47 protein-coding genes (2 of these 47 cut by a window edge) are annotated in these 57,671 nt (G+C 63.6%); 21 read left to right on the top strand and 26 right to left on the bottom strand.

Annotated elements, in window-relative coordinates:
- The 4 genes from Lysil_RS12285 to Lysil_RS12270 form a co-directional block, all read left to right on the top strand.
- Positions 1 to 303, top strand: the 3' end of a protein-coding gene (locus tag Lysil_RS12285) for a glycoside hydrolase family 3 N-terminal domain-containing protein (RefSeq protein WP_103075830.1). 1,941 nt of this gene lie to the left of the window's left edge; 303 of the gene's 2,244 nt are visible here — the last part of the coding sequence; its start codon lies beyond the left edge, outside the window; its stop codon occupies positions 301 to 303.
- Between the two features lie 142 nt (positions 304 to 445).
- Positions 446 to 1,483, top strand: a complete 1,038-nt coding sequence (locus tag Lysil_RS12280) for a LacI family DNA-binding transcriptional regulator (protein ID WP_103075829.1) — start codon at positions 446 to 448, stop codon at positions 1,481 to 1,483.
- A gap of 10 nt (positions 1,484 to 1,493) precedes the next feature.
- Positions 1,494 to 4,496 carry a TonB-dependent receptor gene (locus tag Lysil_RS12275; RefSeq protein ID WP_103076056.1) on the top strand — a complete coding sequence of 1,001 codons (3,003 nt, stop codon included), beginning with the start codon at positions 1,494 to 1,496 and terminating at the stop codon, positions 4,494 to 4,496.
- Positions 4,497 to 4,561: 65 nt separating this feature from the next.
- A complete protein-coding gene (locus Lysil_RS12270; RefSeq protein WP_103075828.1) occupies positions 4,562 to 6,082 on the top strand; it encodes a tryptophan halogenase family protein in 1,521 nt (506 codons plus the stop codon).
- Positions 6,083 to 6,088: 6 nt separating this feature from the next.
- Here the strand turns inward: Lysil_RS12270 and Lysil_RS12265 are convergent, their stop codons facing one another.
- The gene (locus Lysil_RS12265) at positions 6,089 to 9,166 is read right to left on the bottom strand and encodes a discoidin domain-containing protein (RefSeq protein WP_240600561.1); all 3,078 of its coding nucleotides are present in this window, start codon (positions 9,164 to 9,166) and stop codon (positions 6,089 to 6,091) included.
- 408 nt (positions 9,167 to 9,574) lie between these two features.
- Between Lysil_RS12265 and Lysil_RS12260 the strand changes: the two genes are divergently transcribed.
- The 5 genes from Lysil_RS12260 to Lysil_RS12240 are packed head-to-tail and all read left to right on the top strand — an operon-like array spanning position 9,575 to position 17,028.
- Positions 9,575 to 10,903, top strand: coding sequence for a glucoamylase family protein (locus Lysil_RS12260; RefSeq protein WP_240600559.1), 1,329 nt, complete (start codon positions 9,575 to 9,577; stop codon positions 10,901 to 10,903).
- Positions 10,900 to 12,192 carry a sugar ABC transporter substrate-binding protein gene (locus Lysil_RS12255; RefSeq protein ID WP_103075826.1) on the top strand — a complete coding sequence of 431 codons (1,293 nt, stop codon included), beginning with the start codon at positions 10,900 to 10,902 and terminating at the stop codon, positions 12,190 to 12,192. The genes Lysil_RS12260 and Lysil_RS12255 overlap by 4 nt, the downstream gene beginning before the upstream one ends.
- The gene (locus Lysil_RS12250) at positions 12,189 to 13,070 is read left to right on the top strand and encodes a carbohydrate ABC transporter permease (RefSeq protein WP_103075825.1); all 882 of its coding nucleotides are present in this window, start codon (positions 12,189 to 12,191) and stop codon (positions 13,068 to 13,070) included. The genes Lysil_RS12255 and Lysil_RS12250 overlap by 4 nt, the downstream gene beginning before the upstream one ends.
- The gene (locus tag Lysil_RS12245; RefSeq protein ID WP_103075824.1) at positions 13,070 to 13,891 is read left to right on the top strand and encodes a carbohydrate ABC transporter permease; all 822 of its coding nucleotides are present in this window, start codon (positions 13,070 to 13,072) and stop codon (positions 13,889 to 13,891) included. The genes Lysil_RS12250 and Lysil_RS12245 overlap by 1 nt, the downstream gene beginning before the upstream one ends.
- Before the next feature lie 26 nt (positions 13,892 to 13,917).
- Positions 13,918 to 17,028, top strand: coding sequence for a discoidin domain-containing protein (locus Lysil_RS12240; RefSeq protein ID WP_103075823.1), 3,111 nt, complete (start codon positions 13,918 to 13,920; stop codon positions 17,026 to 17,028).
- On the opposite strand, the gene Lysil_RS12235 is transcribed toward Lysil_RS12240, so the two are convergent.
- The gene (locus Lysil_RS12235; protein WP_103075822.1) at positions 17,022 to 18,395 is read right to left on the bottom strand and encodes a GH1 family beta-glucosidase; all 1,374 of its coding nucleotides are present in this window, start codon (positions 18,393 to 18,395) and stop codon (positions 17,022 to 17,024) included. The genes Lysil_RS12240 and Lysil_RS12235 overlap by 7 nt on opposite strands.
- Before the next feature lie 87 nt (positions 18,396 to 18,482).
- On the opposite strand from Lysil_RS12235, the gene Lysil_RS12230 reads away from it, so the two are divergent.
- On the top strand, positions 18,483 to 19,583 hold the full coding sequence (locus Lysil_RS12230; protein WP_103075821.1) for an ABC transporter ATP-binding protein: 1,101 nt from the start codon (positions 18,483 to 18,485) through the stop codon (positions 19,581 to 19,583).
- A 2-nt stretch (positions 19,584 to 19,585) separates the two neighbouring features.
- Here the strand turns inward: Lysil_RS12230 and Lysil_RS12225 are convergent, their stop codons facing one another.
- On the bottom strand, positions 19,586 to 19,942 hold the full coding sequence (locus tag Lysil_RS12225; protein WP_165782490.1) for a hypothetical protein: 357 nt from the start codon (positions 19,940 to 19,942) through the stop codon (positions 19,586 to 19,588).
- A 250-nt stretch (positions 19,943 to 20,192) separates the two neighbouring features.
- On the opposite strand from Lysil_RS12225, the gene smc reads away from it, so the two are divergent.
- From smc to gyrA, 8 genes are all read left to right on the top strand, one after another.
- Positions 20,193 to 23,696 carry a chromosome segregation protein SMC gene (smc, locus tag Lysil_RS12220; protein WP_103075820.1) on the top strand — a complete coding sequence of 1,168 codons (3,504 nt, stop codon included), beginning with the start codon at positions 20,193 to 20,195 and terminating at the stop codon, positions 23,694 to 23,696.
- Positions 23,697 to 23,784: 88 nt separating this feature from the next.
- A complete protein-coding gene (gene zipA / locus Lysil_RS12215; protein ID WP_103075819.1) occupies positions 23,785 to 24,492 on the top strand; it encodes a cell division protein ZipA in 708 nt (235 codons plus the stop codon).
- Positions 24,486 to 26,579 carry an NAD-dependent DNA ligase LigA gene (gene ligA / locus Lysil_RS12210; protein WP_103075818.1) on the top strand — a complete coding sequence of 698 codons (2,094 nt, stop codon included), beginning with the start codon at positions 24,486 to 24,488 and terminating at the stop codon, positions 26,577 to 26,579. Before zipA ends, ligA begins: the two co-directional genes overlap by 7 nt.
- Positions 26,576 to 27,571 (top strand): EF-P lysine aminoacylase EpmA, encoded by a 996-nt coding sequence (gene epmA / locus Lysil_RS12205; protein ID WP_103075817.1) that lies wholly within the window; start codon positions 26,576 to 26,578, stop codon positions 27,569 to 27,571. The genes ligA and epmA overlap by 4 nt, the downstream gene beginning before the upstream one ends.
- 55 nt (positions 27,572 to 27,626) lie before the next feature.
- Positions 27,627 to 28,592: a DUF3011 domain-containing protein gene (locus tag Lysil_RS12200; RefSeq protein WP_103075816.1), complete on the top strand. Its 966-nt coding sequence runs from the start codon at positions 27,627 to 27,629 to the stop codon at positions 28,590 to 28,592.
- Between the two features lie 114 nt (positions 28,593 to 28,706).
- Entirely contained in the window at positions 28,707 to 29,300 is a 594-nt protein-coding gene (locus Lysil_RS12195) for a DUF3011 domain-containing protein (RefSeq protein WP_103075815.1), read from the top strand.
- Positions 29,301 to 29,345: 45 nt separating this feature from the next.
- Positions 29,346 to 30,404, top strand: coding sequence for an S-methyl-5-thioribose-1-phosphate isomerase (mtnA, locus tag Lysil_RS12190; protein ID WP_103075814.1), 1,059 nt, complete (start codon positions 29,346 to 29,348; stop codon positions 30,402 to 30,404).
- 253 nt (positions 30,405 to 30,657) lie between these two features.
- Positions 30,658 to 33,288: a DNA gyrase subunit A gene (gyrA, locus tag Lysil_RS12185; protein ID WP_103075813.1), complete on the top strand. Its 2,631-nt coding sequence runs from the start codon at positions 30,658 to 30,660 to the stop codon at positions 33,286 to 33,288.
- Positions 33,289 to 33,334: 46 nt separating this feature from the next.
- On the opposite strand, the gene cysE is transcribed toward gyrA, so the two are convergent.
- From cysE to Lysil_RS12165, 4 genes are all read right to left on the bottom strand, one after another.
- Positions 33,335 to 33,943 carry a serine O-acetyltransferase gene (gene cysE, locus Lysil_RS12180; protein ID WP_103075812.1) on the bottom strand — a complete coding sequence of 203 codons (609 nt, stop codon included), beginning with the start codon at positions 33,941 to 33,943 and terminating at the stop codon, positions 33,335 to 33,337.
- Positions 33,944 to 33,947: 4 nt separating this feature from the next.
- The gene (gene cysK, locus Lysil_RS12175; protein ID WP_103075811.1) at positions 33,948 to 34,874 is read right to left on the bottom strand and encodes a cysteine synthase A; all 927 of its coding nucleotides are present in this window, start codon (positions 34,872 to 34,874) and stop codon (positions 33,948 to 33,950) included.
- A gap of 136 nt (positions 34,875 to 35,010) precedes the next feature.
- A complete protein-coding gene (locus Lysil_RS12170; protein WP_103075810.1) occupies positions 35,011 to 35,610 on the bottom strand; it encodes a ferritin-like domain-containing protein in 600 nt (199 codons plus the stop codon).
- A 13-nt stretch (positions 35,611 to 35,623) separates the two neighbouring features.
- Positions 35,624 to 36,121: a peroxiredoxin gene (locus tag Lysil_RS12165; protein WP_103075809.1), complete on the bottom strand. Its 498-nt coding sequence runs from the start codon at positions 36,119 to 36,121 to the stop codon at positions 35,624 to 35,626.
- A gap of 147 nt (positions 36,122 to 36,268) precedes the next feature.
- On the opposite strand from Lysil_RS12165, the gene Lysil_RS12160 reads away from it, so the two are divergent.
- A complete protein-coding gene (locus Lysil_RS12160; protein WP_103075808.1) occupies positions 36,269 to 37,147 on the top strand; it encodes a DnaJ C-terminal domain-containing protein in 879 nt (292 codons plus the stop codon).
- Here the strand turns inward: Lysil_RS12160 and pilH are convergent, their stop codons facing one another.
- From pilH to Lysil_RS12090, 14 genes are all read right to left on the bottom strand, one after another.
- Positions 37,148 to 37,525, bottom strand: coding sequence for a twitching motility response regulator PilH (gene pilH, locus Lysil_RS12155; protein ID WP_103075807.1), 378 nt, complete (start codon positions 37,523 to 37,525; stop codon positions 37,148 to 37,150).
- Between the two features lie 37 nt (positions 37,526 to 37,562).
- Positions 37,563 to 38,567: a YhdH/YhfP family quinone oxidoreductase gene (locus tag Lysil_RS12150; protein ID WP_103075806.1), complete on the bottom strand. Its 1,005-nt coding sequence runs from the start codon at positions 38,565 to 38,567 to the stop codon at positions 37,563 to 37,565.
- Positions 38,564 to 39,172 carry an LOG family protein gene (locus Lysil_RS12145; protein WP_103075805.1) on the bottom strand — a complete coding sequence of 203 codons (609 nt, stop codon included), beginning with the start codon at positions 39,170 to 39,172 and terminating at the stop codon, positions 38,564 to 38,566. The genes Lysil_RS12150 and Lysil_RS12145 overlap by 4 nt, the downstream gene beginning before the upstream one ends.
- A gap of 5 nt (positions 39,173 to 39,177) precedes the next feature.
- Complete coding sequence (locus Lysil_RS12140; RefSeq protein WP_240600548.1) at positions 39,178 to 40,302, bottom strand: calcium:cation antiporter; 1,125 nt, start codon at positions 40,300 to 40,302, stop codon at positions 39,178 to 39,180.
- 13 nt (positions 40,303 to 40,315) lie between these two features.
- Positions 40,316 to 40,666: a DUF3147 family protein gene (locus tag Lysil_RS12135; protein WP_103075804.1), complete on the bottom strand. Its 351-nt coding sequence runs from the start codon at positions 40,664 to 40,666 to the stop codon at positions 40,316 to 40,318.
- Positions 40,667 to 40,690: 24 nt separating this feature from the next.
- Positions 40,691 to 42,121 carry a dihydrolipoyl dehydrogenase gene (lpdA, locus tag Lysil_RS12130; protein ID WP_103075803.1) on the bottom strand — a complete coding sequence of 477 codons (1,431 nt, stop codon included), beginning with the start codon at positions 42,119 to 42,121 and terminating at the stop codon, positions 40,691 to 40,693.
- 1 nt (position 42,122) lies between these two features.
- Complete coding sequence (gene sucB / locus Lysil_RS12125) at positions 42,123 to 43,319, bottom strand: dihydrolipoyllysine-residue succinyltransferase (protein ID WP_103075802.1); 1,197 nt, start codon at positions 43,317 to 43,319, stop codon at positions 42,123 to 42,125.
- A 46-nt stretch (positions 43,320 to 43,365) separates the two neighbouring features.
- Entirely contained in the window at positions 43,366 to 46,203 is a 2,838-nt protein-coding gene (locus tag Lysil_RS12120; protein WP_103075801.1) for a 2-oxoglutarate dehydrogenase E1 component, read from the bottom strand.
- A gap of 132 nt (positions 46,204 to 46,335) precedes the next feature.
- Positions 46,336 to 46,830 (bottom strand): DUF7931 domain-containing protein, encoded by a 495-nt coding sequence (locus tag Lysil_RS12115; protein WP_103075800.1) that lies wholly within the window; start codon positions 46,828 to 46,830, stop codon positions 46,336 to 46,338.
- Complete coding sequence (locus Lysil_RS12110; protein ID WP_103075799.1) at positions 46,830 to 48,002, bottom strand: cupin domain-containing protein; 1,173 nt, start codon at positions 48,000 to 48,002, stop codon at positions 46,830 to 46,832. The genes Lysil_RS12115 and Lysil_RS12110 overlap by 1 nt, the downstream gene beginning before the upstream one ends.
- Positions 47,999 to 48,853, bottom strand: coding sequence for a subclass B3 metallo-beta-lactamase (bla, locus tag Lysil_RS12105; RefSeq protein ID WP_205756937.1), 855 nt, complete (start codon positions 48,851 to 48,853; stop codon positions 47,999 to 48,001). Before bla ends, Lysil_RS12110 begins: the two co-directional genes overlap by 4 nt.
- 71 nt (positions 48,854 to 48,924) lie before the next feature.
- Positions 48,925 to 49,473 carry a DUF488 domain-containing protein gene (locus Lysil_RS12100; protein ID WP_103075798.1) on the bottom strand — a complete coding sequence of 183 codons (549 nt, stop codon included), beginning with the start codon at positions 49,471 to 49,473 and terminating at the stop codon, positions 48,925 to 48,927.
- 3 nt (positions 49,474 to 49,476) lie between these two features.
- Positions 49,477 to 49,692 carry a hypervirulence associated TUDOR domain-containing protein gene (locus Lysil_RS12095; protein ID WP_103075797.1) on the bottom strand — a complete coding sequence of 72 codons (216 nt, stop codon included), beginning with the start codon at positions 49,690 to 49,692 and terminating at the stop codon, positions 49,477 to 49,479.
- 29 nt (positions 49,693 to 49,721) lie between these two features.
- Positions 49,722 to 50,105, bottom strand: a complete 384-nt coding sequence (locus tag Lysil_RS12090) for a winged helix-turn-helix transcriptional regulator (RefSeq protein WP_103075796.1) — start codon at positions 50,103 to 50,105, stop codon at positions 49,722 to 49,724.
- 147 nt (positions 50,106 to 50,252) lie between these two features.
- Here Lysil_RS12090 and gstA point away from each other — a divergent pair, with 147 nt between their 5' ends.
- Positions 50,253 to 50,879: a glutathione transferase GstA gene (gene gstA, locus Lysil_RS12085; protein WP_103075795.1), complete on the top strand. Its 627-nt coding sequence runs from the start codon at positions 50,253 to 50,255 to the stop codon at positions 50,877 to 50,879.
- A gap of 78 nt (positions 50,880 to 50,957) precedes the next feature.
- Here gstA and purB read toward each other — a convergent pair whose 3' ends face one another.
- Positions 50,958 to 52,325 carry an adenylosuccinate lyase gene (gene purB / locus Lysil_RS12080; protein WP_103075794.1) on the bottom strand — a complete coding sequence of 456 codons (1,368 nt, stop codon included), beginning with the start codon at positions 52,323 to 52,325 and terminating at the stop codon, positions 50,958 to 50,960.
- Between the two features lie 60 nt (positions 52,326 to 52,385).
- Between purB and Lysil_RS12075 the strand changes: the two genes are divergently transcribed.
- A complete protein-coding gene (locus Lysil_RS12075) occupies positions 52,386 to 53,786 on the top strand; it encodes a class II fumarate hydratase (RefSeq protein ID WP_103075793.1) in 1,401 nt (466 codons plus the stop codon).
- A gap of 150 nt (positions 53,787 to 53,936) precedes the next feature.
- Here the strand turns inward: Lysil_RS12075 and Lysil_RS12070 are convergent, their stop codons facing one another.
- The 4 genes in view from Lysil_RS12070 to Lysil_RS12055 are tightly spaced (at most 31 nt apart) and all read right to left on the bottom strand, a layout consistent with a single transcriptional unit that may run on beyond the window.
- Positions 53,937 to 55,526 carry a DUF4097 family beta strand repeat-containing protein gene (locus Lysil_RS12070; RefSeq protein WP_103075792.1) on the bottom strand — a complete coding sequence of 530 codons (1,590 nt, stop codon included), beginning with the start codon at positions 55,524 to 55,526 and terminating at the stop codon, positions 53,937 to 53,939.
- A 31-nt stretch (positions 55,527 to 55,557) separates the two neighbouring features.
- Entirely contained in the window at positions 55,558 to 56,622 is a 1,065-nt protein-coding gene (locus Lysil_RS12065; RefSeq protein WP_103075791.1) for an ABC transporter permease, read from the bottom strand.
- Positions 56,619 to 57,479 carry an ABC transporter ATP-binding protein gene (locus tag Lysil_RS12060; RefSeq protein ID WP_103075790.1) on the bottom strand — a complete coding sequence of 287 codons (861 nt, stop codon included), beginning with the start codon at positions 57,477 to 57,479 and terminating at the stop codon, positions 56,619 to 56,621. Before Lysil_RS12060 ends, Lysil_RS12065 begins: the two co-directional genes overlap by 4 nt.
- On the bottom strand, positions 57,476 to 57,671 hold the 3' portion of the coding sequence (locus Lysil_RS12055; protein ID WP_103075789.1) for a GntR family transcriptional regulator. It continues 176 nt past the right edge of the window; the window shows 196 of its 372 coding nt (coding positions 177–372); its start codon lies beyond the right edge, outside the window — the gene reads right to left on this strand; the stop codon is at positions 57,476 to 57,478. Before Lysil_RS12055 ends, Lysil_RS12060 begins: the two co-directional genes overlap by 4 nt.

Below are 57,671 nucleotides of genomic sequence, written 5' to 3'. Positions count from 1 at the left end.
CAGAAAGTGACGGTCACGGTGACCAATACCGGCACGCGGGCTGGCGATGAAGTGGTGCAGCTGTATCTGCGCGATGAAGTGGCCAGCGTGACGCGACCGGTGCGACAACTGCGCGGGTTCCGACGCATTCACCTGGCTGTAGGAGAGAGCGGGGCGATCACGTTTGAACTCGGGCGCGAAGACTACGCATTCCATGATGCCGGGATGCGCAAAGTCGTGGAGCCTGGACGCTTCAGTGTGTTTGTCGGCGGCAGCTCAGAGGCCACGCTGTCAGGTTCGTTCGAGGTCATCGCGCAGCATTGATGCTGCGCTGCGACAAGCACAACATACCGATACGAATTGCTGCGACGCGCAATCGAAAGTTGTGACGAAACCTTTACACCTTCGTTTGTAAACGTTTACATTCGACTCGACTCAGCGGATCGGACGGGTTGGTCGGCACGACATGGCGGTCACCATCAAGGACATAGCAGTGCTCGCCAAGGTGTCGGTGGCGACCGTGTCGCGTGCGCTCAACGGCCAGGACAGCGTGACCGAGGAAGCGCGAGCCAAGGTGTTGGCGGCAGCCGCGGAACTGCGTTACCAGCCGCACCATGCCGCGCGCAGCCTCAGCAGTCGGCGCACGCATACGGTCGGCGTGGTGCTGCCGGATTTCGAAGGCGAGTTCTTCTCGGAACTGATCCACGGCATCGAACGCGAAGCGCGGCTGCAGGGTCACCAATTGCTGGTGTCGTGCAGCCATACCGATCCAGACCTGCAGCGACAGGTCCTGCAGGCGATGCGTGGTCGTGTCGATGGATTGCTGATCATGTCGCCGCAGGTGGACAGCGGTGCGCAACTGCTGGAGAACCTGTTTCCGGGCATCCCGACGGTGCTGATCAACAGCCATTTGCCGGCCTGCGCGGAACTGCCCACGGTCAACGTGGACAACCATGCCGGCGCCCGCGCCATCGTCGAGCATCTGCTGGAATGCGGCTATCGCCGAATCGCCTTCATCGCCGGTCCGGAAGACAACTTCGAGGCGCGCGAACGCCTGCGTGCCTATGTCGATGCATTGCGCGAACTGTCGCCATCGCTGACGCCATGGGTCCTGCCGGGTGATTTCACCGTGACGCGCGGACATGAAGCGGGCGAATTCCTTGCCGGCTTGGCCGAACGTCCGGACGCGGTGTTCGCCGCCAATGACCAGATGGCGCTGGGTTGCCTGTTCGCGCTCGCCCGCAAGGGCGTGCACGTTCCCGACGACATCGCGCTGGCGGGATTCGATGACATCCCGTTGGCTGCCTGCACCTGGCCGCGCCTGACCACCGCAGGCACAGACATCGTCGAGCTTGGTGCGCGCGCGGTGCGTCGCCTGCTCGCCGCCGATGGTGCCCACGCAGAACTGGTCACGCCGAAATTGATCGTGCGCGAGTCGACGCGCGACACGCGGCACAACGCATCTCCCCCGATCCACAGCGCCCTCCAACAACCCGCAACATGAGGTGCAACTCATGAAGAACGAACACCGATCCTCCCATTCCCGCCTGCAACGCAGCCTGCTTGCCGTCGCGTTGTGCAGCTGCATTGCCGCGATGTCGACGCCGGCGTTCGCGCAGTCGTCGAATGCGACCTTGCGCGGCAAGGCGCCGCCCGGGGCGCAAATCACCGCGACCAACACGGCCTCGGGGGCGACCCGCAAGGTCAGTGCCAATGCTGATGGCAGTTACGCGCTGGTCGGTCTGGAGCCCGGCACCTATCGGGTGGAGGCGGCAGGCGGCGCCGCACAAACCGTGACCCTGGCGGTGGCGACTTCGGTCAACCTCAATCTTGCCGGCGGCGCGGCCGCAGCGACGACAGGCGAACTGGGCAAGGTGACGGTGACCGGGGCGCTGGTCGAAAAGAAGACTTCCGAAGTCGGCAAGAACATTTCGCTGAAGCAGATCAATACGGTGCCGCAGCTGACGCGCAATTTCCTCGAATTTGCGGACACCGTGCCGGGCATGCAGTTCACCACCGATGGCTCCGGCCATTCGGATATCCGCGGCGGCGCCCAGCAAACCTCGGCGGTCAACGTCTACATCGACGGTGTCGGCCAGAAGAGCTATCTGTTCGGTGGTGTGTCGGGGCAGCAACAGAGCGCCGGCAACCCGTTCCCGCAGCTTGCCATCGGCGAATACAAGGTCGTCACTTCGAACTACAAGGCTGAATTCGACCAGGTCGGTTCGGCGGCGATCATCGCCCAGACCAAGTCCGGCGGCAACCAGTTCCATGGCGAAGTGTTCGGTCGCCATACCAACACGAGCTGGCGCGATCGCACGGCAGCGGAACAGGAGCCGGGCAAGGACAAGCTCAAGACGCGCCAGAACGAATATGGCTTCGCCTTGGGTGGCCCGATCATCAAGGACAAGATGCACTTCTTCGTGAGTTACGAGGGCAAGAACTTCGTGACGCCAGCCGATCCGGTGACCGTGCCCTCCCAATTCGCCAGCTATGCGCCATATCTGCCGCAGCGAGTGCAGCAGCAGTTCGGCCCGGTAACGCGACCGTTCAAGGAAGACCTGTATTTCGGCAAGATCGACTGGGAGATCGGTGACAACGACAAGCTGGAGTTTTCCGCCAAGGTTCGCAAGGAAGACAGCCGTGACAGCGTCGGTGCCCAAACCACGGCGCGCGCCGCCAAGAACAACGCGAATCGCGAAAACCGCTACGACCTGCGCTGGGAGCATTACGGTGAGTCGTTTCTGAACGAGGCAAGGGTGACGTACGAAGACGTGCTGTTCAACCCGACCGCGTACAACTTCGGCAACCAGTCGGTCTACACCAAGCAGCAGAGCGAAAGCGACGTCCTGATGTTCGATGACGCGACCAGTGGCCTTGCGATCCAGCGCAAGGGGCAAAAGGGTCCGGCGTTCCAGGACGACCTGACCTTCAATCGCATCGACTGGCATGGCAGCCATGTCATCAAGGTCGGCTTCAAGTACAAGCAGGTCGACCTGACCCAGAGCGAAAATTCCACGGTCAACCCGTCGTTCTATTACATGGTCAACGATGGCAGTGCTCCCGGTCCGACCGGCACCAGCGCCATTCCGTACGAGGTCAAGTTCAACCTGCCGTTCGTCGGCGGCACGCCGTCGGTGACGACCAAGGACAAGCAGTACGGCTTCTACATCCAGGACGACTGGGACGTCACCGACAGGCTGCAATTCAATCTGGGCGTGCGCTGGGATTACGAAAAGATTCCCTCGTACACCAATTTCGTCACCCCGTCGGAAGTCCTGGCGGCGTTGAATGGACCCGACACCACATCGGGTGCGCCTGCTGGCCAGACCTACCGGCAAACGCTGGCGAAGGGCGGCATCAACATCGACAACTACATCGGCAACGGCCATAACCGCAAGTCGCCCAAGAACAACTGGGCGCCGCGCCTGGGCTTCTCGTACGACATCAGTGGCGACGAAAGCCTGGTGCTGTTCGGCGGTGCGGGTCGCAGCTACGACCGCAACCTGTACGACTACATGGGACTGGAACAGGTCAAGTCGGCGCTGTCCAGCTACACCGTCAAGTTCGCCGAGTCGACCGGCTGCACGCCAGCCCCGAATACTTGTGCAAACTGGAATCCGGGTTACCTCAGCGGCGGCAGCGCCGGGATGGCGGGTCTGGTCACGCCCGGCGTACGCAATGGCGAAATCGACTTGTTGAACAACAACATGAAGACGCCGTATTCGGATCAGTATTCGCTGGGCTTGCGCGCCAAGCTGGGCGAGTGGAATACGTCGGCGACGTTGTCGAAAATCATCAGCAAGAATGGCTTCGTCTTCACCCTGGGCAACCGCTACCCGAATGGCGCCTTCTGGGGCACGCCTTCGTGGGGCGGCACCGCCCAGCCGTGGGAACACAATCCGCCGGGTTTCGGTGGCCTGATCCTGGGCGACAACGGCATCGAAACCCGGACCGCGCAGTTGCTGTTGTCGGCGGACAAGCCCTACACCAAGTCTTCGGGCTGGGGCGCTTCGGTGGCCTATACCTTCTCGCACGCGAGCGGCAATCGCGGCGGTGACGAGCATTACTCGTTCGATGCCGCCACCATCGGCAATTACCCGTTCATCCCTTTGAAAGCGGTGCCCGTGCATCGCCTCGTCGTAACGGGCATCTATGACTTGCCGTGGGGGATCACCTCTTCGGGCAAGCTGACGCTGTCCACGCCGCCGCCACGCAATGAAGTGGCCGACGGATGGTCCGGGTCGGGCAACATTCCGACGCCGCTGGCATTCGATGTGCCGGGCGCGTACGGCGTGAAGGAACTTGATTTGTCCTTGTCCAAGGACATCAAGATCTACAAGGGGCTGACCGTGCAGTTCCGTGGCGATTTGATCAATGCGTTCAATTGGGGCAACCGAAACGACTACACCTGGACCTGGGTCAACGGCCAGGCGACCAACATCCAGGTCAAGAAATATGGTTCCCAGTACACCCCGCCACGCACATTGTTCATGAGCATGCGGGTGTTCTTCTGACGCGCCGCAAGGTGCAGCAAGTCGACAGGGCCCGCGCAAGCGGGTCTTGTCTTTCGGAGCAGGTGATGGACGAAAACGCGATCGGGGACATCGTCGTGGTGGGCGGGGGTGCGGCCGGCTGGATGGCCGCCGCCGCGTTGGCCAGGCATCTCGGCAAGAATCGCAAGATCCGCGTGGTCGAATCCGACGAGATCGGCATCGTCGGCGTGGGCGAGGCCACCGTTCCGCACATCCGCACCTTCAACGCGCAAGTGCTGGGACTGGACGAAGCGGATTTCGTCAAGGCCACCCAGGGCACGTTCAAGCTCGGCATCCAGTTCCGCGACTGGGCGCGCATCGGCGATACCTACTATCACGGCTTCGGTTCGGTGGGGCAGGACCTCGGTCCGGTGCCGTTCCATCACTATTGGCTGCGCGCCCGCGGGGCAGGGCGTGCGCAAGACTATTGCCACTATGGCCTGCAATCGGAAGCAGCCGAACAAGGGCGTTTCATGCCGCCGGCCAGCGATGTGCCGGCAACGTCGCCGCTGGCCAACATCGCCTATGCCTACCACTTCGATGCGGCATCCTATGCGAAGTATCTGCGGGGCTATGCCGAAAAGCTGGGCGTGGTCAGGCACGAAGGCAAGATCGTGCAGGTGTCGCAGCGGCCGGACGATGGATTCATCGACGCGGTGGTGCTGGAAAGCGGCGAGCGCATCGCCGGCGATCTGTTCATCGATTGCTCGGGATTTCGCGGTTTGCTGATCGAGCAGACCCTGAAGGCCGGCTATGAAGATTGGAGCCACTGGCTGCCTTGCGACCGTGCGCTGGCCGTGCCTTGCGCCACGACCGAAGCACCGACACCATATACACGCTGCACGGCGCGGCCTGCCGGCTGGCAGTGGCGGATTCCCCTGCAGCATCGCGTCGGCAATGGCTACGTTTACAGCAGCCGTTTCGTCAGCGATGACGAAGCCGCTGCGGCCCTGCTGGCCAATCTGGATGGCGAGGCGCTGGCCGAGCCGAGGCCGCTGCGCTTCATCACCGGCAAGCGCAGGAAATTCTGGGACAAGAATGTCGTTGCGGTCGGCCTGGCCAGCGGTTTCATGGAACCGCTCGAATCGACCAGCATTCATTTGATCCAGATGAGCATCGTGCGCCTGATCGACATGTTCCCGGATGTGGGCTTCGATCCGGGGCTGGTCGAGCGCTACAACCGCGCCGTCGATTTCGACTACGACCGCATCCGCGATTTCATCGTCCTGCATTACAAGGCGACCGAACGCGATGACACGCCGTTCTGGAACCATTGCCGCACCATGTCCGTTCCCGACAGCCTGCAGGAGAACATCGATCTGTTCCGGCGCTCCGGCCGTTTCTATCGCGATGGCGAGGAGTTCTTCGCCATGCAGAGCTGGGTGCAGGTGCTGCTGGGGCAACGAATCGTGCCCGAGGTCTGCCACCCAATCGTTGATCAGATGCCGGAAGAAGAAGTGTTCAAGTTCGTCGAACACGTCGGCAAGGTGATTTCGGCCTGTGCGCAGGCCATGCCCCCGCACCAGGCGTTCATCGATCGCCTTTGCAAGGCCCCCGCGATGACATAAGGCGGCTCACCAGCGCGCGACCAATGTTGCGAACGGTTTGCCGATGCGGATACCGTCCGCGTCGAAATCCGCGGCTGGCTTGCCATCCACCGTCACGCTCGAAGGCTTGCGTCGATTCGGCCAGTGCACTCGCAACGTCGTGCCGGCGACGAGTCCTCGCCCGAGTTCGACATGCAACTCGCCGTCGCGCTCGCGCGCCGCCATCGTCAATGCGCCATGCGCGGTCGGCAACCTGTCGATGCGCAAGCCATCGCCTGCGAGCCACGCCGGCGGCGCGCCGGGCAGCAGTTCGAGTTCGTGGTCGCCTTCGTGCATCAGCATGCCGAACAGCGCACGCGCATATTCGGAACCGATCCAGGTGTGCGGCATGTCGCCGAGATAGATCGCGTGGCGCAAGTCGGAATAGACGACCTCGGCCAATACCTGCCACGCCAGCGGCCGACGATGGCCAAGGAAACGCATCAGCAATTCGTTCGCCGCCTGCGGTTGATCGAGGTGGACATAGGTCAACACGTTGCGCAGTTCGTATGGCGTGTATGCGTACAGCGCATCGGGCGCGTCACGTTTGCGCACATCGTCGAGATAGCGCGCGAACGTGCGGTGCAGCGCATCGGCGGGCATCACATCCTGCTGGCCAGCAGGATCAAGGCCGATGGAAACGCTGGTCGGGTCGCTGCCGCCGGTGTCGGCATCGGCGGGGATCGTGTCCGCGCCTTTCCACCGCATCGTCGCGCGGATCGATGCCGCGACCGATTCGCGCAACGCGGTGTATTGCCCGCGCGCCCATTTCGCGCCGTCGCGATCGCCCCACTGTTGCAACAGCCACGCGCCGTCGTGCCAGCCTTTCAGCGCCCAGTAGTCGTCCCAGTAACTGTGCGTTGGTGTCGAGTAGCCTTCGTGACTGATCGACGGCGCGATGATGCCGCGGAAACGTTCCGGTGCCGGCTTGTCCTTCTGATAGCCTCCGACCAGCGTGCGTTCGCGCAGCTTCTGCAAAAAGCGCAGCGCCTGCGTGACCTGCCGTTGATGGGCGCGCACGCTGGCCGCGCCGCCGTCGAGGCGGGCGATTTCGGCGATGAGCCAGACGAACTCGCCCTGGCTGTCGTATTCGATGTCGGAACCGAAGCCGGTGTTGACCGTGCCGTCGTCGTTGAGGATCGGCGAGACGAGTCCGTCTTCGTGCACTGCGTGCGCGCCGTACCAATCGGCGTAGTCGCGTGCCGTCTTTGCCATGCCCATGCGCAGCAGGATCGCCGCCGTGGCTGCGCCGTCGCGGATGAACGCACGGTTGTAGTTGCGCGGCCCGGCCTGCATTGCCATGCCGCTCTGGTTCAACAGCATGTACGCGGCCTGCGCGCGCAGCATGTCGACCAGCGAGCGATCGGGCAGGGACAGTCCGATGCTTCCCAGGCGCTGCTGCCATTGCTTTGCGGTTTCGTCCGCGAGACGATCGAATGCCGCGCCGTCGAACGATTCCGGCAACGCGGGCGCGGCGGGTAGCGGTAGCTTTTCCGTATCGATACGACGATCGCCGAGCGCGAAGGCGAGGACGAAGTCGCGATGCGTATTCGGTGCGAGATCGACGCGCCAGCTCTGCATCGCCGCGGCGAGCCCTTCGTCGTCGTGCGCCTGTGCCTGCGGCGGTGTGATTCCATCCGCGGCGAAGCGGGTGATTTCATCTTCGCCATGGGCGCCGAATGCCGATGCGCCTTTCGCATCGGGCAGCACACTGCGATACAGCACGCGGCCATTGACGCGCACGGCGTCGCCTTCGAGCGTGATGTCGTGGATCGGCGCCAAACCGCCGTTCTGCCATGGCGGACTCATCTGCATCGGGCGCGTCAGCAGCGAGAACGTACCGCCAACCGCGACCTTGCCGGTATTGCTCAAGCGATGCCGCACCAGCACGACTGGCGCGCCGTTGCGCTCGATCGCGATCGCTTCGCTGGTGAGCTGCAATCCATCCTGCGGCGACCAGTCGAGACCCGGCAGCGGCATCCAGCCGTCGCGCAAGCGATGTTCGATCGGTGTCGCGGACGTCGCCGCGACCGCCTTGCCCGAAGCATCGCGCCATATCGGCTGCACCAGCGGGGCGCCTTTCCACGCTTCGATGTTGCCGTATTCGTCGAACACCGCTTTCTGCCGGCCGGCCGGAATGCCGACCACGGTCCAGTACACCTGCTGCTCGTGCAACGAGGACGGAAACAGCGCCGCATTGCGTTTGGCGGCAGCGAGCTGGTAACGCTTCATCGGCGTCATCGCCTGCTTCGGGCCGAGTAGCCGCAGGCGTTTCGCACTGGCGGGTTTCCCGGCCGCGGTCGCACTCAATCTCAACGCGGTGAAAGTGCGCGGCGCGGCCGTGGCGAGAAATGCGCTTTCACCGAGCGCATCGGGATCATCCGCCAGCGTGGTCCACTTGCCTTCCTCGTCGCGTCCTTCCAGCCGGACCGATTCCGGCGCCTCGCCCCAAGACACTTCGAGTCCGGCAAGCGGCAATGGGCGCGGCAGATCGATCGTCAGTTCCTGTGCACCATCATCGCGTTTCGGCAATGCCCGCGGCGACGTATCGGAGGAGGAGGACCACAGCGCATCGCCATCGTGCAGCGACAGCCTGGGCGCTTCGCTTTGCGCGAGCGGCCGGAACTCGAAAATCGACACGCCCCAATCCGCCGTGCGCGCGGGTGCGGCGAGGCGCACGTAACGCGCGCGCACCGCAGGAAAAACTTCGTACTCGATGCCACCCTTGTTGTCGCTGGTCTCGAACGCAGTGCGCCAATGCTGTGCATCATCCGAAACCTGGATCGAATATGCGCGGGCTCCGCCCCATTCCCACTGGATTTCCACGCCACCGATCGCCGCGCTGCGACCGAGATCGACCTGGAACCAGTTGCCCGGCGAGAATGCGCCGCCCCAGCGCGTCTTCGGATCGCCGTCGATGGCGAACGCCGCCGGCATTCCCGGTTCCTCGGTGGACGATGTCGTCGCCTTCCATTGCGCACGAGGCGGAAGCCCGTCGCTGCCGGCATGCGCAAACGCGACAGGCAACAGCACTGTGAGCGGCAGCAACCATCGCATGAGTTTCATTTCTGCGTTCCCGATTTTCGCGAGCAACAACTGCCTGGATACTAGGGATGTAAACGTTTACACGCAACGCGCGCGGCCTCGTATTGCGACATGCGCCAAAGCGCGGATGCGTCGTGCGGGCGAGGGCCGGGCGGCCAACCGCCAGGCATTGACGTGATTGCATCGCCCGAAAACATACCGTTGAGAATTGCTGCAATGCGCCATCGAAAGTTGCAGCAAGGCGCTTTGCATTTCGATATGTAAACGCTTACATTCGATTCAACTCTGCATCAAGATGGGTTGAGAGCGCGCATGGTGGCCACGATCAAGGGAAAGCTGGCCTTGGCTTGCCTGCTCGTGGCGTTTACCTGTGGAACGTCCGCGAAGTCGTCGACGTCTTTGCATCGAGCTCCGGTTGACACCCACGCGGTGCCCGCGCTGGTCGATGATCTGCAGCATCGCACCTTCGATTTCTTCGCCGAGCGTGCCGATCCATCCAATGGATTGATTCCCGATCGCTGGCCCAGTCCTTCGTTTTCCAGCATCGCGGCAGTCGGGTTCGGCTTGACAAGTTACGGCGTCGGCGTCAAACGCGGCTGGATGACACGACAAGAAGCCGCGCGCCGCACCTTGCTGACCTTGCGTTTCTTCGACCGCGCGAAACAGGGCGATGATGCCCACGGCGTTGCCGGAAACCACGGCTTCTACTACCACTTCCTCGACATGCCGGAGGGGACGCGCACCGCGACCTGCGAGCTGTCGTCTGTCGATACGGCCTGGCTGCTCGCCGGCGTGCTGTTCGCGCAGAGTTATTTTGATCGCAATACCACCAGTGAAGGCGAAATCCGGCGGCTGGCCGAACGCATCTATCGCCGCGTCGACTGGACATGGATGCAGGTGCGCAAGCCGCTGATCGGGATGGGCTGGAAGCCGGAAAGCGGCTTCATCAAGAGTGATTGGGAAGGCTACAACGAAGCCTTGCTGGTCTACGTGCTGGCGTTGGCCTCGCCGACGCATCCGGTCCAGCGCGGTGCCTACGATGCCTGGACCAAAACCTATAACGTCAGCTGGGGCGAATTCCACGGGCAAACCTATCTGAGTTTTCCGCCGCTGTTCGGCCATCAGTTCAGCCATGTCTGGATCGATTTCCGCGGCATCCGCGACGATTGGGCGCGCGGCTCCGGCATCGATTATTTCGAGAACAGTCGTCGCGCGGCACTGGCACATCGTGCCTATGCCATCGCCAATCCGATGGGCTGGCGCGGCTACGGCGCCGATATCTGGGGCCTGACGCCATCCGACGGACCGGCCGACGTCGCATTGACGATCGATGGAGTGAAACGCCAGTTCCACACCTATACCGCGCGTGGCGTCGGCCGCGAATACATCCTGGATGACGGCACCATCGCGCCGACCGCGGCGGCGGCGTCGATCGCGTTCGCGCCGGAGCTCGCGACGCGTGCAATCGAAACCATGCACGCGCGCTATGGCAAGGCGATCTATGGGCGCTACGGATTCTTCGACGCCTTCAATCCCACGCTGACCGACACCACGGTGAAGCTGCAGCATGGACACATCGTCGATGGCGTATGGGTCGACAAGGACTACCTCGGCCTCGACCAGGGGCCGATCGTGCTGATGATCGAAAACCATCGCAGCGAACTGGTGTGGAAGGTGATGCGGCGCAATCCGCATATCGTCCAGGGCCTGAAGCGCGCCGGTTTCAGCGGCGGTTGGTTGCGTGGTGCGCGCGGATGAAGCATGCCTTGCGTCGCGGCGTGGTCGCACTGCTGCTGGTGACGATGGCTGCGTGCGGCGGGCAGCACGATTCGCGCAAGGTCGTGCGCTTCTGGGCGATGGGGCAGGAAGGCGAGGCGGTGGCGAAATTGCTGCCGGAATTCGAGCGACTGCATCCGGACATTCGCGTCGATTTGCAGCAGGTGCCGTGGACAGCCGCGCATGAAAAGCTGCTGACGGCGTTCGCCGGCAATGCGTTGCCGGACGTTGTGCCCTTGGGCACGACTTGGATTCCGGAATTCGAGGCATTGGGTGCACTGGCGCCGCTGGACGTGCGTATCGCAGGGTCGGGCATCGACAGTGGTGATTTTTTCGCCGGTCCATGGGATGCCGGGCGCATCGACGGCCGCACCTGGGCGATCCCGTGGTATGTCGAGACGCGCCTGCCGTTCTATCGACGTGATCTGCTGAAGCAGGCAGGCGTCACCACGCTACCGCGCGATTGGAACACCTGGTTCGCCGCGATGACGGCGATGAAGGCACGGCAGGGCAGCGATCGCTACAGCATCCTGCTGCCGACCAACGAATTCGAGCCGCTGCTCAATCTCGCCATCCAGCAACAAGAGCCTTTGCTGCGCGATGGCGGACGCTTCGGCAATTTTCGCAGCGCAGGTTTCCATCGCACGTTGGCGTTCTACAAGAAGATGTTCGATGCCGGATTCGCGCCGCGACTCGACAACACGCGCATCTCCAATGTCTGGGACGAATTCGGCAATGGCCTGTTCGCGTACTACATCAGCGGGCCGTGGAACATTTCGGAATTCCGCAAACGCCTGCCGCGCTCGCTGGATGGTGCCTGGGGCACGATGCCATTGCCCGGTCCCGATTGTCCGGATCATTGTCCCGGTCGCTCCATCGCCGGCGGCACCAGTTTCGTGGTCTTCCGTTCTTCACAACGACAAGACGAGGCGTGGGCACTGGTGCAATGGTTGTCGCAACCCGCGCAACTGATGCGCCTGCATGGACTCACTGGCGACCTGCCATCGCGACGTTCGGCATGGGCCGTGCCGTCGCTGGCGAACGATCCGATGATGGCGGTGTTCCGCGAGCAGATGGAGCGCGCGGTGCCGCCGCCCAAGGTGCCGGAATGGGAACGCATCGCGCAGGAGATGCGCATCGTCGGTGAACAGGTGGCGCAGGGCAGGGTGGATGTCGATGCCGCGGCCGCCGATCTCGATCGCCGCGCCGATGCGATCCTAGCCAAGCGCCGCTGGATGCTCGATCACCAACGCGGGCAGGCGACGCCATGAACATCCGCATCGCCGGATGGATGTTCGTCGCACCGGCACTGATCGTGATCGGCCTGTTCTTCCTGCTGCCGGTGCTGGCCGGACTGGCGCTGAGTTTCACCGACTTCGACATCTACGCGCTGGCCGATCGCCACAACTTGCGCGTGGTCGGGCTGCACAATTACTGGACGTTGCTGCACACGCCGTTGTTCTGGAAATCGCTGGCCAACACCTTCTACTTCGTGCTGGTCGGCGTACCGGCGTCGGTGGCGGCGTCGCTGAGTGCTGCATTATTGCTGCATGCACGGACGGCGCGCTTCAAACCGTTTTTCCGCACTGCATTTTTTGCGCCGGTGGTGACCACCATCGTCGCAGTGGCGGTGATCTGGCGCTACTTGTTCCATACCCGCTACGGCATGGTCAATTCCGGACTGGCGGCCGTCGGCATCGATCCCGTCGACTGGCTTGGTTCGCCGCGCTGGTCGATGCCGACCATCATCCTGTTCGCGGTGTGGAAGAATTTCGGCTACAACATGATCATCTTCCTCGCCGGATTGCAGGCGATTCCGGAAGACCTGTACGAAGCCGCGCGCATCGATGGCGCTTCGACGTGGAAGCAGTTCCGCCATATCACGCTGCCGACGCTGGCGCCGATCCTGGTGTTGGTCGGAATCCTGACCATGGCCGGCTATTTCCAGCTGTTCGCCGAACCCTATGTGATGACGCAAGGTGGCCCACTGCAGAGCACCGAGAGCGTGCTGTACTTCATGTACGAGGAAGGCTTCAAGTGGTGGAACCTCGGCAACGCCTCGGCGATCGCCTTCCTGCTGTTCGTGATCATGAGCGTGTGCACCGGCGGGCTGATGTGGCTGGCGCGCCGACGCGGGACGGAGGCATGATGAATCAGCGTTACGCCACCATCGTGGTGAATGCATTGCTGGCGGTCATCGCCGTGCTCAGCCTCGGACCACTGCTGTGGATGTTGTCGGTCTCGTTCATGCACCCGGGCGAAGCCAGTCATTTCCCGGCGCCCTTGCTGCCATCGACGCCGACACTCGACAACTATCGACAACTGTTCGATCGCGCCGGCATGGGCCGGCACTTCATCAACAGTCTCGCCATCGCCAGCGGAGTGATGGTGATGTCGTTGTTGATGAACACGCTCGCGGGATACGCCTTCGCCAAGCTGCGTTCGCGCGGGCGCGACCGAGTGTTCCGTTCGTTGCTCGCGGCATTGGTGATTCCCGCGCAAGTGGCGATGATGCCGCTGTTCCTGCTGCTCAAGCAGATGGGGCTGGTGAACACGTATCTGGGCGCGATGGTGCCGGGGCTCGCGGGTATCTTCGGCATCTACCTGGTGCGGCAATACGCGCGCTCGATCCCCGACGAACTGCTGGAAGCCGCGCGCATCGATGGCGCCGGCGAATGGCGGATCTTCTGGCAGATCGCATTGCCGGTGCTGAAACCGATACTGGTCACGCTGGCGATCTTCGGTTTCCTCGGCGCGTGGAACGACTTCATGTGGCCGCTGATCGTGCTCGGCGACCAGGCGCAGCAGACGCTCCCGGTTGCATTGGCATCACTGTCGCGCGAACACGTGCAGGACAACGAACTGATGATGGCCGGCTCGGTGGTGACGATCCTGCCGGTGCTGGTGTTGTTCCTGATGCTGCAGCGCTATTACATCCAGGGACTGCTGGTGGGAAGCGTAAAAGGGTGAGGAAATCGTTGCTCGTTGGATTGACGATGCTCGCCGCAACCGGTGTGCATGCGCAGGATCGCCGCATCCTCGATGATTTCAGCGACATCTCGCGCTGGACGGCGGTGGCATCCGATGGCGTCGGCGCGAAAATCAGGCAGGTCGATGGCCCGGGAGGCAAGGCACTGTGCCTCGACTACGACTTCCGTGGTCGTTCCGGCTATGCCGTTGCGCGACGCGCATTGCCATTGCGTTATCCGGACAACTACGCCTTCGACCTGCAATGGCGCGGCACCGGGCCGGCCAACCACATCGAATTCAAACTGGGCGATGCCTCGGGCGACAACGTCTGGTGGTCGCGCAAGCCATCACTGGAATTGCCTTCGGCTTGGACGCCGCTGCGCATCCGCAAGCGCCAGATCGACTTCGCGTGGGGACCGGCCAGCGACCCTATGCTGAAGGAAAGCGCATCGTTCGAGCTGACGGTGAGCGCGGCAAAGGGTGGGGCGGGCCAAGCTTGCATCGCCGATCTCGGTTTCCGTGAACTTCCACCTGTCGCCGCACCGGGGCCGATCCACGCCACCGCCGATGTCTCTTTGCCCGATGGCGGTGCCTCCGCTGCGGTGGATGGCAGTGCGGCCACGGCGTGGCGCGCACCTGTCGGTGAACATGCGTTGACGCTGGATTTCGGCGCGGCGCGTGAGTTCGGCGGGTTGCGGTTGCAATGGCTGCCGGGACTGCACGCGAGCGATTACGCCATCGATCTCTCCGATGATGGCAAGCACTGGCAAACGGCTCGCAACGTGCATGGCGGGGATGGCGATGTCGATCTGTTGTGGCTGCCGGAATCGGAAAGCCGTTACCTGCGCCTGCGGGTGTTGCGCAGTGCGAGCGACAAGGGCTATGCACTGGCGGAAGCCGTGCTGCAACCCTTGGCCATGGGGGCAAGCCCGACCGCCTTCCTTGAAACAGTGGCGAGCAGTGCGCGTCGTGGCCTGTGGCCGCGCGGTTTTTCCGGCGAACAGCCTTACTGGACGTTGCTCGGCATCAGTGGTGGCCATCAGCATGGCTTGATGGGCGAAGACGGTGCGGTGGAACTTGGTCGCGGCCAGTCCAGCATCGAACCGTTCGTCATCGAAGACGGCGCGCGCGATCACGACAAGCTGGTCACCTGGGCTGACGTGCGCACAGGGCAATCGCTGCAGGACGATGCCTTGCCGATCCCCAGCGTGCAATGGATGCATCCGCGCTGGACGCTCGACATCACCAGTTTCGCCGATGGCAAGCCAGGCACGTCGCGCTTGATCACGCGCTACCGCCTGCGCAACACCACGACGAAACCGATGAAGATCGCGTTGGCACTCGCGTTGCGACCGTTGCAGGTCAATCCGCCGAAGCAGTTCCTCAGCACGCCGGGCGGGCACGCACCGGTCCATGCGTTGGCGTTCAACGGCAAACGGATCGAACTCGACGGCAAGGATCGGGTGCAGCTGGCACAAGCGCCGGACGCTGCATTTGCTGGCCATTTCGATGGCGGCGAGATCGCGGCGCGACTCGATCGCGGCGAGACATCCGGTGCACCTGCGGCGAATGATGCCGATGGTTTGGCCTCGGGCGCGGCGATCTACCGGATGACATTGAAGCCCGGGGAAACCCGCGAATTCGACTGGTCGGCGCGGATGGAGGGCGATGCCGTCACGCTATCACCCGGCGATGCCGCCCGGGCTCAGGCGCGCGTCGCCGCGCAATGGCGCGCAATGCTCGGGCGCGTGCGCGTCGATGTGCCAGCGGAGGGGCGCCATCTCGCCAACAGCGTCAAGACCGCGCTGGCGTGGATGCTGATTTCGCGTGATGGCCCGCGCCTGCAGCCGGGAACGCGATCCTACGCACGCTCGTGGATTCGCGACGGCGCGATGATCGGCGACGTGCTGCTGGCGTTCGGGCACGACGATGCGGTCTCCGATTTTCTGCGCTGGTATGCGCCGTACCAGTTCGATAACGGCAAGGTGCCATGTTGCGTCGACGAACGAGGCAGCGATCCGGTGCCGGAGAACGACAGCCATGGCGAACTGATCCACGCCATCGCCCAGCACTATCGCTACACCAGCGATCGCGCCTTGCTGGAAACGATGTGGCCGCGCGTGCGCAATGCCGTCGCTTACATGGATCAACTGCGCAAGGAGAACGATGCCAAGCCCGACGCCATCGCCAATCCGGCATTGCGCGGGTTGATGCCGGCGTCGATCAGCCACGAAGGCTATTCGGCCAAGCCGATGCATTCCTACTTCGACGATGCCTGGGCGCTGCGCGGTTATCGCGATGCCGCCGACATCGCCGGTTGGCTGGGCCACAAGGCCGAGCAGTCGCGCTATGTCCGTGATGCGGACGAGTTCGAGAGAGCGTTCCTCGCATCGATCCGACTTGCCAGCGCGCAGCACAAGATCGACTTCATTCCTGGCGCTGCCGAACTCGGCGACTTCGATGCCACTTCGACCTCGGTATTGCTGTCGCCCGCGGACATGCGCGAGCGCCTGCCGCCGGATCTGCTGCGCAATACCTTCGAGCAATATTGGACGCGTTTCGATCAGCGCCGTTCCGGACAACTAGAGTGGAAGGACTACACGCCCTACGAATTGCGCGTGGTCGGCACATTCGTGCGGCTGGGCTGGCGTGTGCGCGCAGTCGATGCGATGACATGGTTCCTGTCGCAACAGCAACCCCCGCAATGGAACCAGTGGGCCGAGGTGGTGTCGCGGACGCCACGCACGCCGTTCTTCGTCGGTGATCTGCCGCATGCATGGGTGGAATCGGAATTCGCGCGATCCGCGCTCGACATGTTCGCGTATGTCGACGACGGTGGGCGCATGGTGCTTGCGGCCGGACTGCCACCGTCATGGCTGACAGGCCGCGGCATCGGCATCCACGGGATGCGCACGCCATGGGGACGACTTGATTACACATTGCGACAAAACGACAAACGCCTGCAGCTGAGCTTCTCCGGCGATGCGAAACCGAGACAGGGATTCCTGTTGCCGTGGCCGTATCCCGATCGCAAACCGGGCATGACGCGCATCGATGGGCGCCCGGCGCGATGGATCAATGGAACACTGGCGATTCCGGCCAACGCCCGCCGCGTCGAGATCGCGATCGCTCAGTAGGGCAGCGGCTCGCCCAGCGAGGCGCCGTTGCTTGCCACGATCTTGGAGTAATAGTGCGCACTGTCTTTCGGCGTGCGTTCCTGCGTGCCGTAATTGACGTGGACGATGCCGAAACGCTTGGAATAGCCCAGCGACCATTCCATGTTGTCGAGCAGCGACCACACCATGTAGCCGCGGATGTCGCAACCGGCGGCGATCGCTTGCCTGATCGCGCCGAGGTGCTTCTGCAGGTAGTCGATGCGCAACGGATCGCGGATGCGTCCGCCTTCCGCGACCGGCGGATCGAAGAACGCCGCACCGTTTTCGGTGATGTAGGTGGGAATGTTGCCGTAGCGATCCTTCGCCCACACCAGCAAATCGACCAAGCCTTGCGGAAATACTTCCCAACCGGTTTCGGTGTAGGTGCCCAGCGGCTGCTTCACCACCGCAGCATCCAGCGGATAGCTCTGCGCCGCCTTGGTGACGCTGCGGGTGTAGTAGTTGATGCCGATGAAATCGAGCTTCTGGCGGATCAGGTCGAAATCTTCCTGCGGCCATTGCGGCCAGGCGTCGCCGAAAATGTCCTTGAGTTCGGGCGGGTAACGGCCGAGCAAGGCGGCATCGAGGTACTGCTCGTTCATGTAGGCATGCGCACGTTTCACTGCCGCTGCGTCATCCGCGGAATCGCTGGCCGGATACTTGGGTTCGATGTTCACGACCAGGCCGATCTCGTGCTTGCCGGTGGCGCGATACGCCTGCACTGCAGCGCCGTGCGCGCGCATCAGGTTGTGGGTGGCGATCGGCGTTTCGTACTTGCTGCGATGTCCCGGCGCCAATGCGCCGTGCAGATAGCCGCCATCGGTGACGACCCACGGTTCGTTCAACGTCACCCACTTCTTCACGCGTCCGTCGAGCGCGCGATAGAGCACGTCGCCGTATTCGGCGAACCATTGCGCGATGTCGCGATTCAGCCAACCGCCACGATCGTCCAGCGCCGCCGGCAGATCCCAGTGATACAGCGTGAGCAGCGGCTCGATGCCGTTCTCGAGCAACTCGTCGACCAGCCGCGAATAGAAATCGAGGCCGGCCTGGTTCACGCGCCCGGTACCTTCGGGCAGGATGCGCGACCACGATGTGCTGAAGCGATAGGCCTTGAGGCCGAGTTCGCGCATCAGGGCGACGTCCTGCTTCCAGCGGTGGTAATGATCGCAGGCGATGTCGCCGGTATCGCCGTTCACGATCATTCCGGGCGTATGCGCAAAGCGGGTCCAGATGCTGGGACCGGCGCCATCCGCCAGCGGCGAACCTTCGATCTGGTGGGCGGCGGTCGCCGCTCCCCACAGGAAACCATCGGGGAATCGGGCGGACGCGGTTGCGGAATTCGGCATGGCGGATCGGTCTGTAAGCGGTTACATTGCAGGATATCGCGGCATCGCGCCATTTGCATCCAATGCTGCCGCAATGGAGCGCTGTGCATGGCGAGTGTGAGCTTGGATCAGGTCCGCAAGGTGTACCCGAACGGCCATGTGGCCGTGGAAGCCGCCAGTTTCGAAGTTGCCGATGGAGAACGGTTGGTACTGGTCGGCCCATCGGGCTGCGGCAAGTCCACTTTGCTGCGGATGATCGCGGGGCTGGAAGCGATCTCCACAGGCACGCTCAGGATCGGCGAACGGGTGGTCAACGATGTCGCGCCGATGGATCGCGACATCGCCATGGTCTTCCAGAGCTATGCGCTGTATCCGCACATGACGGTGGCGGAGAATCTCGGTTTTGCGTTGATGCTGCGCCGTGTCGACAAGGGCGAAATCCGCCGTCGCGTCGACGATGCCGCCCAGATCCTCGAACTCGATGCGGTGCTCGATCGCCGGCCCGGCCAGTTGTCCGGCGGCCAACGCCAGCGTGTTGCCTTGGGCCGTGCCTTGGTGCGCGAACCGAAGGTGTTCCTGCTCGACGAGCCGCTGTCCAACCTCGATGCCAAGTTGCGCGCGTCGATGCGTACCGAGATCGCGCGTATCCATGCGCGCCTCGGAACGACAATGGTCTACGTCACCCACGACCAGGTCGAAGCGATGACGCTGGGCCAGCGCATCGCGGTGTTGCGCGATGGCAGCATCCAGCAGATCGACACGCCGATGGCGCTGTATCGCGATCCGGCCAATCTGTTCGTGGCCACCTTCCTCGGCAGTCCGGCGATGAATGTCCTGCGCGGACGCCTGGAATTGAATGCTGGCCATCAGCTGCGACTGGGCGACGGCACGCTGCTGGACCTCGATGGCATCGTCGTGCGCCGCGATTGGGACGGGCGCGAGGTGAAGATCGGGGTGCGTCCGGAACATGTGCAGGTCCGGCCCGAAGGCGCGCAGGGTACGAGGTCTACGGTCGCTGCGGTGGAAGCGTTGGGCAACGAAACCTGCGCGCATCTCGCCATCGCAGGCCAGGCCTGTGTCGCGAGGATGCCAGGCGATGCCGAGCCGCCGCCGCTCGGCGCGACCGCCGCAGTGTCCTGCGACGGTCGCCATGCCTTGCTGTTCGATCCCGCCAGTGGAGTGCGACTGGATGCGGGAGCGCCTGCGTAGCCTTATTCGCCGATCTTCTTGCTGACGGCGTTTTCCTGCTGGTTCAGCGTCTTCTGTTCGCTCTTGGTGATGTGACCATGGTTCTGCGACGCCATGTCGCGTTCTTCCTGGCGGATCTGGTGGTCATCCTTGCGCAGGGTTTGCGCCTGGGACTTGCTGAGATCGCCTTCCTTGCGCTCGTCGCGGATGCGCTTGCGCTGATTGGCCAGGCGGTCGTTCACTTCGTCGCGGCGCGGGTGGTGGCGATCCCAGCGCGACTCGTGCTTCTTGGTGGTGGTCGCGGCCGAAGCGGTGACCGGGGCGATGGCGGCGATGGACAGGCCGGCGAGGGCGGTGGCGATGATGAGGTTGCGGATCATGGCTGTTTCCTTTCGTGGTGGGGGTGGGAATCCGCGGTGGATTCGCAACCATCAACGGGCGATCCCCTCCAAGGTTGAGTGACAGTTTCGTCATCCCCGGTCCATGCTCCGCGGTCAACCGATTGTCAGCCCGCTATACTGCGGAATCCCGTACGGTTTTCGGGACACCTTATGTCTATAATCAATTGGTTATAGACGAAATCTCATCTGAAATCGATGCGCCGGATGGCGCAGGAAGCCCCATCGACCCATGCGTCTGTCCACCATCAAGCTCGCCGGTTTCAAATCGTTCGTCGATCCCACCACGCTGCATTTGCCGACCAACATGACCGGCATCGTCGGTCCGAACGGGTGCGGCAAATCCAACATCATCGATGCCGTGCGCTGGGTGATGGGCGAATCCTCGGCCAGCCGCCTGCGCGGCGACAACGCCACCGACGTGATCTTTTCGGGATCGAACGCGCGCAAGCCGGTGTCGCAGGCCACGGTCGAACTGATCTTCGACAACGGCGACCACGCCATCACCGGCGAATACGCCGCCTTCAACGAAATCTCGGTGAAGCGCAGCGTCGGTCGCGATGGCCAGAGCCAGTACTACCTCAACGGCACCAAATGCCGTCGCCGCGACATCACCGACCTGTTCCTCGGCACCGGTCTCGGCCCACGCAGCTACTCGATCATCGAGCAGGGCATGATCAGCCAGATCATCGAGGCCAAGCCCGAAGAACTGCGCGTCTATCTGGAAGAAGCTGCCGGCATTTCCAAGTACAAGGAACGCCGGCGCGAGACTGAGACCCGCATCCGCCACACTCGCGAGAATCTCGAACGCCTGACCGACCTGCGCGATGAAGTCGGCAAGCAGTTGCAGCACCTGGCGCGCCAGGCCAAGCAGGCCGAGCAATACACCGCGTTGCAGAGTGAACGGCTGGTCAAGGATGCCGAGTGGAAGGCGCTGCAGTTCCGCGCGCTCGATGTCCAGTTGCAAACGCATCGCCAGGCGCTGGCTGCCGATGAAACCCGATTGGAGCAGCTGGTCGCCGAGCAACGCGAAGCCGAACGCCAGATCGAAACCGGCCGCATTCGCCATCAGGAAGCCACCGACGTGCATGCCAAGGCGCAGGCCGAGGTGTACGAAGTGGGCGGCACGCTGGCGCGCATCGAACAGCAGATCCATCACCAGAAGGAAATGTCGTCGCGCCTGCAGCAGGCACGCAGTGAAGCCGAAGCGGCGCTGATGGAGCTGGTTGGCCACATCAGTGGCGATGGCGACAAGCTCGCGGCGTTGAAAGCCGCGCTGGAGGAATCGGAACCGCGCCTGGCCCAGTTGAAAGCGGACGACGAGACCAAACAGGCCGCGTTGCGCGATGCCGATGCCGCGCTGGCCGATTTGCAGCAGCGCTGGGATACGCATGTCCGCGAGCAGAACGAAGCCGCGCGCAGTGGCGATGTCGATCGCACCCGCGTCGATTATCTCGACCGCCAGTTGTTGGATGGCGAGCGCCGTCGTGAAAAACTCGAAGCGGAACGTTCCGGCCACGATCTCGATGCGCTGGCCAACGCCTTCGCGGAAGCGCAGCAGGGTCATGACACGCATAAGGCGGCACTGGACGGGCTCACCAGTGATCTCGAAACGCGCAAGGCCACGGTCACGCAGTTGCAGGAAGACCAACGCACTGCGCAGGGCGAACTTGCCGAAGTGCGCAAGGAATTGCAGGGTGCGCGTGGTCGCTTGTCGTCGCTGGAAGCGCTGCAGCATGCCGCACTCGGGCAGGAGCAGGGCGCCGCGGTCGAATGGTTGAAGAAGCACGGGCTCGACAGCGCGCGTCGCGTCGGCGAAACGCTGGACGTGCAGGAAGGCTGGGAAGCTGCCGTCGAAGGCGCGCTTGGCCAGATGATCGAAGGCGTGCTGGTGGAGTCGCCGGAAGCGCTGGTGGAAGCGCTGGGCGAACTCGGCGAAGGCCGGTTGACGCTGGTGTCGCCGGACGCAGGCAATGACGAATTCGCCGACACTTCGCTGGCGGCGCGGGTGAAGGGGCCGCTGGCGATCCGTCGCCTGCTCGCTAATCTCCATGTCGCGGAAACGCTGCCCGAGGCGCGCGCCTTGCTGGCGACGCTGGGCGAGGGCGCTTCGGTGATCACTCGTGCCGGCGAACGCCTCGGCCCGGGTTGGGTGCGGGTGATGCGTTCGGGCGCGGTCAAGCAGGGCGCGCTGATCCGCGGACGCGAGATCCAGTCGCTGCGTTCGAGCATCGACGCGCTGCAGGGGCGCGAACGCGAGCTCGACCAGAAGATCGCTTCGTCACGCGATCGTGCGCTCGCCGCCGAGCAGGAACGCGAAGACGCGCAGCGTGCGCTGTACCACGCGCATCGCAATGTCTCCGAACTGGCGGGTCGCCTGCAGAGCCAGCAGGGCCGCTTGCAGAGCGCGCGCGATCGCATCGCCGCCATCGAGACCGAGTTGGCGCAGATCGCGCAGGCGGGCGGTGAAGCCCAGGCGGGTGCCCGCGAGGCACGCGCGCGGCTGGAATCGACTGTTGAACGCATGGCCGGACTGGAGCAGGCGCGTGCGGCGCTGGAGGCCGAGCGTCGCAGCTTCAGTGAACAGCGCGATGCCGCCCGACATGCCGCCCGTGAATCACGCGACGCCTTGCACGCGTTGCAATTGTCGCTGGAGAGCCAGCGTGCACAGGTGGTGTCGTTGATGCAGTCGCTCGATCGCATGGGCAGCCAGCGTGGCCAGCTCGATACGCGACTGGGCGAACTCGTCGGCCAGCTGGCCGAAGGCGATTCACCGGTGCAGGCGCTCGACCAGCAACGCCAGGCGGCATTGGCCGAGCGCGTGCGCGTCGACCAGGGATTGACCGCGGCGCGCGCGAAACTGGAAGCGATCGACAACGAGTTGCGTGAATTCGAACAGACCCGCCAGCAGCGCGACAGCCATTCGATCACCCAGCGCGAAGCGATCAGCCAGCGCAAGCTCGATCAACAAGCACTGGCATTGGCAGCGGAACAGTTGCGCGTCGCCGTGACCGGTGCCGGCTTCGCACTCGACGATGTCATCAACACGCTGGATGAAAATGCCGATGCGCAGGCGTGGGAACGCGTGGTCGGCGACCTCGAAACGCGCATGCGGCGCCTTGAACCGGTCAACCTCGCCGCGATCCAGGAACACGCCGAGTCCGCCCAGCGCAAGGAATACCTTGATGCCCAGGACGCCGATCTCACCACTGCGCTGGACACGCTGGAAGACGCCATTCGCAAGATCGATCGCGAGACCCGTGGCCGCTTCAAGGACACCTTCGATCGCGTCAATGCCGGCGTGCAGGAACTGTATCCGCGCCTGTTCGGTGGTGGCCACGCCTATCTCGAACTCACCGGCGAAGATCTCCTCGATACCGGCGTCGCCATCATGGCGCGTCCGCCGGGCAAGCGCGTTTCCAACATCTCGCTACTCTCGGGCGGCGAGAAGGCGATGACCGCGGTCGCGCTGGTGTTCGCCATCTTCCGGCTCAATCCCGCGCCGTTCTGCCTGCTCGACGAAGTCGACGCGCCGCTCGACGAGGCCAACGTCGGCCGCTTCACGACGATGGTCAAGGAGATGAGCGACGCCGTGCAGTTCCTGTTCGTCACCCATAACAAGGCGACGATGGAAGCGGCCGAGCAGATGCTGGGCGTGACCATGCGCGAGGCCGGCGTGAGCCGCATGGTCTCGGTCGATCTTGCCGAAGCGAGTCGCCTGGCCGGTGTCGCCTGACCCACATCCGGCCATCGTGACCGGCGCGCGATGGCCGCGCCGGCACGATCGTCCTACACTCATCGGTTGAAGACGGAGAGGAACCGCAATGTCCGATACCTGGTTGCTGCGCACCGGAATCCTTGCCGCCGGCGTGATCCTGATGATCGCCATCATCTGGTTCGGTCGGCCGAAGAAAACAGCACAGGGACGCAAACTGGGCAAATCCGGTGGGGGCTTCGGCGATCGCGCTGAACCGACGCTCGCCGACGTGATGGCTGCTTCCGCGGCTGAAGATGCGGTTGCCCAGGACGAGCTCGACCTCGGCGGCCACGGCGGCGATCTCGGCCGACGCGTCGAAGACAGTTTCGACAAGATCGTCTCGCTGTTCGTGGCGGCGCGTGCCGGCCAGAGTTTCCATGGCCCCGACATCGTGGTTGCGGCAGAGAAGACCGGCCTCACCTTCGGCCACATGAACGTGTTCCATCGCCTGATCGACCGTCATCCCGAGCAGGGACCGGTGTTCAGCGTTGCCAACATCATGAAACCCGGCAGTTTCGACATGGCGCAGATCCAGGCGCTGGAAACCCCGGCGCTGGCGTTCTTCCTGACCTTGCCGGCGCCGGTCAGCGCGCTGGAAGCGTGGGACATGATGTTGCCGACCGCGCAACGGATCGCCGAGCTGCTCGATGGCGTGTTGCTGGACGAGGAGCGCAACGCGCTCGGACGCCAACGCATCCAGCATATCCGCGATGAACTGCGCGCCTACGATCGCCAGCGCGAGGCGCCGCCGCTCAATCGCGGCGACAAATGGTGACGAAAAACGTCGAGCGACACGTCGCCGATTTGCGCCGCCGGATCGAGGCGGCCAACCATCGCTACTACGTCCTCGATGATCCTGATCTGCCCGATGCCGAATGGGATCGCCTGCTGCGCGAATTGCAGGAACTCGAAGCCGCGCATCCCGAACTCGTCACTGCGAATTCGCCAACGCAACGCGTCGGCAGCACGCCCTCGGCGAAATTTTCCGAAGCGCGCCATGCCGTGCCGATGCTGTCGCTGGCCAATGCCTTCAGCGACGAGGAAGTCGGCGAATTCGTCGCGCGCATCGCCAAGGAGACCGGTGATGCCGATCCGGAATTCTCGGTGGAACCGAAACTCGATGGCCTCGCCATCAGCCTGCGCTACGAACATGGCCAGTTCGTGCGCGGCGCGACGCGTGGTGACGGCAGCACCGGCGAGGATGTCACTGCCAACCTGCGCACGATCAAGTCGATTCCATTGACGCTGCAGGGCGATGCGCCTGCCGTGCTCGAAGTGCGCGGCGAAGTGATCCTGCCCAAGGCTGCCTTCGAGAAATACAACGCCTGGGCGCTGGCCAATGGCCACAAGACGCTGGCGAATCCGCGCAATGGCGCCGCCGGTTCGCTGCGCCAGCTCGATCCTAAAATCAGCGCGCAACGGCCGCTGGCGTTCTTCGCCTATGCACTTGGCGAGATCGCGGGCGCGACATTGCCGGCCACCCATTCGCAGACCCTGCAATGGCTGCGCGGGCTCGGCCTCCCGGTCAGCTCCGAGGTGTCGGTAACGCGCGGATTGCAGGGCTTGCTTGATTATTACCGCCGCATCGGAGAACGCCGCGATGCGTTGCCTTACGACATCGACGGCGTGGTCTACAAGCTCGACCGCTTCGACCAGCAACGCGCGATGGGCTTCGTCTCGCGGGCGCCGCGCTGGGCGATTGCGCACAAATTCCCGGCGCAGGAAGCCAGCACCGTGGTCGAATCGATCGAGGTCAACGTCGGTCGCACCGGCGCGGTCACGCCCTGGGTGCTGATGACGCCGGTGCATGTCGGCGGCGTCACCGTCACCCGCGCCACCTTGCACAACGCCGACCAGATCGCGCGGCTCGACGTGCGCGTCGGCGATACTGTCATCGTGCGTCGCGCCGGCGACGTGATCCCGGAAGTGGTGCGGGTGGTGGAGGGCGAGCGTCCGCTCGACAAGAAGGGACAACCGCGGCATCCGGCCTATGTGTTGCCGACCACTTGTCCGGTGTGCGGATCGGCGATCGAGCGCGAGGAGGGCGAAGTGGTCGCGCGTTGCAGCGGTGGCCTGTTCTGCCCGGCGCAGCGGGTGCAGGCGATCTTCCATTTCGCATCGCGCCGGGCGATGGATATCGAAGGCCTCGGCGAACGCTTCGCTGAAGCGCTGGTGGATTTCGACTACGTCCACACCGTTGCCGATCTCTACAAATTGACCGTTGACGATTTCGTCGAGATGAAGCGCCGCGCCGACGAACGCGATGGCACGGTCCCGGAAACGGTCAAGGCCGGCAAGGTCGCGACGCGCTGGGCCGAAAACCTGGTCACCGGGATCGACGCCAGTCGCAATGCCACGCTGGAACGATTGCTGTTTGCGCTCGGCATCCGTGATGTTGGCGAGTCCACCGCCAAGACCTTGGCGCGGCATTTCGGCGCGCTCGATCCGCTGATGGCTGCAGACGAAGATGCGCTGAAACAGGTGCCGGACGTCGGCCCAGTGGTGGCCAGGCACATCGTCCATTTCTTCGCGCAGCCGCATAACCGTGAGGTGATCGGTGCCCTGCGCGAACGCGGCGTGCACTGGCCGGAAGGCGCGCCGAAGCGATCGAGCGAAGGCCCGCTGGCCGGCAAGACCGTGGTGTTGACCGGTGGACTGGCGTCGATGTCGCGCGACGAGGTCGGCGATCGCCTGGAGGCATTGGGCGCGAAAGTCAGCGGCAGCGTGTCGAAGAAAACCGGGATTGTCGTTGCCGGCGAAGCGGCAGGCAGCAAGTTGGCCAAGGCGCAGGAACTCGGCATCGAGATCTGGGACGAAGCGGCGTTGCTGGCCTTCCTCGCGCAACATCCGGCGAATGCATGACAGCGCGCGAACCAGCACCGCAGGAAGCGTGGCGACCAAGCGCATCGGCGCAAGCGATCCGGCTGCGCGCCCGCCTCAACACAACCATCCGCGACTTCTTCGCACAGCGCGATGTGCTGGAAGTGGAAACGCCGATCCTATCGGAAGCCGGTAACACTGCGCCCAACATCGACAGTTTCACCACGGATTTCAGCGGCCATGTCGATGCTGGCGGTCACGAGCGCTGGCTGCGCACCTCGCCCGAGCACGCGCTCAAGCGCCTGTTGTGCGCCGGCATCGGCGATTGCTATGAGCTCGGGCGGGTGTTCCGCAACGGCGAAGCCGGCGGTCGCCACAATCCCGAATTCACCATGCTGGAGTGGTATCGCGTCGGTTGGGATCATCTGCGGCTGATCGATGAAACCGCCGAGTTGGTACGCGCGGCGCTGGCACTGGTCGGGCGCGAGGCCACGCTCGAAATCGTCAGTTATCGTGATCTCTACCAGCGCGAACTCGGCGCCGATCCCTTGCGCGACGATGAAGAGATTCTGCGCAACGCACTCGGCGATATCCGCATCGATCCGCGGGGGCTTGAACGCGACGACTGGCTCGACCTGCTGATGACGCATCGCTTGCAACCGGCGTTCGCGCCCGACCGCATGATCGTGGTGCATGACTGGCCGGCATCGCAGGCAGCGTTGGCGCGCATTCGCGCCGAGGATCCGCCAGTCGCCGAGCGCTTCGAGCTGTACCTTGGGCCGGTGGAACTGGCCAACGGCTACCACGAGCTTCTCGATGCTGGCGAGCAGCGCGCGCGCTTCGATGCCGATATCGCCACGCGCAGGCGACGCAGCCTGGCGGCTCCGGCCATCGATACGCGATTCATTGGTGCGTTGCAGCATGGTATGCCAACCTGCGCCGGAGTCGCGCTGGGCATTGATCGGCTGCTGATGGCCATGCTCGAGACGACGCAGATCCGCGACGTGATTGCCTTCGATTTCGCCCGTGCCTGAACCCGTACACCAGCGTCCTCTCGCCATCTTGCGCGTTGCAAGCTAGATTCTTGGCATGTATTTCGTTCTCGTCATCGCCATGGCCGGCGCCGCCGCCGCAAGCCCAGAGCCTAGGGCGGACTGGCGTTCGTGGTTCAAACGCCATCCCGGCGACGTCGTCGCCTGCGATTCGAAGAACGGCGAGCGTGTCCATTGCGATGCCGATGCCACCAAGGGCGTGACGTTGTCGTTGCAACGATCGAAGACGGAATGCGTGCGTGGGCGCGATTGGGATATCGACGCCAACGGCATCTGGGTCGATCACGGCTGTCGCGCCGATTTCAAACTCGGCGAAACTGCGGCGGCGGCAGGCAATGCGGCCGCGCCGGCGCCTGCTGCGAAACCGGCTGCACCCGTGCTCGCACCTGCGCGCTCTGCGCGGCGCGGATTGGTCGTCTGCGAATCGTGGCAATCGCGCTGGGCGCATTGCGACGCCGATGTCACCCAGACCATTCGCCTGGCACGCCAGCGCAACAACAACGACGCATCGTGCATCCGTTCCCAGACCTGGGGCACCGATGCCACCGGCATCTGGGTCGCGGGAGGTTGTCGCGGTGAATTCCTGGTTGGCGAAATGCCGGTAGCGGCGTCACCGGGGCGAACGATCCGCTGTGAATCCAACAATGGCGGGCGCCAGAGTTGCAGTGTCGATACCGGACGCGGCGTGGCGCTGTCGCGACAGTTGTCCAATCTCGCGTGCACCAGAGGCAAGACCTGGGACTACGACGAGGATGGCGTGTGGGTGACGCGCGGCTGCCGGGCGATCTTCACCATCGACGTCGATCCTGCGCAGGCGGGCCAGGCGGTGCGTTGCGATTCGAACCACGGCAAGGAAAACATCTGCCCGTTGCCAGCTGGCGCGCGCGTGCGGGTGCAGGAACAGCGATCCAATACGCCCTGCGTGGAAGGCAAGAACTGGGAAGTGCGCAGTGATGGCTTGCACGTGAGCCACGGTTGTCGCGCGGATTTCCACGTCCTCTGATATCGGCTGAATGGGTGGCAACACCGGCCAGCACCAACAGGCGTGTTTGGGCTGGCGTTATGGAATCGCGCGTTAGATTCGGAGCGTCTTCCCGACCCTGAACAGGAGCGCGCCATGTCCATGATTCGTCATCTGCCGATGTTCGCCGCGCTCGCTTTCGCCGCGCCCGCCAGCCATGCGCAGTATTCCGGTTATCCCGGCAATGGCGGATACCCAGCGGGGCAGGGCATGGGCATGATCCGCTGCGAATCGATGAACGGCCGCACCAGCCAGTGCCAGGCCGATACCCGTTACGGCATGCGCCTTGCGCGCCAGTTGTCCGACAGCGCCTGCGAAGAAGGGCGCACCTGGGGCGTGAGTCGCGGTGGCATCTGGGTCAGCGGTGGATGTCGTGGCGAGTTCGTGATGGGCGATGACCGATATGGCGGCAATCGTGATTACGGGAACTATGGCTACGGAAATGGCGGTGGCCAGCGCTTCACCTGCGAATCGCGCAAAGGTCACCAGATCTACTGCCCGATTGACGGCGGGCGCGTGCGCCTGGTTCGCCAGATTTCCAGCAGCGACTGCGACGAAGGACGGACCTGGGGACAAGATCGTCGCGGCGTGTGGGTCACGGCCGGCTGTCGCGCCGAGTTCATCACCACTGGTTGGAGCCGGCGCGATGGCGATGACGATCGTGGCGACTGGAATGAACGCAGGCGCTGAGCACGACTGTGCGGAGAAAAGCGCTGGTCGCCTAGAATGGCGATCATGAGCGAAACCTTCGACTACGCACGTTACGACCGCATTCGCCCGATCCGCTGGACGGGTGATGCGCTGGAACTGCTCGATCAGCGCCACTTGCCATTCTCCACGACATACTTGGCGTCGCGCAGCAGCGATGAAGTGGCCGCAGCCATTCGTGCACTGGTGGTGCGTGGCGCGCCGGCGATCGGCATCGCTGCAGCTTGGGGTGTGGTACTCGCTGCACGTGCGATCGATGCAGCCAGTGGCGATGAAGCGCTCGCACGCATGCAGCCTGCACTGGATCGACTCAACGCGGCACGCCCGACGGCGGTGAATCTGGCCTGGGCGCTGGCGCGGATGCGCGCGGCGCTGGCGACGGCGGGTGCGGATTGGCGCGAGGTGCTGGAGCGCGAAGCGAGGGCGATCGAAACGGAAGACCTCGCTGCCAATCACGCGATGGGCACGCTGGGCGCGGCATTGATCGCAGCGGGCAGCGGCGTGCTCACCCATTGCAATACCGGATCGCTAGCGACTGCAGGGTTCGGTACCGCACTCGGCGTGATTCGAGCCGGTGTTGCACAGGGACGAATCGCGCGCGTGTTCGCGGGAGAAACGCGGCCGTGGAACCAGGGTGCACGCCTGACAGTGTGGGAGCTTCAGCAAGACGGCATCGACGCGACATTGATCGCCGATTCCGCTGCCGCGCACCTGATGAAGACTGGCCAGGTGCAATGGGTGATCGTCGGCGCCGATCGCATCTGCGCCAATGGCGATACCGCCAACAAGATCGGAACCTATCAGTTGGCGATCGCGGCGAAGCATCACGGGGTCGGCTTCATGGTGGTGGCGCCGTCGTCGACGGTGGACATGGCGACAGCGCATGGCGACGAGATCGAGATCGAGGAACGCGATTCCGCGGAACTGCTCAGTTTTCGTGATGAACGCACGGTTGCCGAAGGCGTGCGCGCATGGAATCCGGTGTTCGATGTCACGCCGCATGAACTCATCACTGCGATCGTGACCGAGCGTGGCGTGGTGAAGCAGCCGGATGCGGCTTCGATGGCTGCGTTGCTCCGGCGCTGAGCACGCGTTGGTCGCGTGTCGACTCGATGATATTTCCATGCTGCGGAACACCATTCGACTCGTGTACTTGCATGCCATCGAAAATTCGCCATAACTATCTGATTTTTAAAAAGAATTCGACGTGATTTCAGGCGTCATTCATGCTAGAATTCAGCGTCTGAATTGATGCCGCCCGCGGGCGCGCCGGATGCGCCCTGCAAGGCGTGGATTCCAGCGTGGCCGCAGGCGGTTTCCCGAACCCAGCGGAAGCCTGATGACGTCCCAGAACAGCGATCACGCCAAGGAAATCATTCCCGTCAATCTCGAAGACGAGATGCGCCGCAGCTACCTCGATTACGCCATGAGCGTGATCGTCGGGCGCGCGCTCCCGGACGTTCGTGACGGCCTCAAGCCGGTTCATCGCCGCGTGCTGTTCGCGATGCACGAACTCGGTGCGCACAGCAACAAGCCGTACTACAAGTCGGCGCGCATCGTCGGTGACGTGATCGGTAAATACCATCCGCACGGTGACCAATCGGTCTACGACACCCTGGTGCGCATGGCGCAGCCGTTCTCGCTGCGCTACCTGCTGGTGGATGGACAAGGCAACTTCGGTTCCGTCGATGGCGACAGCGCCGCCGCGATGCGTTACACCGAAGCGCGCATGTCCAAGCTCACCCACGAGCTGATGGCTGACATCGACAAGGACACCGTCGAATTCCAGCCCAACTACGACGAGAAGGAACTCGAACCGACGGTGATGCCGACGCGCTTCCCGAACCTGCTGGTCAATGGTTCGGCCGGTATTGCCGTCGGCATGGCGACCAACATCCCGCCGCACAACATGACCGAAGTGATCAATGCCTTGCTGGCGTTGATCGAAACACCGGACATCGATATCGACGGGTTGATGGAATACATCCCCGGCCCGGATTTCCCCACCGCCGGCATCATCAACGGCGTCGGTGGCATCCACCTGGCGTACCGCACCGGTCGTGGCCGCGTACGCATGCGCGCCAAGGCCGATATCGAAGTCGCCGACAATGGCCGCGAAGCGATCATCGTCACCGAGATTCCCTACCAGGTGAACAAGGCGCGGTTGATCGAGAAGATCGCCGAGCTGGTCAAGGAAAAGAAGCTAGAGGGCATCAGCGAGTTGCGCGACGAGTCCGACAAGGACGGCATGCGCATCTACATCGAGATCAAGCGCGGCGAATCGGCAGAGGTGGTGCTCAACAACCTCTATTCGCAGACGCAGATGGAGTCGGTGTTCGGCATCAACATGGTCGCGCTGGTCGATGGCCGCCCGCAGTTGCTCAACCTCAAGCAGATCCTCGTCGCCTTCCTCAAGCATCGCCGCGAAGTGGTCACGCGCCGGACCATCTTCGAGTTGCGCAAGGCCCGCGGCCGCGCCCACATACTCGAAGGCCTGACCGTTGCGCTCGCCAACATCGACGAGATGATCGAGCTGATCAAGACCTCGGCGAATCCGGAAGAAGCGCGCAACAAGATGCTGGCCAAGACCTGGGATCCGGGCATGGTCGGTGCCTTGCTTGGCGCCAGTGGTGCGGAAGCCTCGCGTCCGGAAGACCTGCCGAAGGGCGTTGGCCTGGTCGACAACCGTTACCAGCTCACCGAAGTCCAGGCGCAGCAGATCCTCGACATGCGCCTGCATCGCCTGACCGGGCTGGAGCAGGAAAAGCTGACCGAGGAATACCGCCAACTGCTCGACACCATCCGCGGCCTGATCGAAATCCTCGAGCATCCCGGCGTGCTGATGACAGTGATCCGCAGCGAGCTGGAGAACGTCAAGGAAGAATTCGGTGATGCCCGTCGCAGCGAAATCCGCGCATCGGAAGAAGACCTGGACATCCTCGACCTGATCGCGCCAGAAGACGTGGTGGTCACGCTGTCGCACTCCGGCTATGCCAAGCGCCAGCCGGCGACGACCTATCGTGCGCAGAAGCGTGGTGGCAAGGGTCGCAATGCGGCGGCGACCAAGGACGAGGATTTCATCGACCAGTTGTGGCTGGTCAACACCCACGACACTCTGCTCACGTTCACCAGCCGCGGCCGGGTGTTCTGGCTGCCGGTGTACCAGTTGCCGGATGCCGGCCCGCAGGCGCGCGGCCGTCCGATCATCAACTGGATTCCGCTGGAAGAAGGCGAGAAGGTGCAGGCAGTGTTGCCGGTGCGCGAATACGTGGACGGCAAGTACGTGTTCTTCGCGACCCGCGACGGCACGGTGAAGAAGACCGCGCTGACCGAATTCGCGTTCCGACTGGCGCGCGGCAAGATCGCCATCAACCTCGACGAGGGCGATGCACTGATCGGCGCCGAACTGACCAATGGCGAGCGCGACATCATGTTGTTCGCCAGCAACGGCAAGGCGGTGCGCTTCGATGAAGGCGCGGTGCGTGCGATGGGTCGCACCGCGACCGGCGTGCGCGGCATGAAGCTGGCGCAGGGCGAAGACGTGCGCAGCCTGATCGTGATCGATGGCGACGGCGATATCCTGACGGCGAGCGAACGCGGCTACGGCAAGCGCACCGAAGTAGCCGAATTTCCCAAGAAGGGTCGTGGTACCCAGGGCGTGATCGCGCTCAAGACCACCGAGCGCAATGGTCGTTTGGTCGGTGCGATCCAGCTCAGCGATCACCACGACGTGCTGCTGATTTCCGATGGCGGCACGCTGGTGCGCACACCGGCTGCTGCCATCTCGCAAGTTGGCCGCAATGCCGCAGGCGTGACACTGATCCGCCTGTCGCCGGACGAGAGCCTGCAGGCGATCGAACGCCTTGATGTATCGCTGGATGAAGTCGTCGACGATGCGACGTCTTCGACTGGTGCAGTGGTGATGGAGGACGCCGCGAGCGAGCCACCATCCGCGGGTGCTCCGGACTGACGACTCGGGCGCCGCAAGGCGCCCGTTTCATTTCAGGTCGTTAAGATCAGATCCACATCGCCGGATCGATCAACGGATCGGCGTGTTCTGCGGCCTCGCGGGCATCAGGCACGCGGATGGTCGCCGGCACGCCCACCGCCACGCCATGAGCGGGCACATCGGTCACCACCACCGCATTCGCGCCGATGCGCGCAGCGTTGCCGACGGTGATCGGTCCGAGGATCTTCGCGCCTGCGCCGATCAACACGCCATCGCCAATGGTCGGGTGGCGCTTGATGCGTGCGTTCGCGGTGCCGCCCAAGGTGACGCCGTGGTAGATCAACACGTCGTCGCCGACTTCGGCGGTTTCACCGATCACCACGCCCATGCCGTGGTCGACCACGACGCGACGGCCGATCTTCGCGGCAGGATGGATCTCCACGCCGGTGACCATGCGCGAACCGTAGGCGATCAGTCGCGCCAGCCAGCGCAATGGCGCGATCTGCCACAGGCCATGCGCGATCCGATGCAGCCACAGCGCATGCAAACCCGACGCGGTGAAGAAGGGAATCCACGGCGAAGTGGCCGCGGGATCGCGCGACAGCACCGCCGCGATGTCCTCGTGGATACGGCCGAGCAGGCCGGGAGATGCTCCCGGCGCGTTGTTCGCGGCCATGCGCTCAGTCGAGCAGTTCGGAGAACAGGATGGTGGAGAGATAACGCTCGCCGAAACTCGGGATGATCACCACGATGGTTTTGCCGGCGCTTTCCGGCTGTTGCGCGATCTGGTTGGCGGCGGCGAGTGCAGCACCGGACGAGATGCCAACCAGCAGGCCTTCTTCCTTCGCCGCGCGACGCGCCCATTCCACTGCGGTGTCGGCGTCGATATCGATGATGCCGTCATAGATGGTGCGATCAAGGATCTCGGGAATGAAGTTCGCGCCAAGGCCCTGGATCTTGTGCGGGCCGGGCTGGCCGCCGTTGAGGATCGGCGATTCCGCCGGTTCCACGCCGTAGACCTTCACCGATGGCTTGCGTTCCTTCAACACCTGGCCGACGCCGGTGATGGTGCCCCCGGTGCCGATGCCGGCGATGAAGATGTCGACCTCGCCGTCGGTATCGTTCCAGATTTCCTCGGCGGTGGTCTTGCGATGGATCGCCGGGTTGGCGACGTTGGCGAACTGGCGCGCCAGCACTCCACCGCGTTCCTTCGCGATGGCGTCCGCGCGTTCGACCGCGCCGCGCATGCCTTCGGCGGCGGGCGTCAGGATCAGCTCGGCGCCGTAGGCGCGGAGCAGGGCGCGACGTTCCTTGCTCATCGAATCGGGCATCGTCAGCACGACCTTGTAGCCGCGTGCCGCGCCGACCATCGCCAGCGCGATGCCGGTGTTGCCGGAGGTCGCCTCGATGATCGTGCCGCCCGCTTTCAACTCGCCGCTGGCCACCGCGGCATCGATGATGGCGACGCCGATGCGGTCCTTCACCGATTTCGCCGGGTTGTAGAACTCAAGCTTGGCCAGCACCGTCGCCTTGCTCTGGATGATGCGGTTGATCTTGACCAGCGGCGTGCGGCCAACCAGCTGGGTGACATCGGAATAAATCGTCATGCCCGACCTCGTCAGGAAAGTGATGATGCGATGCTAGGCCACGCGACGTTGCAGGACAACGCCGGGTGGGCGGGTAACGCAGAAGCAGTCGTCATGTCGATATGCCGCTGCGTGATGACGCGCCGTGCAGCTGGCTTCAGTCGCCGATCCAGCCGTTGAGCAGGTCGCGGAAATCATCGGCATGTTCTTCTTCCATCGCCAGAATGCCTTCCAGCATGCGCTTGGTGGTGGTGTCGCGGTCGCCGATCCAGTTGATCAGTTCGCGGTAGCTGTCGATGGCGATGCGCTCGGCGATCAGGTTTTCCTTGACCATGTCGCGCAAGTTCTTGCCTTCCTTGTATTCGGCATGCGAGCGCGCGGTCAGCGTCGCGGGATTCAGGTCGGGCTCGCCGCCAAGCTGCACGATGCGTTCGGCGATCAGGTCGGCATGGCTCTGTTCTTCCTTGGCATGTTCCAGGAATTCCGCCTTCACCGGTTCCGCCAGCATGCCTTCCGCCGAGAAGTAATGGCGCATGTAACGCAGCACGCAGACCCATTCGGTGGCGAGCGCATCGTTGAGCTTCGCGACCAGTTGCTTGCGGTCGATAGTGTAGGTGAAGGTGACCGGTCCCTTGTCCAAACCCTCGCGCGCACGTTTGCGCAAGGTCTGGACGCTGGTGAATCCTTGTTCGTCAGTCGTTGCAGCGGGTTTCGCGGATACAGCATGTTTCTTTGCGGTCTTGGCACTGTGCTTCATGGCAACTCCTGGATCAGGCTGGGGGAAGGGCTGCAATCGTGTCGAGCATCGCTTCGGCGCTGGAAACGCGGAATTCGCCCGGCGCTTCCACTTCGACCGCGCGGGCCACGCCGTTCTCCGCATACAGGGCGAAACGCTTGCCGCGCACGCCCATGCCGAACTTGCTGGCATCCATCTCCAGGCCGAGGGCACGGGTGAAGGCGCCGTTGCCGTCGGCGAGCATGAGCAGCCCGGCGGGAATGTGCTGCGATTCGCCCCAGGCCTGCATCACGAAGGGATCGTTGACCGAGAGGCAATACACCGCGATGCCGCGCTTGGCGAATTCGTCGTGGTGCTGCACGTAACCGGGCAGGTGGCGTTCCGAACAAGTGGGCGTGAACGCGCCGGGCACGCTGAACAGCAGCACGCGCTTGCCGTCGAACAACTGCGAGGTGTCGCTGTCCTGGGCGCCATCCGCAGTGGCAACCTGCAATGGCATGGACGGGATTGGATCGCCGGGCTGGATGGACATGGGTTGGCCTGTCGGGAAAGCGGCAGGGTAGACCCGGGATCGGAAAGATGGCGTTAAGGCGTGCCCGCCACTCGCCGATCGTGCCGATCCATGTTGGAATGTGCGATGTGGCCGTCGCATCGGACGGGCCTGCAGTGCGGAGGTTCAATGCAGTTCAAGGATTACTACGGCATCCTCGGCGTCGAGCCCAATGCCGGCGAGGCGGAAATCAAGTCGGCCTACCGGCGGCTGGCGCGCAAATATCATCCGGACGTCAGCAAGGAGGCTGACGCGGAGGAAAAGTTCAAGGCCGTCAATGAAGCCTACGAAGCGCTGCGCGATCCGCAGAAGCGCACGGCCTACGACCAGTTGCGTTCGCGCGGCTACCGCCCGGGCGACGACGTGCAGCCTCCGGGGGCGGGTGGTGGCGGGTTCCATGGCGCGCCGGGCGATTTCGATTTCGACGAGATCTTCGCCGGCGATGGCCGCGGCGGCGGTGGCTTCAGCGATTTCTTCGAGGAAATGTTCGGGCGTGGTCGCGGTGGTCGCCCCGGCGGTCGCCAGCAGCAGGCCGGCCCGACGCGCGCGCGTTTCAGCGTGCCATTGGAAGCCGTGTACCGTGGCGACAGCGTGCGCATCGGCTTGAACGGGAAATCGCTGGACGTGCGCATTCCCAAGGGCATTCGTCCCGGCCAGATGATCCGCCTTGGTGGACAGGGCGGGCAGGGTGGCGATCTGTTGCTGGAAATCGAATACGCCGCGCACCCCGACTTCGAGGTCGATGGCCGCAATATTCTTTATGTGTTGCCGGTGATGCCGTGGCAGGCGGCGCTGGGCGCCGTCATGAGCGTGCCGACATTGGGCGGCGCGGTCGAGCTGAAGATCCCGGCGGGATCGGATGCCGGCAAGAAGTTGCGCCTGCGCGGTCGCGGCCTGCCCGGACAGGTGCCGGGCGACCAGATCGTCGAAGTCGAAATCCTGGCGCCGGTGCCGCAGAACGCGGCACAAAAGGCGGCCTACGAAGGACTGCGCGAGTCCTTCGGTTGATCAGGCGGCTGCGCCACCCGGCAGCAGCTGCGTCACCACCTCGGACAGCTCCTTCTCGCTGAAGGGCTTGGTGATGTAGGCGCGCGCGCCCTGGCGCATGCCCCACATGCGATCGGTGTCCTGGTCCTTGGTGGTCACCAGCACCACCGGGATGTGGCGCGTGGTTTCTTCGCGGGTGATCGAACGCGTCGCCTGGAAACCATTGAGGTTCGGCATCACCACGTCCATCAGGATGAGGTCTGGCAGCAGGCTTTTGGCGAGTTCGACGCCGGCGGCGCCGTCTTCGGCGGTGCTGCATTGGTGACCGAGTTTTTCGACGACACGACGCAGCCCCAGCAACTGGGAAGGTGAGTCATCGACAACGAGAATGTGAGCCATGGAGATCCCCCTGGGAATGCTGCGATTCTACACAGCTTCAGGCATTTTCCGGAAATTCGACCAGCGTGCGCCCGCGTGATCCACCCGCCAGCATGCGGGCGAAAATCGCCGGCAATCCCGGCAAATTCACGGTCGTTGTGCAGATGACGTCAAGGTTGTCCGGCTTCCAGTCGCTGGCGAGATGCTGCCAGATGGCATCACGGATATTGCGTTCTGTGCCGGCTGACGCAATTCCGAGCAGGGACACGCCGCGAATGATGAACGGCATCACGGTTGTCGGCAATTCCGGGCTGGCGGCGAGTCCGGCACTGGCGACATTGCCATAGGGCGCGGTCTGCGCCAGCAAGCTGGCGAGCATCGATCCGCCGACGTTGTCGAGGCCGCCGCCGAAGCGCACCGACTCCATCGCGCGGGTGGTGGCGAGTGCGTCGCGGCCCAACACGGCGCTTGCGCCCAGCGTACGCAGATAGTCGCCGTGTTCGGGCTTGCCGCTGATGGCGTGGACCTCGAAGCCGGCACGCTTGAAGATCGCGATCGCCAGCGAGCCGACGCCGCCAGTCGCGCCAGTCACGGCGAGCGGACCAAGGCCGGGATGCTGACGGTTGTCGAGCATCCGGTACAAGGCCAATGCTGCGGTGAAACCGGCGGTGCCGAGGATCATCGCTTCGCGCAAGCTGAGCCCGTCCGGCAACGGAATCACCCAGCGCGATTCCAGTCGCGCGTATTCGCCATAGCCGCCATCGCGGCTTTCCGACAGTCCGCAGCCGGTGACGAGGACAGCATCGCCTTCGCGGAACTTCGGATCGCTCGATTGCACCACGTGGCCGGCGACATCGATGCCGCCGTTGAGCGGAAACGTGCGCAGGATTTTTCCTTGCCCCGTTCCGGCCAGCGCATCCTTGAAATTGACCGAGGAATACGCGGTGCGAATCACCACCTCGCCGGGGGAGAGCGCATCGAGCGCGATGCGTTCGACGCCGCTGCGATAACCGTCTGCATCATTGTGGATGCGGAATGCCTCGAACGTCGTTGGAACGTTCATGTCTCCGCCACCGAACGCAATTGGCCGCGGCGTTTTTCGTCCATCCACTTGTCGGCCTGCGCCGGACGGTAATCGCGCATCCACGCCAGCAGCGTGTCGATGTCGTCGCCGTGCCAGAGATCGGTGCGTTGCTCCGGATGCAGGAAGCGCTGATCGACCATGTGATCGAGCATCGTCATCAATGGCGACCAGAAGCCGGCGACATCGAGGAAGGCGCAGGGTTTGTGGCCGAGCCCGAGCTGGCGCCAGGTCAGCATCTCGAACATTTCGTCGAGCGTGCCGAAGCCGCCAGGCAGGGCGATGAAGCCATCGGAGAGTTCGAACATCCGCGCCTTGCGTTCGTGCATCGACGTGACCACTTCCAGTCGCGTCAATCCGCGATGGCCAACTTCCCATCCCATCAATTGCTGCGGGATCACGCCGGTGACTTCGCCGCCAGCATCCAGCACCGCATCGGCGACTATGCCCATCAACCCGACGTTACCGCCGCCATACACAAGCTGCATGTTTTCCGCGGCGATGCGGGTGCCGAGCACGCGTGCGGTTTCGGCGTAACGGGGGTCGGTGCCGCTGTTGGAACCGCAATAGACGCAAATCGATTTCATCTGACTCAAGGCACGAAGCTGAGGAAGAGGTAGGCCGCGAACAGCACCAGATGGACGATGCCGGGCAGGATACTGGTACGCCCGGTGCGCAGGCTGATCGAGGTGATGAACAGCGTCACCATCAGCAAGACCATGCCCATCGGCGGCAAGCCCATCGACAATGACCAACCTTTGTAGAGGCTGATCAGCGTCACCGTGGGAATGGTCAGGCCAATGGTGGCGATGGTCGAACCGACGGCGAGGTTGAGGCTGGTCTGCAGGCGGTTGGCATGCGCGGAGCGCACGGCCGCGACGCCTTCGGGCAGCAACACGATCGCGGCGATCAGGATGCCAACCGTCCCTGCGGGTGCGCCGACATTTTCCAGCGCAAGCTCAACGGTTGGCGAGACCGTTTCCGCACCCAGCACGACGCAGACCAGGCTGATCAGCAACAACACGCTGCTGGCCACGACATCGCGCCCGCTCGGCGGGTCGGCGTGGGTGTCTTCCTCGTCGTGGCCCGGTGGCAGGAAGTAGTCGCGATGCCTGACCGTCTGGAAAAAAGTGAACGCAGCGAACAGCACCAGTGTCGCGATCGCGATGAACAACATCTGCTTGCGGTCGTAGGACGGGCCTGGCGTGGTGGTGGTGAAGTTCGGCAGGATCAGGGTGAAGGCGAGGATCGCCGCCAACGTTCCCAACGCGGCATTGATGCCATCGAGCTTGAATTCCTGCACGTGATGGCGGCGACCGCCAGCGAGCAGGCAGACGCCGATCACGCCGGTCAGCAGGATCATCACGCCGGCGAAAACGGTATCGCGCGGCAAGGTGGCGACGTCGCCGTGGCCCGACATCATCATCGAGATGATCAGCGAACATTCGATCACTGTGACCGCCAGCGCCAGCACCAGGGTGCCGAACGGTTCGCCGACCTTGTGGGCGATCACTTCGGCGTGATGCACCGCGCTGACCACGCCGGCCACCACGATCGCTGCCAGCACGGCGGTGACGCCGGGGAACGGCTTGAAGATTTCCGCCACGATCAGCACCACCAAGGTGACGATCGGGAGCAGCAGGCTCCAGCCGGGATTATGTGCGGAAGGTCGAATCATCATCACCGAAGCATGCGGCAACTTGGATGAAAGTGCCATCCGCTAGTGTGCGTCAGCCGCCTTGGCGCAAATGCAGCAGGGCCTGGACGGCAGCGACGCCGGCCGCGCCCGCCAGTCCGGCGCAGGCGAAGCACAGCCACACCGGCCAGCCAGCGCGGATTGAGATTGCGAGGGCAGGGAAGAACGCGAGGCTGCCAAGCACGAACCAGAAAATGTCCATGCCCATCGTGGCGACGCGTGCAGGATCGCCGCTGTCGCGATAGAGCCAGGTCAGCACCAGCAGCGACGTGAGCGGCAACGAGGCGACCAGTGCGCCGAGCACGCCGGGTTTCTTCGACAATTCAGAAGCGACCATCACCGTGATGACGGTGATGGCGAGTTTGATCAGCAGTTGCAGGTTCATGGCGTGATGAACCCGCGCGTGCCGTCAGTTGGCCTTGTGGATGGCGCGCTTGTCGACCGCCATCGCGGCGTCGTGCACAGCTTCCGACAGTGACGGATGGGCGTGGCAGATGCGCGCGAGATCATCGGCGCTGCCGTTGAATTCCATCGAGATCACGCCTTCGTGCACCAGTTCCGACACGTTCGGCCCGATCAGGTGCATGCCAAGGATGCGATCGGTCTCGGCATCGGCCAACACTTTCACGAAGCCGATCGGTTCCGCCATCGCCACCGCACGACCGACCGCCGCGAACGGGAAGCTGCCGGCCTTGTAGGCGATGCCCTCGGCCTTGAGCTGTTCCTCGGTCTTGCCGACCCAGGCGATTTCAGGCTCGGTGTAGATCACATTCGGAATGGTGTCGTAGTTGACGTGGCCGGGCAGGCCGGCGATCAGCTCGGCGACTTCGATGCCTTCCTCGAAGCCCTTGTGCGCCAGCATCGGCCCGCGCACGCAGTCGCCGATCGCCCACACGCCATCAACGCCGGTGTGGCAGTGGTCGTCGACTTCGATCATGCCGCGCGCATCCAGCTTGACGCCGGTGCCATCGGCCAGCAGCCCTTTGGTCGCGGCGCGGCGGCCGACGCAGACCAGCAGTTTCTCGACCACCATTTCCTGATCGGACTTGCCATCGTTGAAGGTGACGTGCACGCCATCGGCTTTCACTTCGGTCTTCGAGACCTTGGTGCCGAGGCGGATGTCGAGGCCCTGCTTCTTGAATTCGCGGGCGGCGACCTTGGCCACTTCCTTGTCGGCGGCGGCGAGGAAGTCGGGCAGGGCTTCGAACACGGTGACCTTGGCGCCAAGACGATTCCACACGCTGCCGAGTTCGAGGCCGATCACGCCAGCGCCGATCACGCCGAGCGTCTTCGGAACCGCGGTGAAATCGAGTGCGCCGACGTTGTCGACGATGTTTTTTCCATCAAACTTCGCGAACGGCAATTCGATCGAATCGGAACCGGCAGCGAGGACCACGTTGGTACCCTTCAGCTCAACGGTGCTGCCGTCATGCTGCTTCACCGTGACGATATTGCCCGGCTGCAACTGGCCGAAGCCGTAGAACGGCGTGATCTTGTTGGCCTTGAACAGTGCCGCGATGCCGCCGGTGAACTGCTTCACGATCTTGTCCTTGCGGCCGATCATGGTGGCGACGTCGATCTTCTGGTCGGCGAAGCTGATGCCGTGCTCGCCGAAGATATGCGACATGTTCCAGAACTGGCGGCTGGAATCGAGCAGCGCCTTCGACGGGATGCAACCGACGCGCAGGCAGGTGCCGCCGAGCGCGGGCTGGCCGTCCTTGCCGAGCGCGGCATCGACGCAGGCGGTCTTCAGGCCGAGTTGCGCGGCGCGGATCGCGGCGTGGTAGCCGGCCGGTCCGCCACCGATCACGACGACATCGAATTGTTGTTGTTCGCTCATCTCAGATCCCCAACAGCATGCGGCTCGGATTCTCGAGCTGGTTCTTGATGTCGACCAGGAACAGCACTGCGTCCTTGCCGTCGATGATGCGATGGTCGTAGCTGATAGCGAGGTACATCATCGGCGCGGCGATCACCTGGCCGTTCTCGACAATGGCGCGTTCCTTGATCGCGTGCATGCCGAGGATGGCCGACTGCGGCGGATTGACGATGGGGGTGGAGAACAGCGAACCGAAGGTGCCGCCATTGGTGATGGTGAAAGTGCCGCCCTGCAAGTCTTCCAGCTTGAGGCCGCCTTCGCGCGCCGCCTTGGCGTAGCCGGCGATCGCCTTCTCGATTTCGGCGAAGCCCATGCGTTCGACATTGCGCAGCACCGGCGTGACCAGGCCCTTGTCGGTGCTGACCGCCACCGAGATGTCGGCGTAGCCGTGATAGATCACGTCGTTGCCATCAACCGAGGCATTGACCACCGGATACTTCTGCAAGGCGTTGGCAGCGGCCTTGGCGAAGAAGCTCATGAAGCCGAGCTTGATGCCGTTGTCCTTCTCGAACTGTTCGCCGAGTTCCTTGCGCATCGCCATGACCTTGCCGAGGTTGACCTCGTTGAAGGACGTCAGCATCGCGATGGAATTCTTCGACTGCATCAGGCGTTCGGCAATGCGCGCGCGCATGCGCGTCATTGGCACGCGTTCTTCCGGGCGGGCGCCACCGCTGATGCCCGGCGTCTTGCCACTGGCGTAATTGACCAGGTCTTCCTTGGTCACCGCACCGTGGCGGCCGGTACCGGCGACCTGTGCGGGATCGATGCCCTTGCTCTCGGCGGCAAAGCGCGCCCCCGGCGGCAGTTGCGCGGTATTGCCGGCGGCCGGCGCTGCAACCGGTACGGCAGCAGCGGGCGCAGCAGCTGCAGGCGCGGGTGCTGCGGGCGCCGCAGCGGCCGGAGCCGGGGCAGGTGCAACGGCACCTTCCTCGACGACGGCGATCACCTGCTGGCTGGTGACGGTCGCGCCTTCGGCGAACTTGATTTCCTTGACCACGCCATCGACCGGCGACGGCACTTCCAGCACCACCTTGTCGGTTTCCAGATCGACCAGGTTCTCGTCGCGACGCACGCTGTCGCCCACCTTCTTGTGCCAGGTGGCGATGGTGGCGTCGGAGACGGATTCGGGAAGAACCGGGACTTTGATTTCGGTGGCCATGTCGGATGTCCGATGAAGAATGAGAATGCAGTGAAAGGGGAGAGGATCAGTCGTTGCCGTGTTCGAGCTTCGGCGGATTGACCAATGCATCGGCGATCAACTGCGCCTGTTCGGCGACGTGATCGTTGAAGTGGCCAGCGGCCGGCGACGGCGAACGCGCGCGGCCGGCGTAGGAGATCGACTGGTCGTTCATCAGGCAGGCGCGCAGATGGTGCTGGATCTGGAACCAAGCGCCCTGGTTCTGCGGTTCTTCCTGGCACCAGACCACGTCTTTCGCCAGCGGATAACGTGCCAGTTCGGCCTTCAGCAATGCGCGCGGGAACGGATACAACTGTTCGATGCGCACCAGTGCGACGTCGCTCTGGCCGCGCTTCTCGGCGTCTTCGAGCAGGTCGTAATAGACCTTGCCGGAACACAGCACCACGCGCTTGACCTTGGTCGGGTCGGCCTTGCGATCGGAAATCAGTTGCTGGAATTCGCCGTCGGCCAGTTCTTCCAGCGACGACACCGCGAGCTTGTGGCGCAGCAGCGATTTGGGCGTCATCACGATCAGCGGCTTGCGGGTATCCATGCACAACTGGCGACGAATCATGTGGAAGGCCTGCGCCGGCGTGGTCGGCACGCAGACCATCATGTTGTCGAGCGCGCACAGTTGCAGGAAGCGTTCCAGTCGCGCCGAACTGTGTTCCGGGCCTTGCCCTTCGTAACCATGCGGCAGGAACAGCGCGAGTCCGCACAGGCGGCCCCACTTGGCTTCGCCGGCGGCGATGAACTGGTCGATCACCACCTGCGCGCCGTTGGCGAAATCGCCGAACTGCGCTTCCCAGATATCGAGCGTACCGGGATCGGTGGTCGAGTAGCCGTATTCGAAGGCCATCACCGCTTCTTCCGACAGCAGCGAATCGATGATCGTCGCGTCTTCCGGATTCTTCACCAGCTGGCGCAGCGGGATGTAGAAATTGTCGGTCTTCTGGTCGTGGAGGATGGCGTGGCGATGGAAGAACGTGCCGCGTCCCGAGTCCTGGCCCACCAGTCGCAGGCGATTGCCTTCATCGAGCAGGGTGGCGTAGGCGAGGTTCTCGGCGAAACCCCAGTCGCCCGGCTGTTCGCCGGCGGCCATCTTGCGGCGGTCGTCGTAGATCTTGGCGACGCGCGGATGCAGCACGACACCTTCGGGAATGGTGTTGATCTGCTTCGCCAGCGCATCGAGCTTGCCGCGATTGACGCGGGTATCGACCGGATCCGACAACTTGCCCTGCAACAGCTTGTTCCAGTCCGGCAGCAACGGATCGGGCTTGGCCGCGACCACGTCCGCCGTCACTTCGCCGGCATCGAGCTTGTCGCGGTAGGCATCGACCATCGCCTTGACCTGCTCGGCGGTGACCACGCCTTCGGCGACCAACGCATCCGCATACAACTCGCGGGTGGTCTTCATCGAACGGATCTTCTGGTACATCAGTGGCTGCGTCGCCGCCGGCTCGTCGGCCTCGTTGTGGCCCTGGCGGCGATAGCAGACCAGATCGATCACCACGTCCTTGCCGAATTGCTGGCGGAAATCATGGGCCAGGTTCATGCAGAACAGCACCGCTTCCGGATGATCGCCGTTCACGTGCAGCACCGGCACTTCCACCATCTTGGAGACATCGGTGCAGTACAGCGTGGAACGGGCGTCCTCGTGGTAGCTGGTGGTGAAGCCGACCTGGTTGTTGATGACGATATGGATGGTGCCGCCGACCTTGAAGCCACGCGCCTGCGACATCTGCAGCAGTTCCATGCCGACGCCCTGGCCGGCGAACGCGGCATCACCGTGCAGCAACACCGGCAACACTTTCTTGCGCGCCTTGTCGTCGTAGCGGAGCTGGCGCGAACGCACCGAGCCGTCCACCACTGGATTGACGATTTCCAGGTGTGACGGGTTGAACGCCAGCGCGACGTGCACTGGCCCGCCCGGTGTACCGATGTCGGCGCTGAAGCCCATGTGGTACTTCACGTCGCCGGTGTGGGCGTGATCGTCGGCGGCGTGTTCGAACTTGCCCTCGAACTCGTTGAAGAGTGCACGCGGCGGCTTGCCGAGGATGTTGACCAGCACGTTGAGGCGACCGCGATGGGCCATGCCGATCACCATTTCCTTGGCGCCCTGGCTGCCCGAACGACGGATCAGTTCGTCCAGCATCGGGACCAGCGAATCGCCGCCTTCCAGCGAGAAACGCTTCTGGCCGACGTATTTGGTACCGAGATAGCGTTCCAGTCCTTCGGCCGCGGTCAGGCGTTCGAGGATGCGCAGCTTGGTCGCCTTGTCGAAGCCGAAGTTGCCGCCGGCGCCTTCCAGGCGCTCCTGCATCCAGCGGCGCTGCTCGACGTCGCTGATGTGCATGAACTCGGCGCCGATCGGGCCGGTATAGGTGGCCTTGAGCAGGGCGTAAAGATCGCCCAGCGTCCGGCGCTTGCTGTCACCGACGGTGCCGGTGCCGAACTCGGTCTTGAGATCGGTGTCGGAGAGGTGATGGAAGGCCAGCGTCAGGTCGGGCGCGTCCGGATGCTGGAGCATGCCCAGCGGATCGATGTCGGCGCCGAGATGGCCACGCGATCGATAGGCGGTGATCAGCCGACCGATGTGGCGCTCGCGCTCGTCACCGGCGCTACCGCCACCAGCACTGGCTGGAGTGCGGATCGCGGCGCGACCTGCTGCCGCCACGGCATCGGCAATCACCGAGTGCGGGACGTCGCCGGCTTCGCGGCCTTTCAGACTGTCGAAATAGGCCTTCCACTTGCCATCGACGCTTTCCGGGGCAGCAAGATACTGCTCGTAGAGCTCGTCGACGTAGGCGGCATTGCTGCCGAGCTGGGAGGTCTGCGCAAACTGCTTGAGAAGGCTGTCCGCCATGAGGGTGGAATACTCGCGATGTCGCCGGGGTCGGGTTTGGTGCAAGCGACTGATTTTCCGACGCAACAGACCGGCTGAATGCGCTGGAACAGTCGAGCTTGCGATTATAGGCGCAGCCGGCCCCGCACCGCATCAAATTCCGAGCGCGCGCAGTTCAGGCATTGGTCGCGCCCGCTCCCATGCGGCATCGAAGCGCGACTGGACGACGCGTCCTTGCCCGAACCCTGCCGGGGTGAAATCGCCGCCGAGGCGACCGGCGCCATCGAGACGGAGGATCGAACCGTCATCGCCGAGCAGGAAGGGATGCTGGGCTGGCCATCCATCGCCTTCCAGTGGCTGGCGCAGTTGCAATGCGCTGGGCAGGCGCTGGTGCAGGGCGACCAAAGCGCCGCAATCGCGCTGCAGATCGGCGGCTTCGGCGACGAGGATGCGAAGTTCGCGCTCGCGGCCGGAAATCGCGAACGTGCGCAGGCCGTTGATGATGGCTGGCTGGTTCCACAGTCGCGATTCCAGCTGTGGGGCGAACAGGCAGGTGCGACGCACGCTGGACCGCAGCACGTCGATGATCGCGGTGATGACGGCATCGAGGCCATCGATGCGGTGAGCGGATGGCGTGGTGTTTTCCATCATTCCTCCACGGGAAGCAGATAACCTCCATCGGCCAAGGTCTGCAGCAATTCGCGGCCGGCCGGACTCAGTGCCGCGAGCGTGTCGCCATCGAGCCACTGCGCGGCGGCCAACACTTTTGCATCATCGACCGTCGCCGGCCACGCCGCACCGTTCGCGAACAACAGGGCGCTACCGTCGCTCAGCCGTCGCCACGCCATGCGCGTATGCGGGTGACGCATCCAGTCAGCGCCATTGCCGATGCTGTCGACGATATCGAGCCCGGAGGCATCGTCGCCCGTCGGCGCCTGGCCTTCGGCGACGCGATAGGCGGACACGAAGCGACCGAACCACTCGCCGATCTGGTCGCGACCTTCGAGATGGATGCGCGCAAGGGCGGCGAGGGCGCGATCGAGCGCGGCATCGTCAATTTCGTTGGGATCAGCGGGTACCGCGAGATCGGGATCGATGTAACGAATGCGTTCGTCGGCATCGAAGGCGAGGGTATCGGCCTGGTGGATCAACAGCTCAGCGGTGGACGGTGCGCGCAATCCGATCGAAATCGTCAGGCAGGCATCCTCGGCGATGCCGTGATGGGCGACGCCCGGCGGCAGGTAGAGCATGTCGCCCGGTCCCAGCAGCCATTCGTGGTTGGGCGTGAAGTCGCGCAGCAGCCGCAGCGGCACGTCATCGCGATAGGCGGCATCGGGATCGGGATGGGTTTCGATCTGCCAGCGACGATGGCCGACACCCTGCAGCAGGAACACGTCGTAGTTGTCGATATGCGCGCCCACCGATCCGCCCGGCGCGGCGAACGAGACCATGATGTCGTCCATGCGCCAGCGCGGCAGGAACGGAAACGCATCGAGCAACGCGCGCACGTCGGCGTCCCATTTGTCGACGTCCTGCACCAGCACCGTCCAGTCGTGGTGCGGCATCGCCGGGAATTTCTCTTCCGGGAACGGGCCGGTTTCCACCGTCCAGCGATCGGTCTTGCGGTCATGGCTGACAATGCGGGCGAGCGCGCCTTCCTCGCAGGCCAATCCGGCGAGATCTTCCGGCTGGATCGGCGATTCGAAGCGCGGGAACGCGTTGCGGATCAGCAGCGGTTGTTTCTGCCAGTAATCGCGCAGGAAACGTTGCGGCGTCATGCCAAGTGGCGCGGGGCCGGCAGCGGCATCGATTTCGATCATGGCGCTTTTCCGTTGGCTTCATCGGCGAGGCGGTGTTCCAGTGCTTCCCGCGCGTGCAGTGAATAGGTCTTGCAGGCGCTGGCATCGATCAGCGGAGCGGTGCCGTTGAATCTGGCAAGCATGTCGCTCGCGGCAGGGTGTGGGGTCAGCAGCAGGTCGCAAGGGAATGACGCGACCGTGTCGATCGTGTGGCGGAATGCCGCGACGTACTCCGGATGATCGCTGTAGCGATATTGCTTGTCCGAAATCGCAGTCAGGCTGTCGGCGTAGGCGATGTCCACGCACTTGCCGTTTTCGCAGGATCGCCAGGTCCAGCTGGTGCTGCCCGGGGTATGTCCGGGCGTGGCGTGCGCCGTGAGCTTCAAGTCGCCGAGGGTCACGGCCTGCCCATCGGAAATGACACGAACCTTCGCGACCGGCGGGAATTTTTCCAATTGCCCGAACTGCGGATCGCCGCGATCGCTGGCACCGCGGCGCAAAGTTGTCGCGGCGGGCGCGCGTGCGAGCACAGGCGCCCCGGTATCGCGCTGCAACTGCGCCAGGCCACCGGCATGGTCGCTGTGGTCATGCGTGCCGAGGATCAGTTTCACGTCGCTCAACTTGAAGCCGAGCGCGTGGATATTCGCCTCGATCGCCGCCGGAGCCTTGTCGGTCGCGCCGTCGATCAGGATGGCGCCTTGCTTGCCGACGATCAGGATCGAGCTGATGCCACAGGTGCCGACGTAATAGGTATTGCCGAAGATTTTCCTCGGCGGCGCGCGGTCGCTCCAGCCTTGCATCGGATCGGCATTGATCGGGCATTGCGGGACTTCGCTGGCGGCAGCGGCGCCGAGCACGGCTGAAAGGATCATGGAACCGATGGGCATGGGCGAGACCGCGAAAACGGAGCGACCATTGTGCCGCAATGGTTGTTGCGGATCGATCAATCGAACAGCACCGGCGCGCCAGGGTAGGTGATGGTGCCATCGGCGTGGACTTCGGCGCCTTCGTTGAATTTGGCGGCTTCGACCTTGTGCGGCGCGAGGATATGCAGCACGGTTTCGCCGTGGGCCAGCAGATAGTCGGAAATGATCCGACGATGACAGCGCCACCACACCGCTTCCGAGCACATGATCGCGCAGCGCTGGCGTCCTCCTGCGGCGATCAGGTGATCGAGGCCGTGACGGAATGTTTCCGACAGGGCGTAATCGGCATAGTTGTGGAAGCTCTGGTGGGTCCAGTGGCCATTGATCTGGATCGGAACCTTGTCATGCACGCTGCCGCGCCTGCCGCCAAGTGCAGCCAGGTGCTCGTAACCGATGCCGTGCTCCGCCAACGCGGCAGGCAGGGTGTCGATGTTGAACTGCGGATTCGTGCGCGAGCGCGGGAAGGCGCGGACGTCGACGACGCGCTCGATCTTCGATTCCACCAGCAGGGCGATGAATTCGTCGAGGCTGCGATTGGAATGGCCGATGGTGAAGAAGTCGGGCATCGATCAGTCGGATAGCAGGTGCAGGACATTGCCGCGGTGGGCGGCGACATGATCCGTGCGATCGCTCCTGATCTCGTATTGCGGATCGTCAGGCGTGGCGCGATGGGTGTGGCCCTTGTAATCGAAATCGCCGGTGTGGATCCTGATGATGGTGCCACTGACCCAGCCAGCCTCGGAATTCCAGCGGACGTGATCGCCGATCTTGAATGTCGTCCCCATCGTCGTCCTCCTCGTGGGTGAGGGATGGCTCATGCAGCCATTTTGCGACGTGCAGGCGTGTTGTGCACGTGGCCGCGTTGTTCCTTCAGCCGCGTGCCGACGCGAACGATTGAACGAAGTGCCGGCACCAGTTCCTCGCCAAGTTCGGTCAGGCTGTATTCCACCGATGGCGGTGAGGTGTCCAGCACCGCGCGCGCGATCACGCCTTTCGATTCAAGTTCACGCAGGCGGGCGGTGAGCACGCGGGCCGAGACGCGCGGGATGTCCACGCGCAATTCGCCGAAGCGGCGCGGCCCGCCGCTCAGGTACCAGATCACGTTGGGACACCACGCGCCGTGCAGCAGCGACATGCAGGCGGTGAGCGGGCAGGACGGCGGCGGTTCGACCTTGCTGCGGCGGAGGGGCAGGCCCATGGCGGAGAGTCACTGGTTACTTCGGGGATACCACATTCTACGGTAACTCTTGGATATCTGGTATCAAACAGTAACCATGCAGGTTTAGGATAACGGCAACGGCAGGGATTTCGCCCGCCGATTCTCCCCCCAAGACAGGAAGAACGCATGAAGCTCTATTACTCCCCCGGCGCCTGCTCGCTCGCTCCCCACATCGTCGCCAGCGAAGCCGGCATCGATCTGGCGCTCGAAAAGGTTGATCTCAAGGAAAAGAAGACCGCCGATGGTCGCGATTACTTCGCCATCAATCCCAAGGGCTCCGTGCCGGCCATCGAACTCGACAGTGGCGACGTGCTGAGTGAAGGTCCGGCGATCGACCAGTACCTCGCCGACCTCAAGCCGGAGAGTGGCCTCGCGCCGGCCAATGGCACCTGGGCGCGCTACCAGTTGCAGTCGATGCTCAACTACATTTCCACCGAGCTCCACAAGAGTTACAGCCCGTTGTTCAATCCGGCCACGCCGGATGCGACGGTCGTGGAACGCAAGGCCTATCTGCAGAAGCGTTACGCCTTGCTCGAAGCGATCCTGGCCAAGCAGCCGTGGCTGATGGGCGACCATTTCACCGTCGCCGATGCCTATCTGTTCACGGTCACCCGTTGGGCCAAGGCCGTGCATGTCGATCTGTCGGCGTTCACTGCATTGGAAGCGTTCCAGAAGCGCGTGGCGGAACGCCCGGCGGTGCAGAAGGCGATGCTGGCAGAAGGGTTGATCACGTCGGGGCAGGTCAAAGCCTGATTCCGACAAAAAGGGCCGCATCACGCGGCCCTTTCTTCATTGAGTCATCCCGAGCGTGGCCAGGGATGACAATGCCGATCAGATCGCTTTCGCGAGTTGTTCGGCGACGCCGGTGTAATTCGCCGGCGTCAGCGCCAGCAAACGCTGCCTGGCATCCGCGGGCAGGTCGAGTTGTTCGATGAACGCCCGCAGCGATTCGCGGGTGATGCCCTGGCCGCGCGTCAACGCCTTCAATTGTTCGTAGGGTTCCGGCAGGCCATGGCGACGCATCACCGTCTGCACGGCTTCCGCCAGCACTTCCCAGTTGGCATCGAGATCGGCGGCGAGGCGCTGCGGATTCGTTTCCAGTTTGCCGAGGCCGCGCAACAGGGCATCGAAGCCGATCAGGGCGTGGCCGAAGGCTGTGCCGAGCGCACGCAGCACGGTGGAATCGGTGAGGTCGCGCTGCCAGCGACTGATCGGCAACTTAGCCGCGAAATGTTCGAACAGGGCATTGGCGATGCCGAAATTGCCTTCGGCGTTCTCGAAGTCGATCGGGTTGACCTTGTGCGGCATGGTCGAACTGCCGACTTCACCGGCCTTGAGCTTCTGCTTGAAATAGCCTTGGGAGATATAGCCCCAGATGTCGCGCGAGAGGTCGATCAGGATGGTGTCGATGCGCTTCATCGCATCACTCAGCTCGGCAATGCCGTCGTGCGGTTCGATCTGGGTGGTATAGGGCTGCCAGTCGAGGCCCAGCGAGGTGACGAAGCGTTGCGAGAACGCCGGCCAGTCGATATCCGGATAGCTGACCACATGTGCGTTGTAGTTGCCGACCGCGCCATTGATCTTGCCCGGCATCGGCACCGCAGCTAGCACCGTGCGCTGGCGTTCCAGTCGCGCAACGACATTGGCGATTTCCTTGCCGACGGTGGTAGGCGATGCGGTCTGTCCATGGGTGCGCGCCAACAGCGACAGCGCGGCGTGGTCGTGCGCCATCGCCCGCAGCTTGGCGAGGGTTTCGTCGAGTTTGGGCAGCAGTACCGTGGCGCGTGCTTCGCGCAGCATCAGCGCGTACGACAGATTGTTGATGTCCTCGGACGTGCAGGCGAAGTGCACGAACTCCAGTGCCGGCGCCAGTTCGGCATCGTCCTTCAGGTGTTCCTTGATCAGGTATTCCACCGCCTTGACGTCATGGTTGGTGGTGGCCTCGATCTGCTTCACCCGCGCGGCATCGGCCACCGACAGGCCATCGGCGAACTTGCGCAGGCGGGCTTGCGCCTCGGCGGAAAATGGCTTGAGCTCGACGATCTTCGCTTCATCGGCCAATGCCAGCAGCCATTCCACTTCCACTTTGACCCGCGCCTTGATCAGGCCGTATTCGGAGAAGATCGGTCGCAGCGCGTCGACCTTGGCAGCGTAGCGGCCATCGAGCGGAGACAGGGCGGTGAGTGTGGAATGGGTCATCTGCGTATTTTAGCGCCTCGGGCGTATCCTCGTCGCTTTCCGATCCCGCCGGAGCGCGCCATGAGCCAGTCCTTCCGCATCGAACACGACAGCATGGGCGAATTGCGCGTGCCGGCTGACGCCTTGTGGGGCGCGCAGACGCAACGCGCCATCGACAATTTCCCGGTCTCGGGCCGGCCGATGCCGCCGGAATTCATCCATGCGCTGGCCCTGATCAAGGCTGCCGCCGCCGAAGTGAACGGCTGGCTGGGATTGCTCGACAGCGGTCGCGCGCAGGCGATCGCACGCGCCGCCGCCGAAGTCGCTGCGGGCAAATTCGACGCGCAATTTCCCATCGATATCTACCAGACCGGATCGGGCACGTCGTCGAACATGAACGCCAACGAGGTGATCGCGCATCTCGCCAGCAACGCCCGCCGCAAAATCCATCCCAACGACCACGTCAATCTCGGCCAGAGTTCCAACGACACTGTGCCGAGCGCGATCCGCGTCGCCGCCGTGCTCGCGGTGCAACGCGAATTGTTGCCGGCGATCAAGCAGCTGCGTCGCGTCATCGATCGCAAAGGCAAGTCGCTGGCCAAGCGCGTCAAGACCGGGCGCACGCACTTGATGGACGCGATGCCGCTGACGATGGGCCAGGAATTCGCGACATGGTCGGCGCAATTGGAATCGGCATCCGCGCGCATCGAGGATGCATTGAAACGCGTGAGGCGCCTGCCGTTGGGCGGCACCGCGATCGGCACCGGCATCAACGCGCATCCGCAATTCGGCCGGCGCGTGGCGCAGGCGCTCAGCGCCGGCACCGGGGTGCGCTTCGAATCGGCATCGAACAAGTTCGAAGGCCTGGCCGCGCAGGACGATCTGGTCGAACTGTCCGGACAACTCAACGCATTGGCGGTCGCGGTGACCAAGATCGCCAATGATCTGCGCTGGATGAATTCCGGGCCGTTGGCGGGGCTGGGTGAAATCGAACTGCCGGCGCTGCAACCGGGCTCGTCGATCATGCCGGGCAAGGTCAATCCGGTGATCCCGGAATCGACGTGCATGGTTTGCGCGCAGGTGATGGGCCACCACGTCGCGATCACCATCGCTGGCGCCAGCGGCAATTTCCAGCTCAATGTGATGTTGCCGCTGATCGCGTCCGACCTGCTGGAATCGATCCGCCTGCTATCGCGTGTGTTGCCGCTGCTGGGGGATCGCGCCATCGCCGGACTCAAGGTGCGCGACGATCACATCGATGCCGCGCTGTCACGCAATCCGATCCTGGTCACCGCACTGAACCCGGTGATCGGTTACGAGAAGTCCGCGGCAATCGCCAAGCGCGCCTACAAGGAAAAACGTCCGGTCTTGGATGTGGCGATCGAGGACAGCGGGCTGGATGCGAAGACGCTGAAGCGCTTGCTCGATCCAGCCACGCTCACCAAGGGCGGCATCCATGGTGGTGCTGGTTCGTCCGGTTGAGGCGTCTAGAACCTGTTCACGATCCGTCGCGAGCGAAGGCCTGCGGTTCGTGGCGGAGCGGAGCAAGCGCAGCGTATGTGCTGATACGTGAGCATTGCGAGCACCGCACGCGGACCGCAGGGCGAGCGCAGCAGGATCGTGGACAGGTTCTCAATCGTCGTGTTTCTTCGGCACCGTGACCTTGCCGCTGACGTTCTTCTGATTGACGTCACCAGATCCCATCGAATCCACGCGCAGGTCGCCCTGCACGCCATCGACGTTGACGTCGCCGGAACCGACGGTGCCGACATGGACGTTGCCGCGGATGCCGCCAAGCGTGATGTCACCCGAGCCGACGGTGCCGACATCGACCGACCCGCTGGTGTGGATTTTCGCATCACCGGAACCCATGGTGTCGATGCGAACCGGGCCGGAGACGTTCTGCACCGTCAAGTCGCCGGAACCGATGCCGAGGACGTGCAGGTTGCGGGCGCCATCGATGATCAGGTCACCCGATCCCAACTTGGCGAAGGCATCGCCGCGCACGCCCAGCAACTGGCCATCACCGGAGCCGAGATCGAGGCTGGTGCGCATCGCATTGCGCACGATCACGTCGCCGGACTTGGCAGTCACTTCGACCGTCACGTTGTCGGGCACCTTGGCCTGCAGTTGCATCATGCTGTAGCGGCTCATGCGGATCGGGCCGATGCTGATGTTGGAGCGGCCGGTGAAGCCGTCGGTATGCCAGGCGCGCACCACCAGGGTGTCGCCGTTGCGCTGCTGTTCCACCTTCATGGAATCCAGTGACGACTGCGATGAGGCACAGGCGCGACCACCGACAGTGGCACCGCCGGCGACGGCATCCGCCGTCAGGTCATCACTCTGCAGATCGAAACGTACCGTGCGGATGCCACGGGTATCGAGCGCGAGATTGATCGGACGCTGGAACGCGCAGGCCATGTTGGCAAAATCGTGCTTCGGCGCCACCGGGGGGACCGGGGGAACGGGCGGAACCGGCGGCACGGGTGGAACAGGCATTGCGGCCGCGGCCGCCGCCGCAGCGGAACCGGAATCCGAGTCGGAATCCGAATCCGCGTTGGGGCCGGAGGATGCACCACGGGTGACGACACGATCCCCCTTGTCCTTGTTGCAATTATCGATATCGTCCTGCGTCATCGTGGCATAGGGCTTGAACGCCGGCAGCACCGCCGCGAGCTTGTCCTGGGTCATGCGCATCGCCGGTAGCGCGGTGCAGATCTGTTGTGCATCCGCCTTCAGCGTTTCCGCCTGTGCATTCACGCGCTTTTCGATCTGGTCGGTCTTGCCGGTGAAGATGCTGGCCAGCGCTTCGTTGACCGCCGTGCCGGCGATATCCGCACCCTTGGCGCCGATCGTCATGCCAATGCCGGCGATCTCGATCACGTGCTTGCGGTAATCCAGCAGCAATGCGCGCTGGTTGGCATCCACCGCGATGTTCTTGCCGTCAACGATGAAATCGCCCTTCGGAGTGATTTCCGCCGGCGGCTGGTTGGCCGCGGTCTTGCTGCCATTGATGCGGATGCCGTTGCCCTGGCCGAGCTTGATGTTCTCGGTTTCCAGCTTGCTGCGTGCTTCATCGATGCCGCGCTTCGCGGCCTGGCCTAGGGCCGTTTGCGGCGCATCGGCGGGCGCGGCGGGCGTTGCCGAAGATTGCGGTGACGGCGAGCACCCGATCAAAGCAGTGGCAAGCGTCAGTGAAACCAGTTTGAAAATGCGACTCATGGTGTTCTCCGAATCAGGTGATCTTGCGGGCTCAGGCTTCGGTGCGCCAGCGGCGCAGGCGGATGGCGCCGAAGATCATGACGATGCCGATGACTGCGCCGATCCACAGGGCGGGAGTGGTCCAGGTGTCCAGTCCATTGATGTAGCGCAGCCCATCGTGCAGGTTTTCGGGACCATGGCGATGAATCGCCGCTTCCGACAACCCGATCAGATGCGCGCCGGGGAAGGTGCCGGTCAGCAAGCGGACGATGTCGTGCTTCCACATCATGCTCAGCACAGGCGTATCGCGGTACATGCCGTTCAACATCACCGCCCACGACACCAGCGCACCGGTCAGCAGCGGCAGGCCCACAGCCCACAGGAAGGGCACCCGGCGCGACCAGGCCGAGCACAGCAGCAACCAGCCCGCAGTCGGCAGCGCCCACAGTGCATACAGCGGCACCAGCAGCAGCATCTGTCCGATGATCATCAGCGGATCGAGGTTGGACCACAGCAACGCCAGCGGCAGGCCGTTGCCGAGCATGAACACGCTGATGATCAGGGCGAAGGCCAGCATCGTCACCAGCGATACCGCGATCGCGATCAGCGGCGCGACGACCAGGCCGGACAGTACCTTCGACAGCACGGTTTCACTGTCGGACACCGGCATCGACTTCCAGAACAGCACGCTGCGATCCTTGCGCTCATCGAACAAGGCACTCAGGAAGTAGAAGAAGACCACGAAGCCGAGCACCATCAGCGGCCACACACCGGCCACCATCAACACGCCGTTGACCGCATCGTGCATCTGCGCGAGATCTGTTGGCGATGCGTTGGCCAATGCCTGGCGCACGCTGTCGCTGTTGGCAGGCACGTCCTGGTTGCCGATATGGACGACCCACGATGACGATTCCGACTGGAACTTGTGGAAGGCGAACTGGCCGGCGCTGCTGCCGATGATGGTGAACACCAGGAAGATGACGCTGGTGATGATCGGTGCCCACAGGAAGCTGCCCTTGTGTTCCCAGAATTCGCGCTTCAGCAATGTCTTCATGCGGTGCGTGGGATGTGGCGTGGTGCGTGCGATTGCGTTCGCGTTGTCGGCGACGGCGTTCATGCGTAGGTCCCCTTCATGGTGGCGACGAACAGGTCGGCGATGCCCGGGTTGCGGGTTTCGCCAAGCGCGGCGAGCTGTACTTGTGGCACGCCATCGAATAGCAGGATGGACTTGCCGAACGGCATCGCGCGTTCGCTGATCGGTTTGAGTGCGCGGGCGGCGTCGAGGCGGTCGGGATTCACCAGCACTTCGGTGAAGCGCTGGCCGATCTCTTCCATTGGCGCGTTGAGCACCAGCTTGCCGTTCTGGATGAACATCACGTCGGTGAGGATGTGTTCGATCTCCTCGACCTGGTGGGTGGTGACGATGATCGTCTTGCCTTCGTCGAAATAGTCCTCCAGCAGGCGCTGGTAGAACTCGCGGCGATAGAGGATGTCGAGGCCGAGCGTCGGCTCGTCCAGCACCAGCAGGCGTGCATCGATCGCCATCACCAAGGCAAGGTGCAGCTGCACGATCATGCCCTTGGACATCTGGCCGACGCGCATCTCCGGCTTCAACTGGGTGGGGGCGATGAAGCGTTCGAAGCGGCTGCGGTCGAAGCGCGGATGCACGCCTTCGACGAATTCCGCGGCGTTCTTCACCTTCAGCCAGCGCGGTAGCACGGCGACGTCGGCGATGAAGCAGACATCGTTCATCAAGGCATCGCGCTGGGTCTGCGGATCGCGGCCGAGGACGTCCAGTGATCCTTCATACGGAATGAGTCCGAGGATGGCCTTGAGCGCGGTGGTCTTGCCGGCGCCGTTGGGGCCAATCAACCCGACGATGCGGCCGGCCGGGATCTCGAAACTGACGTTGTCGAGCGCCAGTGAGTTCTTGTAAGCCTTGCGCAGGCCACGTGCGGTGATGACGGCGGTCATGGTGCGCTCCACTTCTTGGTTGGATCGAGCAGTTCGGCGGGTTCGAAACCGAGGCGCTGGATGCGCTCGATGATGAGCGGCCATTCTTCCTTGAGGAAGCGCTCGCGTTCGTTGTTGCGCAGATGGTTGCGGGCGCTGTCGGTCACGTACATGCCGAGGCCGCGACGCTTCTCGACCATGCCTTCGTCGGCG

Source organism: Solilutibacter silvestris (assembly GCF_002895945.1).
In the GTDB taxonomy this organism is placed as follows: Bacteria; Pseudomonadota; Gammaproteobacteria; order Xanthomonadales; family Xanthomonadaceae; genus Solilutibacter; species Solilutibacter silvestris.
The sequence above is the reverse complement of the archived record's forward strand: the minus strand, read 5'-3'. Positions and strand labels throughout refer to the sequence as shown.

Coding starts and splice junctions, on each gene's coding strand:
- Lysil_RS12090 (WP_103075796.1), bottom strand. CDS start 50,105: ATGGGCCTGCCCCTCCGCCGCAGCAAGGTCGAACCGCCGCCGTCCTGC.
- Lysil_RS12135 (WP_103075804.1), bottom strand. CDS start 40,666: ATGAACCTGCAACTGCTGATCAAACTCGCCATCACCGTCATCACGGTG.
- Lysil_RS12200 (WP_103075816.1), top strand. CDS start 27,627: ATGTATTTCGTTCTCGTCATCGCCATGGCCGGCGCCGCCGCCGCAAGC.
- Lysil_RS12275 (WP_103076056.1), top strand. CDS start 1,494: ATGAAGAACGAACACCGATCCTCCCATTCCCGCCTGCAACGCAGCCTG.
- Lysil_RS12065 (WP_103075791.1), bottom strand. CDS start 56,622: ATGAACGCCGTCGCCGACAACGCGAACGCAATCGCACGCACCACGCCA.
- Lysil_RS12255 (WP_103075826.1), top strand. CDS start 10,900: ATGAAGCATGCCTTGCGTCGCGGCGTGGTCGCACTGCTGCTGGTGACG.
- Lysil_RS12115 (WP_103075800.1), bottom strand. CDS start 46,830: ATGGAAAACACCACGCCATCCGCTCACCGCATCGATGGCCTCGATGCC.
- gyrA (WP_103075813.1), top strand. CDS start 30,658: ATGACGTCCCAGAACAGCGATCACGCCAAGGAAATCATTCCCGTCAAT.
- purB (WP_103075794.1), bottom strand. CDS start 52,325: ATGACCCATTCCACACTCACCGCCCTGTCTCCGCTCGATGGCCGCTAC.
- Lysil_RS12195 (WP_103075815.1), top strand. CDS start 28,707: ATGTCCATGATTCGTCATCTGCCGATGTTCGCCGCGCTCGCTTTCGCC.
- Lysil_RS12160 (WP_103075808.1), top strand. CDS start 36,269: ATGCAGTTCAAGGATTACTACGGCATCCTCGGCGTCGAGCCCAATGCC.
- Lysil_RS12070 (WP_103075792.1), bottom strand. CDS start 55,526: ATGAGTCGCATTTTCAAACTGGTTTCACTGACGCTTGCCACTGCTTTG.
- lpdA (WP_103075803.1), bottom strand. CDS start 42,121: ATGAGCGAACAACAACAATTCGATGTCGTCGTGATCGGTGGCGGACCG.
- Lysil_RS12245 (WP_103075824.1), top strand. CDS start 13,070: ATGAATCAGCGTTACGCCACCATCGTGGTGAATGCATTGCTGGCGGTC.
- Lysil_RS12225 (WP_165782490.1), bottom strand. CDS start 19,942: ATGATCCGCAACCTCATCATCGCCACCGCCCTCGCCGGCCTGTCCATC.
- Lysil_RS12075 (WP_103075793.1), top strand. CDS start 52,386: ATGAGCCAGTCCTTCCGCATCGAACACGACAGCATGGGCGAATTGCGC.
- Lysil_RS12100 (WP_103075798.1), bottom strand. CDS start 49,473: ATGCCCGACTTCTTCACCATCGGCCATTCCAATCGCAGCCTCGACGAA.
- gstA (WP_103075795.1), top strand. CDS start 50,253: ATGAAGCTCTATTACTCCCCCGGCGCCTGCTCGCTCGCTCCCCACATC.
- Lysil_RS12145 (WP_103075805.1), bottom strand. CDS start 39,172: ATGAAATCGATTTGCGTCTATTGCGGTTCCAACAGCGGCACCGACCCC.
- Lysil_RS12110 (WP_103075799.1), bottom strand. CDS start 48,002: ATGATCGAAATCGATGCCGCTGCCGGCCCCGCGCCACTTGGCATGACG.
- epmA (WP_103075817.1), top strand. CDS start 26,576: ATGACAGCGCGCGAACCAGCACCGCAGGAAGCGTGGCGACCAAGCGCA.
- Lysil_RS12240 (WP_103075823.1), top strand. CDS start 13,918: ATGCTCGCCGCAACCGGTGTGCATGCGCAGGATCGCCGCATCCTCGAT.
- Lysil_RS12270 (WP_103075828.1), top strand. CDS start 4,562: ATGGACGAAAACGCGATCGGGGACATCGTCGTGGTGGGCGGGGGTGCG.
- Lysil_RS12235 (WP_103075822.1), bottom strand. CDS start 18,395: ATGCCGAATTCCGCAACCGCGTCCGCCCGATTCCCCGATGGTTTCCTG.
- ligA (WP_103075818.1), top strand. CDS start 24,486: ATGGTGACGAAAAACGTCGAGCGACACGTCGCCGATTTGCGCCGCCGG.
- Lysil_RS12165 (WP_103075809.1), bottom strand. CDS start 36,121: ATGTCCATCCAGCCCGGCGATCCAATCCCGTCCATGCCATTGCAGGTT.
- Lysil_RS12250 (WP_103075825.1), top strand. CDS start 12,189: ATGAACATCCGCATCGCCGGATGGATGTTCGTCGCACCGGCACTGATC.
- pilH (WP_103075807.1), bottom strand. CDS start 37,525: ATGGCTCACATTCTCGTTGTCGATGACTCACCTTCCCAGTTGCTGGGG.
- Lysil_RS12170 (WP_103075810.1), bottom strand. CDS start 35,610: ATGAAGCACAGTGCCAAGACCGCAAAGAAACATGCTGTATCCGCGAAA.
- sucB (WP_103075802.1), bottom strand. CDS start 43,319: ATGGCCACCGAAATCAAAGTCCCGGTTCTTCCCGAATCCGTCTCCGAC.
- zipA (WP_103075819.1), top strand. CDS start 23,785: ATGTCCGATACCTGGTTGCTGCGCACCGGAATCCTTGCCGCCGGCGTG.
- Lysil_RS12095 (WP_103075797.1), bottom strand. CDS start 49,692: ATGGGGACGACATTCAAGATCGGCGATCACGTCCGCTGGAATTCCGAG.
- Lysil_RS12230 (WP_103075821.1), top strand. CDS start 18,483: ATGGCGAGTGTGAGCTTGGATCAGGTCCGCAAGGTGTACCCGAACGGC.
- mtnA (WP_103075814.1), top strand. CDS start 29,346: ATGAGCGAAACCTTCGACTACGCACGTTACGACCGCATTCGCCCGATC.
- Lysil_RS12060 (WP_103075790.1), bottom strand. CDS start 57,479: ATGACCGCCGTCATCACCGCACGTGGCCTGCGCAAGGCTTACAAGAAC.
- Lysil_RS12120 (WP_103075801.1), bottom strand. CDS start 46,203: ATGGCGGACAGCCTTCTCAAGCAGTTTGCGCAGACCTCCCAGCTCGGC.
- Lysil_RS12140 (WP_240600548.1), bottom strand. CDS start 40,302: ATGGCACTTTCATCCAAGTTGCCGCATGCTTCGGTGATGATGATTCGA.
- cysK (WP_103075811.1), bottom strand. CDS start 34,874: ATGACGATTTATTCCGATGTCACCCAGCTGGTTGGCCGCACGCCGCTG.
- smc (WP_103075820.1), top strand. CDS start 20,193: ATGCGTCTGTCCACCATCAAGCTCGCCGGTTTCAAATCGTTCGTCGAT.
- Lysil_RS12150 (WP_103075806.1), bottom strand. CDS start 38,567: ATGAACGTTCCAACGACGTTCGAGGCATTCCGCATCCACAATGATGCA.
- Lysil_RS12280 (WP_103075829.1), top strand. CDS start 446: ATGGCGGTCACCATCAAGGACATAGCAGTGCTCGCCAAGGTGTCGGTG.
- Lysil_RS12265 (WP_240600561.1), bottom strand. CDS start 9,166: ATGAAACTCATGCGATGGTTGCTGCCGCTCACAGTGCTGTTGCCTGTC.
- cysE (WP_103075812.1), bottom strand. CDS start 33,943: ATGGCCGCGAACAACGCGCCGGGAGCATCTCCCGGCCTGCTCGGCCGT.
- bla (WP_205756937.1), bottom strand. CDS start 48,853: ATGATCCTTTCAGCCGTGCTCGGCGCCGCTGCCGCCAGCGAAGTCCCG.